Genomic DNA, 42,869 nt, shown 5'->3' on the forward strand with positions numbered 1-42,869 from the left:
CGACAAGATCGCGTTCCAGACGCGGGTGCTGGCGATGAACGCCGCGGTCGAAGCCGGCCGGGCGGGCGACGCGGGTCGTGGCTTCGCGGTGGTGGCCGATCTGGTGTCGGCGCTGGCGATGCGTGCCGAGGAGGAAGCCAAGCGGGCCCGCGACCAGTTGACGGTGACGCAGACCGATATCGTCACCGCGGTCGAGGCCGTCACCAAGGTCGACGGCGCGCTCGCCAACATCTCGGGCGACGTGGCGCAGGTGCACGAACTGCTGGCGACGATGGCGGCGGACAATCAGGCGCAGTCGGCGGCGATCACGCAGATATCGGCGGCGATCGGGATGATGGACCAGTCGACCCAGCAGAACGCCGCGATGGTCGAGCAAACCTCGGCCGCCGCGCGCAACCTGTCCACCGAGGTCGGCAGTCTCGCCGATCAGGCGGCGCGCTTCGTCACCGCCCGGCGTGGCCCGGCCCGGCCGGTAGCCCGGCAGATGGCGCCGGCGCGCTTCGCCGGCCCGGTCCGCAACCTGCCCGCCGCCGCCGTCACCGCGCTGGTCCGCGCGGATGGCGACTGGCAGGAGTTCTAGACATCTTCCTGTCGGCGATCGAGGCGGCACCGGACGGAGCGGCGCCGGGCAGCCAGTCCCCGGACGGGGAGGGGGCGGTACTGGCGCGGCAGGCGGAGGTGCTGCGCGCGCTGGGCCAGCCGTTCGTCGCCGCGCTGCTCGATGCNCTGGCGATGCGCTTCAACGGCGCGCTGCATGCGCTGGCCCGCGCCGATGAAGGGACCGCGCTCGCCGCGCTGCTCCGCCACGAGCATGACGATGTCGATGCGGCGGTGGGTGCGGTGATCGCCGGACACGACGATTTCATCGTTGGCTGGATGCGCGATCCGCCCCAGACCAACGAGGTCGTGCGCGCCGGGGCGATCATGGCGGCGCTGACGGTCGTGGCCGCGACGTTCGACCTGCCCTTCACGCTGATCGAGCTGGGCTCGAGCGCGGGATTGAACCTGAACCTGGCCCGCTACCGCTACGATCTGGGCGGTCGCCGGATGGGACCGGAAGCCTCGCCCGTCCTCGTCGCCCCTGTCTGGCAGGGGCCGCCGCCACCCGCCGGCGCGGTACGGATCGCGGGCGCGCGCGGCGTCGACCTGCGGCCGCTCGACGTCACCGATGCCGCCGCGTGCGCGCGGCTGTCCGCCTTCGCCTGGACCGACGATCCACACCGCGCCGGACGGCTGACCCAGGCGATCGCGCTGGCGCAGGCGCATCCGCCGGCGATCGACCGGGGCGACCTCACCCGCTGGCTACCGCGACAACTGGCGATGCCGCAACCCGCCGGGCTGTGCCGGGTCGTCTTCCATTCGATGGTGCTGCAATATCTGGGTGCCGGGCAGCGCGCCGCGATCGTCGCCGCCATCCACCGCGCCGGCACCCGTGCCGATCCGAGCCGGCCGCTCGCCTGGATCGGGTTCGAGTGGACCGAATGCCGCCGCGAGGTCCGCCTGATGCTCACCTGCTGGCCGGACGGCACCACCCACCACCTCGCCACCTGCCACCCCTACGGCCAGTGGATCAAATGGCTGCATCCCTGACGGATGGGGGCGGGCGTCGGCCAGCCACGTCGATCAGGTCGAGTACGTCCCCGACGATCCGGCGCATTGCGGTTCTGGCTCCGTCGCCATCGCGGCGTTCGATCGCGCGGGCGACAGCGGCATGTTCGGGGATGTTGGCGCTGCGACCCTTGGCCGTGTTCGTGAAGCGGATCGACGTGCGCAGCGCGGTGGCGACGACTTCCTCGAATTGCGCATAGAACGGGTTATGCGCCGCGTGCAGGATGGCCACGTGGAAGGCGATGTCAGCGTCGAGGGGATCGTCGTCGCCCGCCTCGGCGTCCTTCATCCGTTGCAGGCCGGCATCGATCGCCTGCATCTGCGCCGCGTCGTGCAGGCGGGCGGCGAGCGCGGCCGCCTCCGGCTCGATCCCCAGCCGCAACTGATTGAAATGGATGAGCAGGTCGATCGAGAACTTGCGGTCCAGCATCCACCGCAGGACATCGACATCGAACAGGTTCCAGTGCGCGACCGGGCGTACGGTCGTGCCCTGCCGCGGCCGGGCGCTGACGATGCCCTTGGCGGTCAGCATCTTCACCGCCTCCCGCGTGACGGACCGGCTGACACCGTGCGCCTTGGCGATTTCCGCCTCGGTCGGGAAAGGCCGGTCTTCATAGCGGCCGGTCACGATCGCCTTGCCCAGCGTATCGAGCATGGTGCGGGTCAGGTTGTGCCCGGCATCACCGCCGTCGGCGGCGCTGCGGGGCCGGGCATGGGTCATGATGGATCGTGTGACCATCCCCCTGCGATGTCATCCCGGATCGGTCCTGTCATCCGACTTCGTGACGGTCGATCAGCGTTTCCCGCGATAATCGTGTCGCAGGAAATCGAAGGCAGGCAACGCCTCGTGCCGCTTGTAGTCGAACCAGGCGGCATTCTCCCAGTTCGATCCCTTGCCCCACCGGGTGCCGCAGCGGGTGGAGATCCAGTTCGGCTCCCAATAGACTACGCCGATGCCCCCCGACGCCGCCACCGTGCGGGTCAGGTCGATCAGGTAATCGCGCTGCCCCTTTGGCGTCGCCGGATAGCCGGCGACCAGCGTATCGGCCCCCAGCAGATTGGGCGAGGTATCGGCATTGTCGATGGTGAACGGATAGGCGGTTTCGACGACGATCACGTCCGCCCTGTACCGATCCTGCGCCCGTGCGATCGTCTGCCCCATCTCCGCCATCGAGCGGGTCGACCATTTCTTGTAATAGCTGATGCCGATCACGTCGTAATCGATCACCCCCGCCGCGGTCGCGGCGTCGAACCAAGGCTCGACATTCTCGGGCTGGGCGATGTGGAGCATGATGCGCGGATTGATCCGGGCGGTCCGGCCCGCGTCGCGCACCGCCTTGATCCCGGCATTCAGCAGCGTCGCGTTGCGCGTCCAGTCGATCGCCTTTTTCGGGCCGGCCATCAGTTCCGGGTTGGTCTCGTTGCCGACCTGCACCATCTCCGGCATCAGGCCCTGCGCATCAAGCTTGCCGAGCACGTCGCGGGTGTATTCGTAGAGCGCCCTGGCCTGCCCCGGCGTGTCGAGCTTCGCCCAGGCGGCCGGCGCGATCTGCTTGTCGCCATCGGCCCAGTCGTCGGAATAATGGAAGTCGAGCAGCACCTGCATTCCTGCCGCCCGCGCGCGACGGATGGTCTTCGTCACATCGGCCAGGTCGCTGTATTTGGTCCACGTCGCGTCGTTCCACAGGCGGACGCGGACGATGTTGCCGCCCTTGCCCGCGAGCAGCGCGAACGGATCGACCGGCTTGCCCGCCGATCGATAGACCGCGCCGCAATCCTCCATTTCGTTGACGTAGGACAGGTCGGCCCCGAGATAGAGACCGCCCGCCGGCTTCGACGGCAAGGCCGTGGCGGGCACGGCACCGGCCAGCAGCAGGGCGAGGGTGGCGAACAGGCCCGGCATCAGAAACCGAACCCGACGCCGGCCATGAAGCGGCGGCCGAACTTTTCGTACCGGCCCTGCAGGCGCTTGTCCCCGTAATAGGTTTCGAACGGCTCATCGGTCAGATTGTTCGCCTGCAGCAGCAGTTCCACGCCGCGAAGACGCGAGGTGTCGCCGAATTTGTACGAGGTCTGGAAATCCAGCACGCCTTCTGGCCGGGTGTAGAGCAGCCGGTCGGTATCGCCCAGTTCGGTGACATAGGCGCTGCGATAGCGATAGGCGACGCGCGCCTCGAACCCGCTCTTGCTGTAGTAGAGCGTCGCATTGCCGACATGCTTCGACAGGCCGGGCAGGCCGAGCGACCCGATCGCATTGTCCGCCTCCGCCACCGTGATCTTGCTGTCGGTATAGGAGTAGTTGAGATAGACGCCGAACCCGTCGAGCGGTGCGGGCAGGAAGGTCAGCGCCTTCTGGAACAGCACCTCGACCCCCTTCACCTTGCCGCCCTGGCCGTTGCGCGGCTGCGTGAAGGTGCCGGTGATCTGGTTGCCGCCGGCATCGGTGACGACATAGGGCGTGACCGAGTTGAAGATGTAGGTGTCGAGGTCCTTGTAGAAACCCGATACCGTCAGCGCGCTGTCCCGGTCGAAATACCATTCCCAGGTCAGGTCGAACTGCTTGGCGCGGAACGGCTCCAGATTGGGATTGCCGCCGGTCGCCGACGGGGTGCCGCCGCTGGTGAACACACCAAAGCCGGCATTGAGGCTGTCGAGCGGCGCGCGGGCGAGCGCCTTGCTGGCGCCGACGCGAACCTGCATCTCCGGGTTCAGCTTCAGCGTGAGGTTGAGGTTGGGCAGCCAGTCGGTGAAGCTGTTCTTCACGCTGAACGGCGTCGCGGTGGCGACGGCGCCCTGACCGTCGATCGCCGTGCTGCTCGACCGTTCGCTGGTCCGCACCACGCGGACGCCGATGTTTCCGGTCAGCGGCATGTCGCCGACCATGCTGTCGATATCCGCCTGCACGTAACCGGCCCAGGTCTTTTCCTTGACCACCCAGCTGGACGACTGGTCGAAGAACGATTCCTGCGGGTCGATCGTGCCGAAGAACCGCTGCAATGCGCCCGGAATGTCGATCGCCAGCGTGGGGGGCAGATCGGCATAGGCGCCGGGGAAACGGACCGTGCCGACGATCAGGTCGGCGGGCACCGCGACGCGGGCGGCGGCATCGATGAAACCGAACTGCGTCCGCTGCGTCAGGTCCTTGCGGCGATCGGTGAAGCGGGCGCCGGCCGAGACGTTGGCGATGAACCCGCCGACCTCACGCGTCACGTCGCTCTTCAACGAGAACAGTTCGTCGTTGATGAGCGGCGCGCCGCCGCCATTGGTCGGAATCTGGAATTCGGAGATGCGGTTGACCGACGGGTCGGTCAGGTCGCGGTTGAACGCATAGGTCGGCACGCCGCCCGGATTGGTCAGGAACGACGCATTGATGCCCGCCCGCTCCTGAAACGGAATGCCGTTGGCGGTCGCCGAATATTCGGTGCGCAGCGTCACGAACCGCTGGTCGCGGTGCGTGGTCGAGTAACCGGCATCGGTGGTGATGGTCCAGCCGTCGTTGCTCCACTTGGCGTTCAGGCCACCGGCATAGAGATCGTCGGTGAACCGGAACATCTCGTTCACGTTGCGCACGTCGAGACCGAACGGCTCGTTGTTGTTGGTCGCGGTGATGCCGGTGACGAACCCCTCGACCAGCGTCGGGTTGGCGAAGCTGTTGCCGAACGGCAGCCCCTCGGCCCGTACCCCCCGTTGCGTCTCGTCGAATTTGACGTGGCTGTAGAAGAAGTCGCCATTGACCTCGATATTGCCGCCCGCCGGTTTCCATTGCACCGCCGCGACCCCGCCGTGGCGAATGTCGTCACCGCCGCGTACCAGCGCCTCGAACCCGAAGGGGATGTTGTCGTTGCCCTGTCCGTCGCCGTTCAGGTCGGCAAAGCTGTTGGTCGGGCGGAAGATGTTGGTGCGCACCGTCGCATTGGCCTGACGCCGCCCGGAATAGCCGAGTGCGATGCCCAGCGTGTCGTCGGCGAACTGCCCGACATAGGAGATGCTGCCGATATAGCCGAACGGCTTGGCATCGGCGATGTCGTCGGCCACGTCGTTGTACGATCCGCGCAGGTTGATCGCGATGCGGCCCTTCTGCAGATCGAGCGGGCGCACCGAGCGCAGGTCGACCTGCCCGGCGATCGCGCCCTCGACCTGCGTCGCGGTCGGCGATTTGAAGACCGATGCGCCACTCAGCATCTCGGCCGGAAACTGTTCATACCGGATGTTGCGGTTGGCTTCGGCGGAGACGACCTCGCGACCGTTGAGCAGCGTGTTGACCAGATCGGGGCCGAGGCCGCGGATCGAGATCTGCGTGCCGTTGCCACGGTCGCGGTTGGTGGCGAGGCCGGGCAGGCGGGCCAGCGATTCGGCGATGCTCGCCTCTGGCAGCTTGCCGAGGTCTTCGGCCGACAGCACTTCCTGCACCCGGTCGGCATTGCGCTTCTGGTTGATCGCGGTGCGCAGCGACTGGCGGAAGCCGGTGACGACGATGTCGTCGCCGGCGCCCTGATCGACTCCTGCCGGATCAACCCCTGCCGGATCAACCCCTGCCTGATTGACCCCTGCCGGATCGACCGGCGCCTGATCGCTGGGCGTCTGGTCGGGTGTGCTGGCGGACCCGGCGGTCGGCGATGCGCTGGTCGTGCCCCCCAGGCTGCTCTGCGGTGTCCCGGTCTGCGGCGCGGTCTGCGTCTGCGCCTGTGCCGACGCGGCATCGATGATCGCCGCCATGCTGGCGGCGACCAGTAGGAACGCCTTGCGATGCATTTGAAATCTCCCCTGACGACCGATCTGCGCCGGCCGCCCCATTAAATATGATAAATCGATTGCGGGCCTAAGAGGGGATTCAGGCCGGTTTGGCAAGCAACGAAATACGGCCTTCCCCCAAACCGTCAGCCGTTGCCCGGATCGCGATCGGTCCACCTTTCGTCCCCGCGCGCACGATCGCCTGCGCCAGCCCGTGAAAGACGCGGCGTTCGCTGGCGTGATCGGGTTCCAGACTGGTCGGATTGCCGTTGCCGACCCCGATTACCGCGGCATCACCGATGACCGCGAACCGGACCAGATGATCCGCATCGGGCACCGGCCGTCCCCGTGCATCGAGGATCGTCGCGCGCACGACCGCGACATCGTCGCCCGTCGCCGCCAGCAGGCGGCGATCCGCGACCAGTTCGACCCGCGCGGCGGGGCCGGCGGTGTCGCGGATGTCGCGCGCCACCCGGCGGCCGCGATCATAGCCGCGCGCCTCCAGCCGGCCGGGCGCATAGGGCACCATCCAGGCGAGATGGCCGTTGCGCGGCATCGGCTTGCGGCCGATCGAACGACCGTTCAGCAGCAGTTCCACCTCGGCGCAATTGCCATGGACCCACACCTCGATCGGCTGTCCGTCGCGCCCCGGCCATGTCCAGTGCGGCAGCAGGTGGACCATCGGCTCCGTCGGCCGCCACCATGCGCGGTAATAATGGAAATTGTCCTTGGGGAAGCCGCAGGTGTCGAGCACGCCGAAGTAGCTCGAAATGCTGGGGAACTGGGCATAGGGCGTCGGCTCGCCCCGATAGTCGAAGCCGGTCCAGATAAAGCCGCCGGCGATATGGGGCCGGGTCGCCGCGATCGTCCACCATGCCTCCGCGGTCGATGCCCACCACGGATGTTCGGTGTCGTAGGCGCGCACGATATGCGCGGCGGGATCGTTGGCATAGGCGCCGCGCGTCGACACGGTGCTGCCGGTTTCCGATCCATAGACGGGCACGTCGGGGTGCGCGGTGTGGAACGCCTCGATCTGGTCGGTGCGATAGTTGAAGCCGACCACGTCGACGACCTTGCCCACGCCCTTGTCCCAGCTGTTGTCCAGCGCGAAGGTGGTCGGGCGGGTCGGGTCCAGCTGGCGTACCGCCGCCTGCATCGCGGTGGTGATCCGCGCGCCGCGATCCGTGCCCTGATGCGGCTCCTCGTTGCCCAGCGACCAGGCGATGATGCACGGATGGTTGCGGTCACGCCGCACGATGCGGTCGAGTTCGTCCATCGCCACGGGATCGCTGCTGTTGCGCCGCGCCTCGACGATCATCAACAGGCCCTTTTCATCGGCCAGATCGAGCAGCGCGGTCGCGGGCGGATTGTGCGCGTTACGCCACGCGTTGGAGCCCATCGCCTGCACCTGATCGATCCGCCACGCATGCAGCGCATCGGGAATGCCGGTGCCGACGCCCGCATGATCCTGATGGTTGCAGGTGCCCAGCAGCTTGGTCGGCCGGCCGTTGAGCAGGAAGCCGCGCGCCGCATCGAACCGGATCGCGCGGATGCCGAACGGCGTCTCGTACCGGTCGACGACCGCGCCGTTCACCACGATCTCGCTGACCAGTCGGTGCAGATGCGGCGTTTCGGTCGACCACAGCGCGGGCGCGCGCAATGCCGCGCTCGCGTCGGCGGTGACGGTCGCGCCGGGATCGATCCGCAGGCCGGTGTCGGGCAGGGGAGTGCGCGTGCGCCCGTCGGGGGCGACGATCGACTGGCGAACGACGGCATCGACCGTGGCGGGGCCGTCGTTGCGCACCTCCAGCTTTATATGAACGGCGGCGCCGTCACCGGTGACCTCGCTGCGCACGACGCTGCCCCATTGCGGGACGTGCACCGGCGCGGCGCGGACCAGATCGACATGGCGGTACAGGCCCGCGCCCTCGTAGAACCAGCCTTCGCCGAGCGAGGCGTCGACCCGCACCGCCACGACATTGGGCTTGCCGTCATAGTTCAGGAAATCCCCGATCGATGCGGCGAACGGCGCATAACCGCTCTCGTTGGTGGCGACGACATAGCCGTTCACGAACACGATGCAGTCGCGGAACACGCCGTCGAATTCCAGCCAGATGCTGCGATCGCGATCCTGCGGCGAGACGGCGATCGCGGTCCGGTACCAGCCGACGCTGTTCGCCGGGAATGCCCGCCCGATCGCCTTGAAGCCGTGCGCGGCGGCCGCGTCCTCGCTGTCCTTGGGCGCGGGGGCAGCGGGCGGGGCGAAGGGCAGTTCGACCGCCCAGTCGTGCGGCACGCGCACCATGCGCCAGCCGCTGTCGTCGAAGCCGGCCATCGCCGCCTCGGCGGTCGCCGCGCCGGCCTTGGCGAAGGTGCGCTGGTTGCGGCCGAAGTCGAAATCCCGAGCCTGATCGGCGGCGTGGCCAAGGTGGAACCGCCACGTCGCCAGCCGCTCGCGCAGGCGGGGGGACGTGGCAGGCGATACGTCCGCCGCCACCGCGACCTGGCCGCCGCCCAGTACCGCGAGCGTACCCGCCCCCGCCACGAATTCCCGCCGCCCTACCTGCATCACCACATCCTATTTGTCTTATAATAGGGCGTTAGCAGATCATCGACGGGGAGCAATCGATGATCCCTCCGCTCAACCCTACAACCGACACGGCGAGGATCAGGCGCGGGCGGCCATCGCCCGTGCCCGTTCCTCGACCATCGCCTCCAGCATCACCAGCGGCACCGCGCCGCTCCGCAACACCTCGTGGAACTGGCGCAGATCGAATTTGTCACCGGCGATACGCTGCGCATTGGCGCGTGCGCGGAGCCAGCTGGCATGGCCGATCTTATAGCTGCACGCCTGGCCCGGCATCGTGCAGTACCGCTCGATCTCCCGCAGCGAACGGCCGCGCGCGAAGCCGACGGTCTCGACCATGTAATCGGTCGCCTTCTCCCGGCTCCATCGCTGCGTATGGATGCCGGTGTCGACCACCAGCCGCGCGGCGCGGAACAGGAAGGATTGCAGATAACCGGCACGCTCGATCGGCCCCGCATAGCCGCCGAGTTCGTCCGCCAGTTGCTCGGCATAGAGCGCCCAGCCTTCCAGATAGGCACCGAAGAAGCTGATCTTGCGCAGCACATGCGTATCGGCGGCCTGCGCGGTGGAGATCTGGAGGTGATGGCCCGGCACGCCTTCATGATAGGTCAGGCTGGGCAGCGTGTACTTCGGCCAGTCGCCGACGCTTTTCAGGTTGATCCAGTAGATCGCCGGCCGCGATCCGTCGAGCGTCGCACGCGAATAGTAACCGTTGGAGGCGCCGTCCTGTATCTCGACCGGCACCGCCCGGATTTCGAGCGGCGCGTCGGCGGGATCGATGAAAGCCTGTGGGAGCTTTGCCTGCATCGCGCGGACGCCGCTGTTGAGGCTCGCGATCAGATCGGCCCTACCGGCGGCGGTGTCCGGATAAAGCTGTGCGGCGCTGGCGTTGAGGGCGGTCAGCCGCGCGCCGACGCTGCCGGTCGTCATCCCCTGGCCCCTCAGGATCGCATCCAGTTGGGCGGTCAGGTCCGCGACCTGTTCCAGCCCCATCCGATGCACGTCGGCGGGGGAGAGGGTGGTCGTCGTCGCACCGGCCAGCGCGGCGGCATAGATCGCATCGCCCTGCGGCACCGCCCAGACTCCGGCGACGTCGCGAGCGGAGGGACGCAGGCGGCGGATCAGCGCGATCTGGCGATCGAGTGCGGGATAGACCTTGTCGTGCACGATGGCCGTGGCACGGGGACCGTAATCGCCGGTCAGCTTCGCGGCGGCGGCGCGACGGACCAGCGATCCGACCAGACTGCTGTCGGCCGGGGCAGGGCTGCGCAAGGCGACCATCTGGCCCAGCGCCAGATCGAGCGAGAAACCGGGGGCGAGCAGGCCGCGTGCCGCCTCCGCCTCTTGTTCGCGGCTATCCGTATCGAGCGCGCCGGCCATCGCCCCCAACCGAGCCAAATAGGCTTCGGCGTCGTCCGCCGTCGCGATGGTGTGCGACGAATTCAGGAAATCGGGCAGCGAGAAATAGGCGCCGCCCTGCTGGGTGATCCGGTACGGGCGGATCGGCGTATCGATGTCGAAGCGTTCGGGGCCGACCATCTGCTGGTCGATCGAATAGAGCACGACATCGCGGTCGACCTTCGCGGCGGGCGACAGGGTGGCGGCGGGGATCGCGCGCAACTGCGCCGCGTTGCGCTTCGCCCGTGCCAGCGACCGTGCCCGGGCGGCGGCGGAATCATCCCCCAGCTTGTATTTGAGCGAGGCGTTCGCCCCCTTGTCGAACCCGAGTGCGGTCGCGAATTCCGGGGCTTCCTTGATCGTCTCGGCCAGGATGGCATCGAATGTCGCGGTCAGGCGCGCGTCGCCCGGCCCGGTCGTGGCGGCAGGCGTTTGGGCGGCCAGCCGGGTCAGCGGCGACAGGGTGACCACGCCGGCGGCGGTGCCCCCGGCAAGAAAATGGCGACGGTTCATGAATGGCACCCTCCGGCGTGACGATGCGCGAACCCTAGGTTCTTCATCGCCAGCGTCAACGCCGGCCCGATCCGCCGCGTATCAATTACTTGCGCGGCGACCTTCCGGTACGATCCTATCCGCCCCAGCCGCCGCGCGAACTGGACCGGCCGCCAAAACCGCCCCGCGACACCACCGAACTGCGCGTCTGGATACGGGAGGTCGTGACCGGGGCGTTGATCGCCTGCGAACCGACCTGATAGCGATAGCCCCGCCCGCCATAGCCGCCATTGTACAACCATGCCCCCGACCCCGTATAATAACGGTCGTCGCGGCGATCGCGGTACAGCCCGCCGTAGCGATAGCCGCCGCCGTTCGCGATCTGTCCGATCAGGAAGCCCGTCAGCAGGGGGGCGAAGAAGCTTTGGCCGCCGTCATTGCGCGGCTGGCACGATCCGCTGCCGAACTGTTCTTCGCACACGCCCTTGTCGGCGAAGCGGGGGGCGGTGCGGTTGTCGTCGTTGGCGGCGGTGCGCTGTGCGTCCTCGCACTGCGCCTGCGTATAGTCGCCGGCGGCGACGCATTCGCGGATGGACTGGAACGCCGCCACCTCGGTCGGTGGACCGAATTGTTTCCGGGACATTTCCTCGGGGCTGGGGTCGCACCCGGTGAGCATCGCGACCGATCCGATCGCGGTCAGACCGGCGGCGGCGGAGCGCATACGCCGGCGGGCCGGCGGGCGGGAGGGAGTATCCATCACGCGTCCCTCAATAGGTCATGCTGGCGGCGTTGAGCAACCCGACGCCGATCGAGGTCGCCGCCAGATAGATGCCGCTGGCGACGTTCCCCGCCTCGATCCGGGCAGCCATGTCGCGCACGACGAAACGCCGCACGATCAGCGAGGCGAGAATCTGCACCGCCCCCGCAAGCACCCCCCACAAGGCGAACTCGATCGGGTCGGCCGTCACGCTGAGCGCCGAGGCGAGCGGCAGCGCGAAGCCGATGATCGCGCCCCCCAGCGCGACGGCCGCAGCGAGATTGCCCGCCGCGATCAGGCTCGCCTCGTCATAGGGCGTCGACATCTGGTACAGCCGCTTGAACACCGCCAGCAGCAGGCAGGCCAGGCCGAAGGCGACGACGAAATGTCCCGCGCCCTCCAGAAAGCCGTGCGTCAGATAGTCCATGTTTCCCCCTCAGGCGCTGAATTCGGCCGGGCCGAGCGGCAGGCCGACCATAATCTCGTGCGTGTAATCGCCGCCCTCCGGCTCCATCGCCAGTGCGAGCAGCAGTTCCATGCCGGCCGGTTGCAGGTCGCGGGAATAGAGCATGCAGGTCTGGCGGATGTGGCGGACCGGGTCGGCGTCGCGTTCGTAATAGACCGCTTCCCACAACTGCACCGGCGGCTGGTCGCGGTCGTCCTCGTCATACCAGAACCGGCGGAACGGGGGCAGGCCGTCCTCGTTCCAATGCGCCTTTGCCATCCGTTGAAGGAACGCCTCCTTGTCGGCGCGGCCGGCGGGGTAGGTGCTCGACCAGGGGCGGAACAGGGTGAAATCGTCCGCATCCGAACCGTCCGCCTGCTGGCTGACCGCCTGCAGCATCAGTTCGTCGTCGGTGTAGAAGCGGTGGACATGGCTGCCGTCGTCCAGCTTGATGACGCCCTGCGCGGTGATCTCCAGCGTGTCGCGTTCCAGACGGAAGCCGGTATTCTCCAGCATCCGCCACGCCAGCGCGTCCAGCCGGACTGTGCGGCCGATGGTGATGTTGCGCACCTCGGCCAGCCGGGTCGTGGCGGGACGCTGGTCGAGGCCGAAGAGTGATTTCCAGATCATGACGATAGCCGCTCCTTGGCGACATAGAACAGGCGATCGCCATCGACGATCCGTCGATCGAGGTCGAACCGCGGCGTATTCGCGCCGGCCGGACAACTGGCGACCAGCACCGCGCCGCGTTCGCGCAACCGTCCGGCGACCTCGTCATAGCCGCCCCCGCTATCCGCCCGACAGGCATATAGCGTCGCCCCGGTATCGGTGTGGCTGGCCAGCTGGGCGAGCAGATGGCTCGATCCGGGGTCGCTCAATGCCTTGACCACCAGTTCCACGGTCGGGGTCAGCACCACTTCCACCGCCGGGCAATGCGCATGCAGCAGCCGGGCGGTGTCCGCGTCGCGCAGGAAGCAGACGATATGGGCATCGTCGTTCAGGGCGGTCACCGCCAGCGTCGCGGCCAGTGTCTCGGCATCGGTGGTGGCGTAGACGACGATGCGCGCGGCGGTGGCGACACCGGCGCGGTGCAGGTCGGCGGGCGCGGTCAGGCTACCGGCGCGGACATAGCGAAAGGCGGGATCGTCGCCGGGCAGTTCCTCGGTCGCGACCAGCACGATGTCGCGCCGCCCGTCGGCGGCCAGTTCGGCGACCATCCGCACGGTGCGCGCCGGTTCGTGGCCGATCAGGACGACATGCCCCCGCATCGCCCTATAGTCGCCCAGCCCGAGCCGGCGGCGACGCCAGCGTTGGGACAGCCCGGCGAAGGTGCGCGCGATCGCGGTGGTGAACAGCGCGATCGCCCCCGGCATCACCCAGAAGGCGGCGAGCAACCGGCCGGCATCCCCCTTGGGCGACAGATCGCCATAGCCCACCGTCGAGGCGGTCGTCGCATACCAGTAGATGAACGCGATCGGGGAACGCAGATCGGCCTCGCCGGCCAGCCGCAGCGCGACATGACTGGTCGCCATATGCGCCAGCAGCAGCGCAAACAGGATGCCGGGATGCAGTTCGCTGGCGGCGAGATACAATCGGCGCAGCACGACGGCCAGCCCACCCGTCCGGCGCTGCTCCGTCACGCTCCGACGTTCCGCCATCGTCATCCCGCTTCCCCATGTTGCAAGTGCTGCGGTGTCGTGCTTGGAGTGTCAAGCGACAGCCACGGAAAGGGACGGGATTTGGCGGAGCCTTGGACGATCGACGCACTGGCGGAGGCGCTGCGCGGCTATGACGGCGAATTCGCGGTCCAGCCGCTGGAGGGCGACGAACCGGTGCTGCACGTCACGATGCGCGAGCATGGCGATCTGGCGGTGTTCCTCAGCGCGGCGGGCGATCAGATCGTCGCCTCGACGCTGTTGTGGCCGGTGGATGAGCAGGCGGATGCCGATGCCTTCAACCGCTTTATCCTGAAGGCGCAGAAGGTGGTGCCGCTGTCCAACTTCGCGATCACCGAGGTGGATGGCCGCGACTATTACGAACTGGTCGGCGAACTTGCCGCCGCCTCGCCGATCGAGATGATCGTGCTGGAGTTGCGGGTGCTGGCCGACAACGCCATCTCCGCCGCGGACGATCTGCGTACCGCGTTCGCCGCCTGAAGGATATCGTACCATGTGGAAACAGCTCGTCACCCTGATCCGTGGCACCGCGCACGAAGCGGGGCAGGCGGCCGTCGACAAGCGGGCGCTCGTCATCCTCGACCAGCAGATTCGCGATGCCCATGCCGCGCAGGGCAAGGCGCGCGACGATCTCGCGACGCTGACCGCGCGCCGCCGGCTGATCGAGAAGGAACTGGAAGGGCTGGTCGCGCAGCGCGGCAAGTACGAAAGCTCTGCGCGCGCGGCGATGCAGCGCGGCGACATGGACCTGGCCCGCGAGGTCGCCGAACGGCTCGCCTCGATCGAGGCGGAGGAGGCGACCAAGACGCCGCAAATCGCCGACATGCGTACCGCCGAGGATCGCATCCGCGGCATCATCAAGCAGTCCGACGGCAAGATCCAGGCGCTGTCGCGCGAGGTGGAGGTCGTCCGCGCCAACGAAAGCGTGCAGAAGGCACAGGCCAGCGTCGCGGCCAGCTATGGCGGCACCCTGTCGTCGATGGGATCGGCGGCGGACAGCCTGAAGCGGATCAAGGAACAGCAGGCGATCCGCGACGAGAAGTTCCGCGCCTCCGCCGAACTGGAAGACATGCGCACCGGCGCCGATCTCGATGCCAAGCTGCGCAATGCCGGGTTGCTGGAGGGATCGAGCAGCGCCGACGACATCCTCGCGCGGCTGGCCGGCCCGCAGGGAGGATCGACGGACGGCGCCGATACCAAGCGGCTGCCCAACGACACCGGCATCCGCGCGCTGCCGCGCGAATAGGCGATGGAGCGCATCACCGCCGCCGAGCGGCCCGACTGGCAGGCGACCGCCGAGCGGATGGGCTTCACCTTCCACCATCTCGGCGGTGAGCGGTACTGGGACGAGCGCGCCTATTACCGCTTCACGCTCGACGAGGTGGAGGAACGGATCGAGGGGCCGAGCGGCGAGCTCCATGCCATGTGCCTCGATCTGGTGGCGGAGGCGGCGGGGAGCGAGGCGCTGATGCATCGCCTCGCCATTCCGGACGACCATCGTGACGTGATCGCGCGCAGCTGGGCGGCGCGGGCGCCCTCGCTCTACGGCCGGTTCGATTTCAGCTATGACGGCACCGGGCCGGCGAAGATGCTGGAATACAATGCGGACACGCCGACCAGCATCTTCGAGACCGCGCTGTTCCAGTGGCAATGGCTGGAGGACATGATCGCGGCCGGCGCGCTGCCCGCCGAGGCCGATCAGTATAATCGCCTGCACGAGGCGCTGGTCGCGCGGATGGGGGCGATCCTGACGCCGGGCAGCCTGCTCCATTTCGCCAGCGATGCCGACCATCCGGAAGACCGGCAGACGGTCCGTTATCTGGAGGACGTGGCGCGGCAGGCGGGGCTCGATCCGGAATTCGTAGCGGTGAACCGCATCGGCGTCGATGGCGATGGCCGTTTCGTCGACGAGGCCGGCACGATCATCGCCGCGATCTTCAAGCTGTATCCGTGGGAAGACATGCTGCGTGAGCCCTATGCCGCGCACCTGACCACGGCCCGCGCGCTGTTCCTGGAGCCGGCGTGGAAGGCGATCCTGTCGAACAAGGCGATGCTGCCGCTGCTGTGGGAGCGGCATCGCGGCCACCCCAATCTGCTGCCCGCCGCCTTTGCCGACGATCCGGCCGCGGTGGCGGCTATCGGGCCGCGCTATGCTATGAAGCCGTTCTTTTCGCGGGAGGGCTGGGACATCGAACTGGTCGATGGCGGCGAGGTCCAGCACGGCCCGGCGGGCGGTTATGGCGAGGAAGGCTATATCGTCCAGGCACTGGCGCCGCTGCCCGACCATGACGGGTTCCGTCCCGTGGTGGGATCGTGGATCGTCGGGGACGAAGCGGTCGCCATGTCGATCCGCGAGGACGACGTCGCCATCACCCGCGATCTTGCCCGGTTCGTGCCGCATATCATCGTCTGACGGGGACCCGGCTGTTGGCGGATAGCGAGCGATGGCGGCCGGGGATGCCCGCATGGCGGATCGGATCGTCCAGCCGCCTGTGGCAGGCATGACGGTGGGCGGCACCACCCGGCCAGGGGCGTTCGAACGGTTTGCCCGGTTCTGGATATTGGCATCAGATGCCCCGGGCGTCATGCGAAGCCGCTGGCTTTTGACTGGCGGGGCTTTGGCGCTCGTCCACCGTTTCCGGTCGCGATCCGCGGGGAAGGGCGCCCCATCGCCTAAAGCCGGATGACATCGGGTTGAACCGGATGTTCGTCGTTGCGAGCGGAGCGAAGCAATTCAGGACGTTCTGGTCCGGCCCTGGATTGCTTCGCTGCGCTAGGGCGTTTTCCGATCAATCTGCATCGTATCCGGCGTTGGCGAAGTAGTTGGCGCATTCCTGTGGCGGATAGAGATCGAGGATGCGGCCGATGGCGTTCCAGAGGCCGTGGATGGTGCGCTCGGCAGCCTTGCGCAGGTGGGCCTTCAGCTTCGAGAAGGCCTGCTCGATCGGGTTGAAGTCGGGGCTGTAGGGCGGGAGGAAGAGCAGCTTTGCGCCAGCGGCTTCGATGGCCTCGCGGGCGGCAGGCGTTTTATGGCTCGACAGGTTGTCCATGATGACGATGTCGCCGGGCTTCAGGTCGGGCACGAGCACCCGGCGCACGTAGGCAACGAAGGCGTCGCGGTTGATCGGGCCGTCGAGCACCATCGGCGCGACCATGCCGGTGCGGCGCAGGCCGGCGACAAGCGTGGTGGTCTTCCAGTGTCCGTGCGGCACGCCTGAGCGCAGCCGTTCGCCGCGCCGACAACGGCCATGGCGTCGTGCCATGTTGGTCGATGCCCACGTCTCGTCGATGAACACCAGCCGCTCGGGATCAAGGTCGAGTTGGCCATCGAACCACTCCTCCCGGCGTTTCAGGACGTCGGGGCGGTCCTGCTCGGTGGCATGCGCTGTCTTTTTTTGCGCGTGATCCGGTGCCGGTCGAAGAACCGCCACAGCGTGCCGATCCCGACCGGCATGCCGCGTTCGGCGAGCAGCGCCTGCAACTCGACCAGCGTGATGTCGTCCTTCGCCTCGATCGCGGCGAGGATGAAGGCCGCGTGCGCGTCGATCCTGCCCGCACGACGGTCGCCGCCCTGCGGCTTGGCTGCGGGGGTGCCGTGCTGAAGGACCAGTTGCCGCCAGCGGATCGCGCGTGCCGCGCTGACACCGAACCGCGCTGCCGCGGCCCGGCACGACATCCCACCGTCAACCGCGGCTACCACCCGCTCTCGAAGGTCCTGTGACAGCACTCGTGGCATACATGCCGGCCTCCTGACCCGGCCCGGAGCCTGAATCAGAAAACCGCGCCCGTGTGAATCCTCAACGATTCAAAAAGCGCGGAAACCGCCCTAGCCAAGACGGATGGGGATGGGATGGATCAGGATGACGTCATCCCGCCTCATAAGGCGGGCCACGCGCCGCGACGTCGGGCGGCGGGCGGTCTTCGATCCGAGATGTATCCGAAAATCGATGGGGTCGTGGTGCGGACACCACGACCCCTGCGGTCTTACTGGTCGAGGAAGCTGCGCATCTTGCGGCTGCGGCTGGGGTGCTTCAGCTTGCGGAGCGCCTTCGCCTCGATCTGCCGGATTCGTTCGCGCGTCACGCTGAACTGCTGCCCGACCTCTTCCAGCGTGTGATCGGTGTTCATGCCGATGCCGAAGCGCATGCGCAGCACGCGTTCCTCACGCGGGGTCAGGCTGGCGAGGACGCGCGTGACGGTTTCCTTCAGGTTCGCCTGGATCGCGGCATCGACCGGGATGACCGCGTTCTTGTCCTCGATGAAGTCGCCCAGATGCGAATCCTCCTCGTCGCCGATCGGCGTTTCGAGGGAGATCGGCTCCTTGGCGATCTTCATCACCTTGCGCACTTTTTCCAGCGGCATGGAAAGGCGCTCGGCCATCTCCTCCGGGGTCGGTTCGCGGCCCTGCTCGTGCAGGAACTGGCGGCTGGTGCGGACCAGCTTGTTGATCGTCTCGATCATGTGGACCGGGATGCGGATCGTGCGCGCCTGATCGGCGATCGAGCGGGTGATCGCCTGCCTGATCCACCAGGTCGCATAGGTCGAGAACTTGTAGCCGCGACGATACTCGAACTTGTCGACCGCCTTCATCAGGCCGATATTGCCCTCCTGAATGAGATCGAGGAACTGCAGGCCGCGGTTCGTGTATTTCTTGGCGATCGAGATCACGAGGCGCAGGTTCGCCTCGACCATCTCCTTCTTGGCGATCCGCGCCTCGCGCTCGCCCTTCTGCACCATGTTGACGATGCGACGGAACTCGGCGAGCGCCATGCCGGTGGCCTGCGAAATCTCGCCGATCTCGGTGCGGATGCGATCGACTGCCTCACCCTCGTTGGTGACGAAGGCGGTCCATTTCTTGTCGACCTTGCCGACCGTGACCAGCCACGTGTCGTCCAGCTCATGGCCGATATAGCGGTCGAGGAAGTCCTTGCGCGGCACCTTGTGCCGCTCCGCCAGCCGCAGCATCTGACCGCCCAAGGCGGTCAGGCGACGGTTGAAGGCGTAGAGCTGATCGACCAGATATTCGATCTTGGCGTTGTGGAACTGGACGCTCTCGACCTCGGCAGTCAGATCCTCGCGCAGCTTCTGGTACTTGCGCTCGTCCGCCGCCGACAGTTCGCCGCCTGCGCCCATCGAGTCGAGCCGGGTCTGCTGGAGCTTGGCGAATTTCTTGTAGAGCGCGGTGATGTTGGCGAAGCGTTCGAGCGCGATCGGCTTGAGCTGCTCCTCCATCTGCGCGAGCGAGAGGGTGTTGTCCTCGTCCTCGTCGTCGGAGGGGCGGGGGGTGCGACGCTCGCCGTCCTCGTCCTCGTCGGCGGAGGGTTCCTCGGGCTCTTCCTCTTCCTTGAACGAGGCACCCGCGGTCTTCTCGCTGATCTCGTCGCCTTCTTCCTCGGCGCCCTCGACCTGCTCGGGGCTCGGGCCCTTGGACAGCATCGCGTCGAGATCGAGGATCTCGCGCAACTGCATCGTGCCTTCGTTCAACGCGGTCGACCAGTCGATGATCGCGTTGAAGGTGATCGGACTTTCGCACAGCCCCAAGATCATCGTGTCGCGACCCGCCTCGATCCGCTTGGCGATGGCGATCTCGCCCTCGCGCGACAGCAGTTCGACCGCGCCCATCTCGCGCAGGTACATGCGGACGGGATCGTCGGTGCGATCGATCGTCTCTTTCTTCTTTTCCGGCAGCGCGGTGTCGGCGGTGCCATCGTCGGCGGCCTCCGGCTCCTCGGCATCGTCGGCGCGTTCCTCGGGCTCGCCGTCCTCGCCGGCCTCCTCGTTCTCGACGATGTTGATGCCCATCTCGTTGAGCGCGGCCATCGCGTCTTCGAGCTGGTCGGACGACAGCTGATCCTGCGGCAACGCCTCGTTCAACTGGTCATAGGTGATGTACCCGCGCTTCTTGGCACGGGCGAGCATCTTCTTGACCGACGCATCGTTGAGATCGATCAGCGGCGCATCACCCGTTTCCGGAGCCTCGGTCGTATCTGCCGCCATGTTAGCCTTCGCCATCAATTACCCTCGAAACCCAACGATCGGGCGTCTTCGTTCGACTGACATAGGTTTGCAAGTCGCATTTCCAACGCCTGTTTTTCCCTGACCAGTGCCACCTGCCGTTCGAACGCCTCGTCCGTGAAGCGCGTCTGCATCGCCTGCGTCGCTTGCGCCAGTTGCGCATCGACCTCGGGCCGGGCGATCAGGATGGCGATCGCCTCGTCCAGATCCTCGCGGGATCGCTGATCGTTACCGGACGGCTGCGTGAACGAATAGGGCATGGCATCGGCCCGCAGGAGATCGCTGGCGACCTCCCCGAAACCGGACTTCTGCAATATGGTGACGAGGTGCGCACTATCAAGCGCGTCGCCGGTGCGCCGGTCCTCCAGCGCGACATCGACCACCGCCTCGAACAGCCGGCCCAGCGCCCCATCGGCGAGGCGCAGGCTGCCCAGCACCTCCATATGGCGGGCGATCTCGACCGGATGGCGGATCAGCCCGGCCAGCACCGCCTTCGCCAGCACCCGGTCGATCCCGGCGGCGCGGAACGCCTTGGCATCCTCGGTCACGGGGCCGGTGGGCAAAGCGGGGCCGGGGCGCCATGGCTGGCGGCCACGCTGGAACGGCACGAACGGTTTGCGCTGCGGCGTGAAATGCGCGTCGAAGCGACGACGGAAATCGGACTGGTATTCGGCGCGCACCGAATCGTCGGCGATGCCCCCGGCCAGTTCGGCGAGACGGCGTTTCAGGCCGGCGCGCTGTTCGGGCGTGTCGAGCGGTTCGGCGGCGACCTCGCTGCGCCACAGCCGATCGACCAGCGGTTGCGGCTCGCGCAGCAACGCCTCCATCGCGCCCGCGCCGCCCGCCTTGACCAGATCGTCGGGGTCCTGCCCCTCGGGCAGGGTGACGAACGACAGGCTGCGACCGGGCTGGAGCAGCGGCAACGCGCGGTGCGCGGCGCGCAACGCAGCCTTCTGCCCGGCCGCATCGCCGTCGAAGCACAGGATCGGCACGTCGACCATTCGCCACAGCCGTTCCAGCTGATGCTCGGTCAGCGCGGTGCCGAGCGGGGCGACCGCCTCCGCGATCCCCGCCTGCGCCAGCGCGATCACGTCCATATACCCCTCGACCACCAGCACGCGGTTCGCCTTGCGCGCGGCCGGCGCGGCGCGATCGAGGTTGTAAAGGGTGCGGCCCTTGTCGAAGAGGGGGGTGTCGGGGGAGTTGAGATACTTCGGCTCACCCTCGCCGATGATGCGGCCACCGAAGGCGATCGTCCGGCCGCGCGCATCGCGGATCGGGATCATCAGGCGGCCCCGGAACCGGTCGTAGGGCTCCTTACCCTCGACCTGGATCAACATGCCGGATTCGACCAGCATCGGATCGCCGTAATCCTTCAGCGCCGCCTTCAGCCGGCCGCGCGAATCGGGGGCGAACCCCATGCCGAAGGTGCGTGCCGTTTCCGCCGCGATACCGCGCCGGTCGAGCAGCTGGCGCGCGTCGTTACCGGCAAGCCCGTGCAACTGCTCGGTGAACCAGGCGGCGGCATCGGCCATCGCCTCGTGCAGGCCCTTCGCCTTTTCCGCGCGCTCGGCGGACTGGCGATCCTGCGCGGGCATCTCCATGCCCGCCGTCTGCGCCAGTTCCTTGACCGCATCGATGAAGGGCAGGCCGCGCTGGTCGGTCATCCAGCGGATCGCATCGCCATGCGCCGAACAGCCGAAGCAGTGATAGAAGCCCTTGTCGTCATTGACGTAAAAGCTGGGCGTCTTTTCGTTATGGAACGGGCAGCAGCCGCGCATCTCGCGGCCGGCCTTCTGCAATTTGGTGGTCTTGCCGATCAGCGCCGACAGCGACGTGCGCGTACGCAGTTCGTCGAGAAAGGCGGGTGAGAGGCTCATGCGCGCTTTATAACGCCTATGTCCGCATCCGTCGTGATCGGCAAGCGGGAAGCCCCGCGAAAAGTCACTAAAGTCGCATCCTACAGGGGGCCGTGCGCCAATATGCGACTTTCCGGGCGATCGACACGGAGAAAGAGCGGGGCCGGTATAGCGCCGGCCCCGCCTGTAGGACAGATCAGGTAAGGCAGATCAGGCGAGCGCCGCCTTCACCAGTCCGCTCGCCTTGCTCATGTCGAGCGTGGCGGCGTGGCGAGATTTCAGTTCGGCCATCACCCGGCCCATGTCCTTCATGCCGGTGGCGCCCAGATCGGTCTTGATCGCCTCGATCGCGGCCTTCGTCTCGGCCTCGTCCATCTGCTGCGGTAGGAAGCGTTCGATCACCGCGACCTCGGCCGCCTCGGCGGCGGCGAGTTCGGGGCGGTTGCCGGTTTCGTACATCGCGATCGATTCGCGGCGCTGCTTCACCATCTTCTGCAGTACCTCGACGACCAGAACGTCGTCGTCGTCGGGGGCCTTGCCCTCGCGGCTCTGCGGCGCGCGCGCCTCGATGTCGCGGTTCTTGATCGCGGCCTGGATCAGGGAGATGGCGGCGCGCGCCTCCTTGTCGCCGGCCTTCATGGCGGCGAGCTGGGCGGATTTGATGTCGTCTCGAATCATGGTGGCGCGGCCATAGCAGATTGACGGGAGAGGTGGGCGTCTTTAGCGGGCGGGGCTTAGCGACATCGCTGATCCAAAGGAGTGCCCGCCGCATCATGGCCGACGCCACGACATTTGCCGCGCCCGTCGTATCCGCGCCCCCGCAGCCGGAGGGCGCCACCGGCGTTCTCGTCCTCGCCAGCGGCGACGTGATCTGGGGCCATGGCTTCGGCGCCGAGGGGGAGGCGGTCGGCGAGGTGTGCTTCCACACCGCGATGACCGGCTATCAGGAGATCATGACCGACCCGTCCTTCGCGGGCCAGATGATCTGCTTCACCTTCCCGCATATCGGCAATGTCGGCGCGAACCCGGACGATGTGGAGGCGGACAACCCCCATGCGCTGGGCATGATCGTGCGCGAGGTGCCGACCGCGCCGTCCAGCTTCCGCGCGATGGAGAATCTGGATGGCTGGATGCGCCGCCATGCGCGGATCGGGCTGGCGGGGATCGATACCCGCGCGCTGACCCGGCGCATCCGGGGCGGTGGCGCGCCGAACGGCGTGATCGCGCATTCTGCCGACGGTCGGTTCGATCTCGATACGCTGCTGGCGATGGCGCGCGGGTGGCCGGGGCTGGAGGGGATGGACCTCGCCAAAACCGTGACGCGCGAGACGCACGGCAATTGGGAAGGCGGCATCTGGCGGCTGGGCTTCGGCTATGGCGCGGATGACGGCGCAGCGGATCGCCCGCATGTCGTCGCGATCGATTATGGCAGCAAACACAATATCTTCCGTAATCTTGCTCAGGCAGGAGCGAAGGTATCGGTGGTGCCAGCGACCGCAACCTTCGACGAAGTGATGGCGCTGGGGCCGGACGGCATCTTCCTGTCCAACGGCCCCGGCGATCCCGCCGCGACCGGCGACTATGCGGTGCCGGTGATCCGGCAGTTGCTCGACACCGGCAAGCCCTTGTTCGGCATCTGCCTGGGCCACCAGTTGCTGGCGCTGGCGCTGGGCGGGCGGACGACCAAGATGTTCCAGGGGCATCGCGGCGCCAACCACCCGGTGAAGCGGCTGAGCGACGGGGCGGTCGAGATCACCAGCATGAACCACGGCTTCGCGGTGGAACGTGACAGCCTGCCGCAGGGCGTGACCGAAACGCATGTGTCGCTGTTCGACGGCTCCAATGCGGGGCTGGAGATCGAGGGCGGGCGGGCGTTTTCGGTGCAGTATCACCCGGAAGCGTCGCCGGGGCCGCAGGATAGTTTCTATCTGTTCGAGCGGTTTGTAGAAATGCTCGACGCATGACAGCCGTAGCGGCCTTAATATCAACTTTGCTGCTTCAGGTGGCTCCGGTTCAACACATTTCGGTTAACTGGAACATTCTGCTGACGCATGACATGACGTCAGTTCCTGAGAAAGGGGAACCCGACGTACCATCTCGCGAAATGATGGCGAATGTCGGGGAGTCGATGATTGCCCAAGTGGTGCTTACCGAGGAGGAAAGCCGGTTCGTTTTTTCGGTGTCGAACTGTGTGAATGGCATTAGCAGACTTGAAACGAGCGCTAATGTTTCAATCGAACTTCCCGTTGCCGAACAAATTGATCGTTTTCGTTCCATCAAGGTCGCCGTGAGCAATCTGCAGGCTGCATGTGCAGTCGCAAGCGTCGATCCGTTCGACGGCAATTTTTCGAACCTCCTGACAGCACTCGTTGCGCGTGACGAGGCCTATCGTGCCGCTCGTGCGAAGTGGCTCACCACCCGCCTCGACGTGAACGGCAAGAAAAGAGCTAATTGATGCCAAAACGCACCGACATCTCCTCCATCCTCGTCATCGGCGCGGGGCCGATCGTCATCGGGCAGGCGTGCGAGTTCGATTATTCGGGCACGCAGGCGATCAAGGCGTTGAAGGAGGAGGGCTATCGCATCGTCCTCGTCAACTCCAATCCCGCCACGATCATGACCGATCCCGAACTGGCCGACGCCACCTATGTCGAGCCGATCACGCCGGCGGTGGTCGCCAAGATCATCGAGAAGGAGCGGCCGGATGCGGTGCTGCCGACGATGGGCGGGCAGACCGCGCTTAACACCGCGCTGGCGCTGTTCCGCGACGGGACGCTCGACAGGTTCGGCGTGCAGATGATCGGGGCGGATGCCGATGCGATCGACATGGCGGAGGACCGGCTGAAGTTCCGTGACGCGATGGATCGGATCGGGCTGGAAAGCGCCCGCTCCGCCATCGCGCATACTGAGAAGGAGGCGCTGGAAGGTCTTGATAAGGTTGGCCTTCCTGCCATCATCCGGCCCAGCTTCACGATGGGCGGGTCGGGCGGCGGCATCGCCTATAACCGCGCCGAATTCCTCGCGATCGTGCGCAACGGGCTGGACCTGTCGCCGACGACCGAGGTGCTGATCGAGGAGTCGCTGCTCGGTTGGAAGGAATATGAGATGGAGGTGGTGCGCGACCGCAAGGACAACGCGATCATCATCTGCTCGATCGAGAATGTCGATCCGATGGGCGTCCATACCGGCGATTCCATCACCGTCGCGCCGGCGCTGACGTTGACCGACAAGGAATACCAGATCATGCGCAACGCATCGATCGCGGTGTTGCGTGAAATCGGTGTAGAAACAGGCGGTTCCAACGTACAGTTCGCGGTGAATCCGAAGGACGGCCGGCTGGTCGTGATCGAGATGAACCCGCGCGTGTCGCGTTCGTCGGCGCTGGCGTCGAAGGCCACGGGCTTCCCGATCGCCAAGGTCGCGGCGAAGCTGGCGGTGGGCTATACGCTCGACGAGATCGAGAACGACATCACCGGCGCGACGCCGGCGTCGTTCGAGCCGACGATCGATTACGTCGTCACCAAGATTCCGCGCTTCGCCTTCGAGAAGTTCAAGGGCGCGGAGCCGACGCTGGGCACCGCGATGAAGTCGGTCGGCGAGGTGATGGCGATCGGCCGCAACATCCATGAATCGATGCAGAAGGCTTTGCGCGGGCTGGAAACCGGGCTGTCCGGGTTCAACCATGTCGACCACCTGATCGGCGCGCCACGCGCGGAAATCGAGGCGGCGCTGGCCTCGCCGACGCCGGACCGGCTGCTGGTGGCGGCGCAGGCGTTGCGCGAGGGCTTCACCGTCGCCGAGGTCCATGCGATCGCGAAATACGATCCGTGGTTCCTGGAACGCATCGCTGAGATCGTCGCGGCGGAAGCGGAAGTGATGGATCACGGCCTGCCGATCGAGGCGGCGGGGATGCGCCGGTTGAAGGCGATGGGCTTCAGCGACAAGCGGCTGGCGTGGCTGGCGCTGCAATCCGCCAATCTGCGCGGCATGACGCGCGGGATCGCGCGCGGCAGCGGCCTGATCCACGAGGTGGTGAAGGCGATGACCGGCGGCGTGACCGAGGACGAGGTGCGCGCGCATCGCCTGAAGCTGGGCGTGCGGCCGGTGTTCAAGCGGATCGATACCTGTGCGGCGGAATTCGATGCGAAGACGCCGTATATGTATTCGACCTACGAGGCGCCGAGCTTTGGCGAGCCGGAGGACGAAAGCCAGCCGAGCGACCGGCGCAAGGTGGTGATCCTGGGCGGCGGGCCGAACCGGATCGGGCAGGGGATCGAGTTCGATTACTGCTGCTGCCACGCCTGTTTCGCGCTGGCGGACGCCGGGTACGAGACGATCATGGTCAACTGCAACCCGGAGACGGTGAGCACCGATTACGACACGTCGGACCGGCTGTATTTCGAGCCGCTGACTGCCGAGGACGTGCTGGCGATCCTCGATGTCGAGCGGTCGCGTGGCGAGCTGGTCGGGGTGATCGTGCAGTTCGGGGGGCAGACGCCGCTCAATCTGGCGCGCGCGCTGGAGGCGGCGGGCATTCCGATCCTGGGCACCAGCCCGGCGGCGATCGATCTGGCGGAGGATCGCGAACAGTTCGCGGCGCTGGTCGACCGGTTGCGCCTGCTGCAACCGTCGAACGGGATCGCGCGCAGCCGGGAAGAGGCGCTGATCGTCGCCGAGCGGGTCGGCTACCCGGTGCTGATGCGCCCCAGCTTCGTGCTGGGCGGACGGGCGATGGAGATCGTCGACGGGCCGTCGCAGCTGGAGGAGTATATCCAGACCGCGGTGCAGGTGTCTGGCGACGCACCGGTTTTGATCGACCAGTATCTGCGCGATGCGATCGAGGTGGATGTGGATGCGATCTGCGACGGCACCGATGTGGTGGTCGCGGGCGTGTTGCAGCATATCGAGGAGGCGGGGGTCCATTCGGGCGACAGCGCCTGTTCGATCCCGCCCTACTCGCTGTCGGCGGAGATCATCGCCGAGATCGAACGGCAGACCGAGGCGCTGGCGCGGGGGCTGTCCGTCGTCGGGCTGATGAACATCCAGTTCGCGGTGAAGGACGGCAAGGTCTATCTGATCGAGGTCAATCCCCGCGCCTCGCGGACGGTGCCGTTCGTCGCCAAGGCGATCGGCGTGCCCATCGCCAAGATCGCGGCACGGGTGATGGCGGGCGAGAAGCTGGCCGACCTGCCGCCGATCGACCGGCACATCGATTATTATGCGGTGAAGGAGGCGGTGTTCCCGTTCAACCGCTTCCCCGGGGTCGATCCGGTGCTGTCACCGGAGATGCGCTCCACCGGCGAAGTGATGGGAATCGCAGCGGATTTCACGACCGCCTTCGCCAAGTCGCAATTGGGGGCCGGCACCGTCCTGCCGACCGAGGGCGCGGTGTTCGTCAGCCTGAAGGACGGCGACAAGCCGCAGATCGTGCCGGCGATCCGCCTGCTGGTCGATCAGGGCTTCACCATCGTCGCGACCAGCGGCACGGCGGAATATCTGGAACGCGCCGGATTGCCGGTGGAGCGGATCAACAAGGTGGCGCAGGGCCGGCCGCATATCGTCGACCGGATCGCGGACGGCGGCATCGCCCTGATCTTCAACACGACCGAGGGCTGGCAGTCGCTGAAGGACTCGAAACCGATCCGGCAGGCGGCGCTGGCGGCGCGGATTCCGTATTTCACCACCGCGCCGGCCAGCGTGCAGGCGGCCCATGCGATCGCCGCATCGGGCGGGACGCTTGAAGTACGGCCGCTGCAAGCCTATTATTCGCAGTCGCACAACTGACGTCGATCGGATCGGCTGATGCGCGAACCGCCCGCCTATGGGCGGGGCGACGAACTGGAATTGGGGAATATACATGGCGACCGTCGAAAAGATGCCGATGCTCCAGGAGGGCTATGAGACGCTCACCACGGAATTGCGGCGTCTGAAAGCCGAGCGGCCGCACATCGTCGATGCGATCGAGGAAGCGCGGGCGCATGGCGACCTGTCCGAAAATGCCGAATATCATGCCGCCAAGGAACAGCAGGGCCAGAACGAGGCCACGATCTCGGATATCGAGGACAAGCTGAGCCGCGCGCAGATCATCGATCCGCGCGACCTGTCGGGCGACAAGGTGGTGTTCGGCGCGACGGTGACGCTGCTCGACGATGACGACAAGCCGGTGACGTACCAGATCGTCGGCCAGACCGAGGCGAACGCCAAGACCGGGCGGATCAGCTACAATTCGCCGCTGGGCCGGGCGCTGATCGGGCGCAAGGTGGACGAGGAGGTCGAGGTGTCGGTGCCGGCGGGCGACCGTTACTACGTCGTCTCCAAGATCGCCTTCATCTGACACCGTCGTCCGACATGCCGGGATCGTCACGCGCGACGGTGGTGATCGCCGCCGCGACGGTGCTGGTGTCCGCGCTGCTGATCCTGACAGGAATGCTGTCGCAGGCGGCGATCGGGGCGGGCTTCATCCCGTTGCGTGTCGGCGGGGCGGTGTTGCCGTCCGGTCTGGCGGTCGCAGTGCCGCTATGGCTGACGCCGCTGACCGCGACGTTGATCCATGGCGGCTGGGCACATCTGGCCTTCAATCTGCTGATGTTCGTGTTTTGCGGTCGGGAAACCGAACGCGCGGTGGGCGCGGGCGGGATCGCGGTCCTGTATATCGTCGGCGCCTATGCGGCGGCGGCGATGCAATGGGTGTTTTCGCCCGCCTCCGCCCTGCCGATGATCGGGGCGAGCGGGGCGATTTCCGCCGTAGTCGGTGCCTATGCGGTGCTGTTCGGAAAGCGCCGGACGAAGCGGATGGGGCCGGTGCCGGCGCATATCATCCATATCGTCTGGCTGGCGGCGGCGTGGATCGGCATCCAGTTGCTGATCGGCTTCGCGGGCATGGGTGGCGTGACGGTGGCGATCGGTGCGCACATCGGCGGCTTCGTCGCCGGACTGGTGCTGGCGCGACCGTTGCTTGGCTGGCGATACCGGCGGGCCTGAGCCACGCCGCTATCGCCAGCAGGCCGGTATATCAGGCAGGCTTGACGAGATCGGGTTCGAGCAGCCGGTGCAGATGGACGACGACGAAGCGCATTTCAGCATCGTCGACGGTGCGCTGGGCAGCGGCGCGCCAAGCCTTTTCGGCGCTGGCATAATCCGGGAAGACCCCGACGACCTCCAGAGCGGACGGGTCGATGAAATCGAGCGTTTGCGGATCGCGGACTCGGCCGCCGAAGACGAGGTGAAGTTTGCTGCTCATGGCGGCCACTTCTAGGCAATGCGCGGGGGGGCGGCAATGCTCGTGTTGCGCTGCGGCGCGACCCGGCCGGATCGCGCCGCAACCGATTGGAATCAGACGGTATCGGACTTGCGGGCGGCGCTGGCCGCAGCCGAACCGGCACTCGACACCGCCTTGGCGACGCCATCGAGCAGCGAGCGGCCCCGATCGCGTGCCGCGCCGGGGGTGAGGCCGGCCTGATCGAGTTCCTGCTTGCCGGCTTCCTTGGCGGCGGCGAAGGCCTGCTGCACCGTCGCGCTCAGCTTGCGGCCGATCGGGGCGAGCAGTTCCTTTTCCCTGGCCGTACGCGGCAGCAGCGAGCCGACGAGCGCGCCCACCACGAGGCCACCGGCCAGCACGCCGAGCGGATTCGATTCGATGCCGTCGGCGGCGCGATGGGCGACTTCCTTGGTCGCCTGCACCGAGGTGTCATAGGCGTCGGCCGCCTTGTCACGGGCATCGTGATAGACGCGCGACGCCGATTCGCGGGCCTGATCGTAGGTGGAGCGGTGATCGGGATGGTTGGGGTCTTGCCGGTGGGTATCGGTCATGATGGTCATCCTTGACGAAGGTTCAATCGGAGGATCGGGGGGCGGCGGGCACGGGCTTGCGGACACGGCGGCGGCGGAAGATGCCGGCAATGCGATGCCGGGCCAGCACCAGACCGGTGGCCGCGACCGCAGCCGCAACGACGCCGGGATTGCGACGGGCGCCGTCCACCCCGACGCTGACCGCGGTGAGCCCAACCTGTCGGGCATCCTCGGCTAGCACCGCCGGATCGAGACGGGCCTGAATATCGGACACGGTGCCCGACAGACGCAACCGGGCAGCGGCCGCTTCCACCTCGGCGATGGCGAGATCGGTTTTGGGGCCGCTCATTGCGACACCTCCGGCGCGGCGAGCTTGCCGCGGCCGATCACCGCCAAGACGGCGGCGATGACGAGGACGACTGCCACGACGATCAGCGTCGCCGCCAGCGGGCCGACCAGGGTCGCGAGCGCCCCGATCAATCCCACCAACAGGGCGGCGAGCGCCGCCAGTGCCAGTATTCCGGCGGCAGCGAAGAACACGATCGCGGATTTATAGGCCGCGATGCGTTCCGATGCCTTGGCCTTGTACAGCGTAACCTCGGCCGACACGACCGACCGACTGTCGTCGATCAGCCGGCCGATCAGCGCCGTCAGTCCCGGTTCGCCCGTGCCGTGATCCGGCGCGGGCATCGCGCCGTCAGAGGGCATCGCCGTCATCCCTGATCCCGGGTTTCGACACCCGCCTGGACGAGCCGGGCGACCACGAAGCCGAGCGCGGCGGCAATGCCGATCGCCACGCCGGGGCTGGCCTTCACGAAGCCGCGGGCATCGTCGATCAGGGCATCGACGTCCTTGTTGCGGACCGTATCAGCAAAGCCCTGCACCTGATCGGCGGCGGAGCGGGCATATTGGCCATATTGCTCACCGAGCTTGCCATCGACCTGCGCGGCGGCATCGGTAAGCAACTGCGATAGCTGGTCCAGAGCGGAACCGGCCCGTTCCTTGCCGTCATCGGCGTAGGCGCGCAGTTTTTCGGTCGCCTGACCGGCGGCCTTGCTGGCGCCTTCGCGGATCGCCTGCTTCGCATCGAGCTTCGGCTTGGAGCCGTCGGTGTCGGTGCCGGTGTCAGCGCCAGAGGTACCGGTGCGATGCGCCGGATCGACATCGAAATCGGTCGTCGCGGTGGTTGCCGGGGCGGCGGGGGCGATGTCGGCGTCGGTCAAGGGCTTCAGATCGTCGTCGGGCATGGTCCGTTCCTTCAAGTCGTTACGAGGTTCAACCCAGTGGTTGCGGTCACGGTTCCCTGCAACCGCTACGGCAATCATTGCCCGCTTCACGTCGTCGCGATAGGAGCGATGTGAACAGACCGCACCGGGAGCCGCTGCCTTGACCGCCATCATCGATATCCATGCCCGCCAGATCCTCGACAGCCGTGGCAATCCGACCGTCGAGGTCGACGTGCTGCTGGAGGATGGCAGCTTCGGCCGGGCCGCCGTGCCGTCGGGCGCGTCGACCGGCAAGCACGAGGCGGTGGAGCGGCGCGACGGCGACAAGAGCCGCTGGGGCGGCAAGGGCGTCGACCAGGCGGTCGAGGCCGTGAACGACGAGATCGCCGACAAGGTGATCGGCATGGATGCCGAGGATCAGGCCGATCTCGACACCGCGATGATCGAGCTGGACGGCACCGAGAACAAGGGCCGGCTGGGCGCCAACGCGATCCTGGGCGTCAGCCTGGCGGCGGCGAAGGCGGCGGCGGAAGCACGCGGGATGCCGCTGTATAAATATGTCGGTGGCGTCGCGGCGCATCTGATTCCGGTGCCGATGATGAACATCATCAACGGCGGCGAACATGCCGACAACCCGATCGATTTCCAGGAATTCATGATTATGCCGGTCGGTGCGTCGAGCATCGTCGAGGCGGTCCGGTGTGGTTCGGAAATCTTCCACACGCTGAAGAAGGCGCTGCACGACAAGGGGCTGGCGACCGGCGTGGGCGACGAGGGCGGTTTCGCGCCGAACATCGCGTCCACCACCGATGCGCTCGATTTCATCATGCGCGCGGTGGAGACGGCGGGGTACAAGCCGGGCGAGGACGTGATGCTGGCGCTGGATTGCGCGGCGACCGAGTTCTTCAAGAACGGCAAGTACGACATCAGCGGCGAGAACCGCATCCTGTCCAGCCACGAGATGGCCGAGTATCTGGCCGACCTGACGCGGCGCTATCCGATCCTGTCGATCGAGGACGGCATGGCCGAGGACGATTTCGAGGGCTGGAAGGTGCTGACCGACCTGATCGGCGACAAGGTGCAGCTGGTCGGCGACGACCTGTTCGTGACCAACCCGAAGCGGTTGCGGCAGGGGATCAAGGACGGCCTCGCCAATTCGCTGCTGGTGAAGGTGAACCAGATCGGCACGCTGACCGAGACGCTGGAGGCGGTGTCGATGGCGCAGCGTGCGAAGTACACCGCGGTGATGAGCCACCGCTCGGGCGAGACGGAGGATGCGACGATCGCCGATCTGGCGGTCGCCACCAACTGCGGCCAGATCAAAACGGGCAGCCTCGCCCGGTCGGACCGGTTGGCGAAGTACAACCAGCTGATCCGGATCGAGGAAGAACTGGGCGACGCGGCGCGCTATGCCGGCCGCGACGTGCTGATCGGGCGATAGGCGATGCGCGCTGGCTCCAAATCGTCGGGCAAGTCGCGCAAGCCGTCGACGCTGCGCCGGACGTTGCGGCGGGCGGCGATGCCGGCGGCGGTGCTGGCGGTAATGGCGTTCTTCGGCGCCTATGCGGTGCTGGGGCCGAACGGCGCGCTCGCCTATGGCGACTACAAGCGGCAACTTGCGAAGAAAGAGCGCGAGTATGCGGTGCTGGACCATAAGCGCGAGGTGCTGCGCAACCGGGTGGCGCTGCTTGATCCCGACCATGCCAATCCGGATATGGTCGACGAGATGGTCCGCAAGGAACTGAACGTATCCCACCCGGACGAGGTGATCGTACCGCTGAAGTAAGGGGGAGGGCCGGTCGTCATGGACCGGCCCCCCGATAGGCGCGGTTAGCGGCCGAGGAAGGTCAGCAAATCCTGCGTCAGGCGATCGCCATGGGTGACGTTCAGGCCATGCGGCGCGCCGTCATATTCGACCAGCTGGCTGTTGGTGATGCCGGCGGCGGCGGCGCGGGCCGAGGCGTCGATCGGCACGGTCTTGTCACCGGTGCCATGGACGATCAGCGTCGGCACCCGGAACGCGGCGAGATCGGGCCGGAAATCGGTGTGGCTGAACGCCTGCGCGCAGGCCAATGTCGGCTTCAGACCCGCCTGCATGGCAAGGCCGGTCGACCAGTGGACGACATCGTCGCTGACCGGATGGCTGATATAGCCGACGCCGTAGAACTGCGGCACGAAGGTGTGGCGGAAGAACTTCGGCCGATCCTCCCTGATGCCATCGGCGATCTGGTCGAACGTCGACTGCGGCGTGCCGTCCGGATTGTCGTCGGTCTTCAGCATATAGGGCACGACCGACGAGATCAGGCCGGCGGCGACGACGCCCTTGCCCCCGTGGCGGCTCATGTAGCGCGCGACCTCGCCACCGCCCATCGAGAAGCCGACGATCGTCGCGTCCTGATCGGCGCCGGCTTCCTTCATCACGTCGGCCAGATCGTCGGACAGCGTGTCGTAGTCATAGCCCGACCATGGCTGGCCCGACCGGCCGAACCCGCGCCGGTCATAGGCGATGGCGCGGAAACCGGCGTCGGCCAGCGCCATCGCCTGTTCGTCCCAGCTGTCGGCGTTGAGCGGCCAGCCGTGGAGCAGGATGACCGGCTTTCCCGAACCCCAGTCCTTGACGTAAAGGTCGGTGCCGTCACGGGTTTTGACATAGGGCATCGGGGATTCTCCGGGTGGATTGATGTGTCGCGATAACGCCTTGTCGCTGGCCCCGTTCCCCCGCCGGGCCGCTACCGGACCTGCGTGCCGGGCTGGGCGTCGGCGGCCTCGTCGCGCCGCGGGTTGCGCAGCGACGGGCGCAACCGGGCGAGGCTGCACAGCCCCGCGACCAGCGCCAGCGCCGCCGCGATCAGCGCGGGATCGCCGCCCGTGCCCAGTCCCATCGCCAGCAGCGCCGCGACCAGTGTCGCGCCCGTCGTCTGCCCGACCATGCGGGTGGTGGAGATGAGGCCACCGGCGGCGGCGGCGCGTTCGCGCGGGGTGGAGCCGATGATGAGCCGGGCGTTGGGCGACAGGAACAGCCCGAACCCCGCCCCGGTCAGCGCCATCCGCCACGCGATCGCCCAATAATCCGGATCGGCGGGCAGGAAGGCGAGTGCGGTCAGCCCCGCGATCGCCAGCGCCATGCCGATCCCGCCCAGCAACCCGGCGGGATAGCGATCGGACAGCCAGCCCGCGAGCGGCGCGACGATCATCGTCGTCAGCGGCCATGGCGCGATCGCCGCGCCGATCTCCGACGGGGCGAAGCCGAAGCCGTGCTGGAGCCGGAAGGGCAGCGACAGCAGCAGCGTCATGCTCGCGACGAAGGCGGTGAACGCGCCTAGCGTCGACAGCGCCAGCACCGGCTTCGACAGCAGGTCGACGGGCAGGATCGGCGCGACTTCCCCCCGTTCGCGGCGGATGAACAGGATGCCGACCAGCACGCCCGCCGCGACGATCGCGGCGGAGACGACCGGGCTGTCGCCATGCACCGCCGTCTCCAGTCCGCCGATCACCAGCCCGAACATGCCCGCGCACATCACCGCGCCCAGCACGTCGAACGGCTCCTCGCGCGGCGCGGGGGCGGGCAGGGCGCGGCCGAGCAGCAGGCTGACGATGGCGAAGGGCACCGCGCTGGCGAACACCCAGGGCCAGGGCGCGATGCCGAGGATCAGGCCGCCGAGCGTGGGGGCGAAGGCGGCGGAGGAGGACACGACGACCGAGTTGATCCCCAGTCCCCGCCCCAGCTGCCGCGCCGGATAGATCGATCGCAACAGTGCCGACGAGACGCTGAGCGCCGCCGCCGCCCCCAGCGCCTGTACCGCGCGGACGATCAGCAGGAACGGCAGGCTCTTGGCGAAGAAGCACAGCAATGTCGCGACCGCGAACACCAGCTGGCCCCATTGATACAGGCGTTTCAGGCCGATCCGGTCGCCCAGCCCCGAAAAGGGCAGCAACGTCATCACCAGCACCAGTTGATAGACGGTGACGACCGCGACCGCCGAACTGGGGGCGACGTTCAGGTCGCGCGCGATCGTCGGCAGCGCGACGGTGGCGATGGCGCCGTCGATCACGACCAGCGCGGTGCCGGCGGAAATCGCGGCGATGGCGAGGAAGCGTTGCGGCGTTCGCAGACCGTCGACGGGGGCGGGGTGGATCATATCGCGGCTAAACTCGCGAACCGGGCAAGCGTCGCATTGATCGCGGCGGCGCCACCCGGCAAAAGGCCCCGGTGCAGGACCGGATACGGTGCCTTGCGACAGTGGCTGGGGAGATCATCGATGCGGAAACGGACCCGAAGGGGCATGACAGTGGCAACGGCCAGTGCGTTGGCGATAGCGGCCGTGGTTGCGGCATCGCCGCTGGTGGCGCAGACGACGGCGATGACCGACGATCCCTATATCTGGCTGGAAGACAAGGACGGCGCCAAGCCGCTCGCCTGGGTGGAGGCTGAGAATGCCCGCACCCTGCCGCGCTTGCAGAACGATCCGCGCTATGCGGCCTTTTATGCGCAGGCACTGGCGATCGCCAGTGCGGAGGACCGGATTCCGATGCCGGACCAGCGGTTCGGCCGCATCTATAATTTCTGGCGCGACGCGCAGCATCCGCAGGGCATCTGGCGCTGGACGAGCGAGGCGGATTACGCCGCCGCGCAGCCACGCTGGACGACCGCGCTCGATCTCGACGCGCTGTCGAAGGCCGAGGGGAAGCAATGGGTGTGGAAGGGGGCGACCTGCCTCCAGCCCGAGGATCGCTATTGCCTCGTTAACCTGTCGGCGGGCGGCGAGGACGCGGTGACCCTGCGCGAATTCGACCTTCAGACCGGGCAGTTCGTGCCCGGCGGGTTCGATCTGCCGACCAGCAAGCAGGGGGCGGCGTGGCTCGACCGGGATACGCTGCTCGTCAGCCGCGACTGGGGGGCGGGGACGCTGACCACGTCGAGCTATCCGTTCGTGGTGAAGATGGTGAAGCGCGGCCAGCCGCTGGCCGCGGCGACGGAGGTGTATCGCGGCGAGCCGGGCGACCAGCTGGGCACCTATGCCGGCGTGATGACCGACGGGGCGGGGCACCGGCTGGTCCTGATCGGACGGCGGCAGCAGTTCTTCGGCGGCGATACGCTGGTGTGGACCCCGCAGGGGACGCGCAAGCTGGACATTCCGGCACGGGCCCACCCGGTCGGGATGGTAGCGGGCCGGGTGATCTTCGAGACGAGCGATCCCTGGGGTGCGATCCCCGCCGGTGCGGCGGCCTGGGTGCCGCTGGCCGAGATCGAGGCGGGCAAGGCCACCCCGCGCCCGCTGTTCACCCCGACACCGCGACAGGCGGTGCAGCAGGTGGCGACGACGCGCGACCGGGTGATCGTGGCCTATACCGACAATGTGCGTGGCCGCGTCTCGGTGCTGGCGCCGACGGGGGATGGCTGGTCGACGCGGGCAGTGCCGGTGGCGGAGAATCTGGCAGTGGGGGTGGCGAGCACCACCGATCGCAGCGATCTGGCCTATCTAAGCGTCACCGGCTTCACGACGCCGACGACGCTGCAGTCGATCGACGCCGGCACCAGCGCCGCCCCGCGAACCGTGAAGTCGTTACCGGCCAAGTTCGACGCGACGGGACAGGTGGTCGAACAGTTCGAGGCGACCTCGACCGACGGGACCAAGGTGCCGTATTTCGTCGTCCACCGCCGCGACCGGCCGCTGGACGGCACGACGCCGACGATCATGACCGCCTATGGCGGGTTCGAGATCTCGCGCTTGCCGACCTATCTGGGATCGACCGGCAAGCTGTGGCTGGAGAATGGCGGCGCGTTCGTGCTGGCCAATATCCGCGGCGGCGGCGAGTTCGGCCCGGCGTGGCACGATGCCGGCCGCAAGACCAAGCGGCAGGTGATCTACGACGATTTCGCGTCGGTGGCGCGCGACCTGTTCGCCCGCAGGATCACCAGCGCGAAGAAGCTGGGCATCTATGGCGGATCGAACGGCGGCCTGCTGATGGGGGTGGAGTTCAACCAGCATCCCGAATTGTGGAACGCGGTGGCGATCGGCGTGCCGCTGCTGGACATGGTGCGTTATGAGAAGATCGCGGCGGGCGCATCATGGGTCGACGAGTACGGATCGGTGACGGTGCCGGAGGAGCGCGCGTTCCTGGAGAAGATATCGCCCTACGCCAACATCCGGCGCGGCGTGGCCTATCCCGAGCCGTACATCATGACGACCACCAAGGACGATCGCGTCGGCCCGCAGCATGCCCGCAAGTTCGCGGCCCGACTGAAGGAATATGGCCTGCCCTATCTGTTCTACGAGGATACCACGGGCGGGCATTCCGGCGATGCCGACATCGCACAGGGGGCGCGGTTGCAGGCGTTGCAGACGACCTATTTCGCGCAGAAGCTGATGGGTCCCGCCAAGTGACCGGAACGGGCGGGGGTGACGCCGCCTCCGCCCGCTCCGCCTTCGCCCCGTCCGGAGTGTTGGCCGCGTTCCACCATGAAACGATCCATTCGCCATATCGTTATTGCTGCACTGCGGTAAACCGGGCAGAGGGAACGGGATGAACGACATGAGTGCCAAGGTCGAGCGCCCCAATGCCGGCCCGCCGCCGTCGCCGGCGGTGATCTTCGAAGCGATCGTCAAGCAACTGGCGGTCGCGGCGACCTATAACCGCGGCGAGGTGACACTGGCGCCGCACGCGATCTACACGCGCCACGACGAACTGTACGTCGATGCGGTCACGCTGGAGCGCGACGGCCGCCCGCCCAAGGAAGAGAAGATCGGCGCGTTCAAGCTCGCCGGGCTGGGCGCCTTGCGGATCACGCCGCGCCGGTTCCAGGGCAGCAATCTGTATAACCCGGCCGAACCGCGTTATGCCGGCACGCTGCTGATGGCGATCGAGCGGAACTGACGACCGGCAGGGCCGCTCGCCGGCCTTGTTTTCGACGATATCGGGGGTGGTTGCGCGGTGGCGCCCGCCGCCGATCCGCCCTAGGATCGCGTCATGCCCGAGCGTGACCGCCTGTCGACCCCCAATACTCCCGCCGACAACCTGCTGGGCGTGCCCGTGGGCGTGGGGGCGGACGATGCGGTGCGGATCGCGATGCGGCGCGACCGGCTGCTCGCCGCGCTGACGCTGACCGCGGGCATCGGACTGGCGGTGGCGCTGCCGTTCGCGCTGAAGGAGGGGGCCGAGTTCTTCCTGCCCCTGACGACCGCGCTGGTGATCGCGGTGGCCCTGGTGCCGGTGCTGGAATGGCTGGAACGGCGGCGGGTGCCGTCGACGCTGGCGGCGCTGATCTGCCTGTTGAGCTTCATCGTCATCGTCAACATCGCACTGGCGGCGATCGTGGTGCCGGCGACCGATTTCTTTCGCCTGCTGCCCGCGCGGCTGGGGAGGATACAGGATAATCTGGCGCCGCTGTTCGACCTGTATTCCAACCTCGAAGCCTATGTGAACAAGACACTGCGGCAGATCGCCTCCACCCCGATCCGCCGGCCTAGCACCACGGCGGTCGCGGCGCCCGGATCGGTGCTGGAACTGGCCGCGACCTCGGCCCCCGCGCTGATCGTGCAGGTGCTGTTCGGCGTGCTCATCATCTTCTTCTTCCTGTCCGGCTGGACGCGGATGCGGCGGCGCACCATCACCGGCCGCACCAGTTTCGACGGGGCGATGGCGACCGCGCGGGTGATCCAGGACGTGATCGACGACGTGTCCGCCTATCTGGGCACGATCACCGTCATCAACGTGACGCTGGGCGTGGTGACGGGCGCGGCGCTGTGGGCGATCGGGATGCCGTATCCCGCGATGTGGGGCGGGATCGTCGCGCTGCTGAACTACATCCCCTATTTCGGGCCGGTGATCGGGGCGTTCCTGCTGGCGCTGGGTGGCCTGATGACCTTTTCCGACATCTGGATGGCGATGCTGCCGCCGGCGATGATGTACGGATTCCACCTGATCGAGGCGAACGCGATCACGCCGTTCGTGGTCGGCCACCGGCTGACGATCAGCCCGCTGCTGATCCTGATCTCGCTGAGTTTCTGGGGGTGGGTGTGGGGTACGCTGGGGGCGTTGCTGGCGGTGCCGCTGCTCATCATCATCCAGACCGTGCTGGGGGCGGCGGGCAAGCCGGACATCGCCGGGTTCCTGTTCGAACACGGCACGCTGGTGCAGCAACGGGGCAACCGGAAGCGGCAGCGCAACGATGCCGGCGACGACGGACGCGACGATACATGAAAAACGCCCGTTGACAGGGCGGGGGGGCTCGCCTAGTTGGCCGGCCTCGCTTCCAAGCGGGTGTAGCTCAGTTGGTTAGAGCGCCGGCCTGTCACGCCGGAGGTCGCGGGTTCGAGCCCCGTCACTCGCGCCATTCCCTGACCGGAATGGAGCAACCCATCGAAGCCGAAGTCCATCGTGGATCGCCCCGACGCGGTCTGCAGGGTCTGCGGGTGTAGCTCAGTTGGTTAGAGCGCCGGCCTGTCACGCCGGAGGTCGCGGGTTCGAGCCCCGTCACTCGCGCCACCCATGATGGGTGGCGCCACCGCCCCGCCCCGCGAGCGGACGATCGATCCCCATCCAAGCGCCCCCAATCCCGCGAGCGATCCGTCCGTCCGTCACCTCTTGCCCCGACGGCGGGACGGTGTACCGGTGCGACCAACGCCTTTCGCCGGAGTGATCGATGAACAAGCTTGCCGTCCTTCTTGCCGTCACCGCGTCCGGGCCGGCACTGGCGCAGGGACAGTTGCCGACCGACGTCGTCCCGATCAGCTACGACATCAACGTGCGGCCGGATGCGCAGACGCTGCTGTTCTCCGGTTCGGAAACGGTGACGGTGCAGGTGCGCCGCGCCACCCGGACGATCACGCTGAACGCCGCCGATCTCGACATCATCGGCGCCACGTTCGACGGTCGCCCGGCGCGGGTGAGCGTCGACAAGGAGGCGCAGCGCGTCACCCTCCGGCTGCCGCGTGCCGCGAAGGTGGGCCGCCACAGCCTGTCGATGCAGTGGACGGGCAAAATCAACCGCTCCGCCTCCGGCCTGTTCGCGATCGATTACACCAAGGCGGACGGATCGCCGGTGCGGATGCTCGCCACCCAGTTCGAGGCGCCGGACGCGCGCCGCTTCGCGCCGATGTGGGACGAGCCGGCGTTCAAGGCGCGGTTCCGCCTGAGCGCGGAGGCGCCGGCGGGGCAGCTCGCCTTTTCCAACATGCCGGCCACCAGCGTGACGTCGATCGCCGGGGGCAAGCAGCTGTACAGATTCGGGGAGACGCCGGTCATGTCCAGCTATCTCCTGTTCCTGGGCATGGGCGATCTGGAGCGGAAGGCGCAGCGCGCCGGGACGGTCGAGATGGGGATCATCAGCCGCAAGGGCGTGGTCGGGCAGGGCGATTACGCGCTGGGTGCGGCGGCGAAGCTGCTGCCCTATTACAACGATTATTTCGGCCAGCCCTATCCGATGCCCAAGATGGATCATATCGCCGGGCCGGGTTCCAGCCAGTTCTTCGGCGCGATGGAGAATTGGGGGGCGATCTTCTATTTCGAAAGCGAACTGCTGTTCGATCCCGCCCGCGCCACCGAAAGCAACCGGCAGCGCATCTATACCGTTGTCGCGCATGAAATGGCGCACCAGTGGTTCGGCAATCTGGTCACGATGCGCTGGTGGGACGACCTGTGGCTGAACGAGGGTTTCGCCTCGTGGATGGAAGGCAAGGCATCCGACAAGTTCAACCCCAGCTGGAATTCGCATGCGGCGGCGGTCATCGGCGAGCGGGAGGGGGCGATGGGCACCGACGCCACCGCCGCGACGCATCCGATCATCCGCAAGATCGCCTCGGTCGAGCAGATCGGCGAGGCGTTCGACGGCATCACCTATGCCAAGGGCCAGCAGGTGATCGGGATGCTGGAGGCGTATCTGGGCGAGGTGCCCTTCCGCGCGGGTGTGCGCCGCTACATGGCGAAGTACAAATACAGCAACACCGTCACCGATCAGTTGTGGACCGAACTGGAGGCGGCATCGGGCAAGCCGGTGACCGCGATCGCGCACAGCTTCACGTTGCAGGGTGGCGTGCCGCTGGTGTCGGTGGCCGATGTCCGCTGCGCCGGGGGGAAGACCACCGCCAACGTGTCGCAGGGGCGTTTCGGGCTGGATGAGGCGTCGAAGGCGGCGCAGACCTGGCAGGTGCCGGTGACGTTCGGGATGGTGGGCGGCACGGCCGGCGGCGCGCGGACCGACGCGATCGTCAGCGGGCCGGCGGCGCGGCCGGTATCGTTGACCGGCTGTGGTACGCTGGTCGCCAACCTGGGCAAGCAGAGCTATGCCCGCGTCCTCTACGACCGGCCGGCGCACGATGCGCTGGTGCGCGACTTCACCCGCATGACGCTGGAAGACCGGCTGGGCCTGCTGGGCGACGATTTCGCGCTGGCGATGGGGGGCTATCAGGATCTGGCGCGCAGCTTCGAGACAGCGGACCGGGTACAGACCGGCGCGCATCCGCTGGAATGGCAGGCGGTGGCGGGCGAGATGGGGACGCTGACCGGCTTCTTCTCCGGCACGCCGCTGGAAGCGCCGCTTCGTGCCCGCGCCATCGCGCGGCTATCCCCGGTGCTGGCACGGGTGGGGTATGAGCCGAAGGCCGGCGAAACCGCACCGACCTCCAACCTGCGCGAGACGCTGGTCGGCCGGCTGGGCGCGAACGGCGATACGGACGTGGCGGCACGGGCGCGGCGTTACGTGGCGCAACTGGCCGGCAACCCCACCGCGATCCCGCCCGCGATCCGCGCGCCGATCCTGTCCACCTATGCGACCAACGCGACCGCGGCGGAATGGGAGACGCTGCTGGCGCTGACGAAGGCGGAAACCAATCCGGTCGCGAAAAACCGGTTCGTCGCCCTGCTGGGCGGCGCCCGCGATCCCGCGCTCAACCAGCGGGCGCTGGACCTGCTGCGCACCGACACGATCACCGCGCCGCAAAAGGCATCGTTGCTGCGCGCGGTCGCCAACCGCAATCCCGATCTCGCCTTCGACTGGGCGGTGGCGAACCGCGATCTGGTCGAGGCGTTCCTGGAAGAGAGCACGCGGTCGGGCTATATCGTCGGGCTTGGCGCCGGATCGAACGACCCGGCGATGCCGGGGAAGATCCAGCGTTATGCCGACCAGTACATCAAGGAGAGCGACCGGGGCGGCGTGCGCCGGGCGCTGACGACGATCGCGGTCCGTAAGGCGGCGGCCGACCGCATCCGCCCGGCGGTAGAGGCATGGCTGGCGGGCGGTCGCTGAACGGCGTCAGCCAGCACCCGACGGGCGAAAGGGGCGGGGGTCGAACCCCGCCCGTCGCAGCGCCGCCGCCGATACGATCGTGACCGACCGGCCCGCGGCGATCGCCTTCATGGCCCGGCGATAGGCCGTGGCGTTCGTCACCGACGATGGAAAGGGATCGGCGGCGGCGATCACCAGCATCGTCGTCGTCAGGCCCATGGCGGCCATGATCGTGCCGCCCCGCGCGGCGAGTTGATGCGCGAGCGGGCCGTCGCGCGGCTCGCCGAGGATCGCGATCCGTTCGCCCCGCAACGGCCCGTCGGCGGCGGCGGGCGGGGGTGGCCCGGGTTGCCGAGGCGGGGCCATCCAGTCGGCCAGCGACAGTCCGGTGTGATCGATCGCCTTGACGATGACCCAGCCGGCGGCGCGCGCGTCGCTCAAGGCGTCGTGATGGCGGTGGGCGATGCCGAGGTAACGGGCGAGACCGCCGAGACGATGATTGTCCAGATCGGGCCATGCCCGCCGGGCGACGCGGACACTGTCGAGCCAACGCGTCTCGATCGACGGGCGATCATGGACAAGGCAGGCGGCGTGAAGCGCCCCCTTGTCGAAATACGAATGCGCGACGGTGATCCGGCTGGCGAGATGGCGGTCGACGATGGCATGGACCTGCGCGAAGTTGGGCTGGCCGACGACATGGTGCGCGGCGATGCCGTGGATGCGGGTGTTGACGGCGTGGAATTCGTCGCACGGATCGAGCAGCGTCTCGTAGGAAAAGACCTCGCGGCCGTCGCGGAAGCCGACGATGCCGATCTGGCAGATGCTGCTGACCCGCGCACAGGCGGTTTCGACGTCGATCACGACGAAATCGGGTTCAGGGGTGCCGCCATCCATCGGGTCGGCATCGGTCGGCCCGCCCGCCATTCGTCCTGTTCCGTCCATCGTGACGGATATGGGGGCGCGATCGACGATCGCCAGCGTGGCCGGTCGGGCGGACGCCGCGATCACCTTAGAGCGGATTCCATTCAGTCCGGATCATAGCCGCAGGAGCTGAAGTAGTTGG

General features: G+C 67.4%; 38 protein-coding genes and 2 tRNA genes. 19 read left to right on the top strand and 21 right to left on the bottom strand.

Annotated features, from left to right (window positions below):
* The 3 genes from IFT82_RS18550 to IFT82_RS18555 form a co-directional block, all read left to right on the top strand.
* Positions 1-580: methyl-accepting chemotaxis protein (locus IFT82_RS18550; protein WP_244646966.1), on the top strand; the 580-nt coding region annotated here is incomplete at its 5' end.
* Between the two features lie 98 nt (positions 581-678).
* The coding region (locus IFT82_RS21550) for a hypothetical protein (RefSeq protein WP_446740989.1) at positions 679-725 on the top strand (47 nt) is incomplete at its 3' end.
* A 1-nt stretch (position 726) separates the two neighbouring features.
* Positions 727-1,590 (top strand): DUF2332 domain-containing protein, encoded by an 864-nt coding sequence (locus IFT82_RS18555; RefSeq protein WP_244646968.1) that lies wholly within the window; start codon positions 727-729, stop codon positions 1,588-1,590.
* Here IFT82_RS18555 and IFT82_RS18560 read toward each other — a convergent pair.
* From IFT82_RS18560 to IFT82_RS18600, 9 genes are all read right to left on the bottom strand, one after another.
* Positions 1,571-2,329, bottom strand: a complete 759-nt coding sequence (locus IFT82_RS18560) for a FadR/GntR family transcriptional regulator (RefSeq protein WP_192129621.1) — start codon at positions 2,327-2,329, stop codon at positions 1,571-1,573. The genes IFT82_RS18555 and IFT82_RS18560 overlap by 20 nt on opposite strands.
* A 72-nt stretch (positions 2,330-2,401) precedes the next feature.
* The gene (locus IFT82_RS18565) at positions 2,402-3,511 is read right to left on the bottom strand and encodes a glycoside hydrolase family 53 protein (RefSeq protein ID WP_192129622.1); all 1,110 of its coding nucleotides are present in this window, start codon (positions 3,509-3,511) and stop codon (positions 2,402-2,404) included.
* Entirely contained in the window at positions 3,511-6,360 is a 2,850-nt protein-coding gene (locus IFT82_RS18570; RefSeq protein WP_244646970.1) for a TonB-dependent receptor, read from the bottom strand. The genes IFT82_RS18565 and IFT82_RS18570 overlap by 1 nt, the downstream gene beginning before the upstream one ends.
* A gap of 79 nt (positions 6,361-6,439) precedes the next feature.
* Entirely contained in the window at positions 6,440-8,908 is a 2,469-nt protein-coding gene (gene galA, locus IFT82_RS18575) for a beta-galactosidase GalA (RefSeq protein ID WP_192129623.1), read from the bottom strand.
* Positions 8,909-9,007: 99 nt separating this feature from the next.
* Positions 9,008-10,837: a DUF885 domain-containing protein gene (locus IFT82_RS18580; RefSeq protein ID WP_192129624.1), complete on the bottom strand. Its 1,830-nt coding sequence runs from the start codon at positions 10,835-10,837 to the stop codon at positions 9,008-9,010.
* 115 nt (positions 10,838-10,952) lie between these two features.
* Entirely contained in the window at positions 10,953-11,573 is a 621-nt protein-coding gene (locus IFT82_RS18585) for a DUF1190 domain-containing protein (protein ID WP_192129625.1), read from the bottom strand.
* Between the two features lie 10 nt (positions 11,574-11,583).
* Positions 11,584-12,000 (bottom strand): DUF350 domain-containing protein, encoded by a 417-nt coding sequence (locus IFT82_RS18590; RefSeq protein WP_192129626.1) that lies wholly within the window; start codon positions 11,998-12,000, stop codon positions 11,584-11,586.
* 9 nt (positions 12,001-12,009) lie between these two features.
* The gene (locus tag IFT82_RS18595) at positions 12,010-12,648 is read right to left on the bottom strand and encodes a DUF2491 family protein (RefSeq protein WP_192129627.1); all 639 of its coding nucleotides are present in this window, start codon (positions 12,646-12,648) and stop codon (positions 12,010-12,012) included.
* Positions 12,645-13,676: a potassium channel family protein gene (locus IFT82_RS18600; protein ID WP_244646971.1), complete on the bottom strand. Its 1,032-nt coding sequence runs from the start codon at positions 13,674-13,676 to the stop codon at positions 12,645-12,647. Before IFT82_RS18600 ends, IFT82_RS18595 begins: the two co-directional genes overlap by 4 nt.
* Positions 13,677-13,757: 81 nt before the next feature.
* Here IFT82_RS18600 and IFT82_RS18605 point away from each other — a divergent pair, with 81 nt between their 5' ends.
* From IFT82_RS18605 to IFT82_RS18615, 3 genes are read left to right on the top strand one after another with little or no spacing between them, the layout of a single operon-like run.
* A complete protein-coding gene (locus IFT82_RS18605; RefSeq protein ID WP_244646973.1) occupies positions 13,758-14,174 on the top strand; it encodes a YjfI family protein in 417 nt (138 codons plus the stop codon).
* A gap of 13 nt (positions 14,175-14,187) precedes the next feature.
* The gene (locus IFT82_RS18610) at positions 14,188-14,940 is read left to right on the top strand and encodes a PspA/IM30 family protein (RefSeq protein ID WP_192129630.1); all 753 of its coding nucleotides are present in this window, start codon (positions 14,188-14,190) and stop codon (positions 14,938-14,940) included.
* A 3-nt stretch (positions 14,941-14,943) separates the two neighbouring features.
* Positions 14,944-16,107: a glutathionylspermidine synthase family protein gene (locus IFT82_RS18615; protein ID WP_192129631.1), complete on the top strand. Its 1,164-nt coding sequence runs from the start codon at positions 14,944-14,946 to the stop codon at positions 16,105-16,107.
* 376 nt (positions 16,108-16,483) lie between these two features.
* Here IFT82_RS18615 and IFT82_RS18620 read toward each other — a convergent pair.
* From IFT82_RS18620 to IFT82_RS18635, 4 genes are all read right to left on the bottom strand, one after another.
* Positions 16,484-17,430, bottom strand: a protein-coding gene (locus tag IFT82_RS18620; RefSeq protein ID WP_192129632.1) for an IS630 family transposase whose coding sequence is annotated in 2 segments (ribosomal slippage) — positions 16,484-17,094 and positions 17,094-17,430 — 948 coding nt in all. Because the reading frame shifts where the segments join, the coding sequence is not laid out codon by codon here.
* Positions 17,431-17,678: 248 nt separating this feature from the next.
* Complete coding sequence (rpoD, locus tag IFT82_RS18625; RefSeq protein ID WP_192129633.1) at positions 17,679-19,706, bottom strand: RNA polymerase sigma factor RpoD; 2,028 nt, start codon at positions 19,704-19,706, stop codon at positions 17,679-17,681.
* The gene (dnaG, locus tag IFT82_RS18630; protein WP_192129634.1) at positions 19,706-21,589 is read right to left on the bottom strand and encodes a DNA primase; all 1,884 of its coding nucleotides are present in this window, start codon (positions 21,587-21,589) and stop codon (positions 19,706-19,708) included. The genes rpoD and dnaG overlap by 1 nt, the downstream gene beginning before the upstream one ends.
* Before the next feature lie 189 nt (positions 21,590-21,778).
* Positions 21,779-22,246 carry a GatB/YqeY domain-containing protein gene (locus tag IFT82_RS18635; protein WP_192129635.1) on the bottom strand — a complete coding sequence of 156 codons (468 nt, stop codon included), beginning with the start codon at positions 22,244-22,246 and terminating at the stop codon, positions 21,779-21,781.
* 95 nt (positions 22,247-22,341) lie between these two features.
* Between IFT82_RS18635 and carA the strand changes: the two genes are divergently transcribed.
* From carA to IFT82_RS18660, 5 genes are all read left to right on the top strand, one after another.
* Positions 22,342-23,532 carry a glutamine-hydrolyzing carbamoyl-phosphate synthase small subunit gene (carA, locus tag IFT82_RS18640; protein WP_192129636.1) on the top strand — a complete coding sequence of 397 codons (1,191 nt, stop codon included), beginning with the start codon at positions 22,342-22,344 and terminating at the stop codon, positions 23,530-23,532.
* A complete protein-coding gene (locus tag IFT82_RS18645) occupies positions 23,529-24,023 on the top strand; it encodes a hypothetical protein (RefSeq protein ID WP_192129637.1) in 495 nt (164 codons plus the stop codon). Before carA ends, IFT82_RS18645 begins: the two co-directional genes overlap by 4 nt.
* Positions 24,023-27,352, top strand: coding sequence for a carbamoyl-phosphate synthase large subunit (gene carB, locus IFT82_RS18650; RefSeq protein ID WP_192129638.1), 3,330 nt, complete (start codon positions 24,023-24,025; stop codon positions 27,350-27,352). The genes IFT82_RS18645 and carB overlap by 1 nt, the downstream gene beginning before the upstream one ends.
* A gap of 73 nt (positions 27,353-27,425) precedes the next feature.
* On the top strand, positions 27,426-27,902 hold the full coding sequence (gene greA, locus IFT82_RS18655; protein ID WP_192129639.1) for a transcription elongation factor GreA: 477 nt from the start codon (positions 27,426-27,428) through the stop codon (positions 27,900-27,902).
* Positions 27,903-27,916: 14 nt separating this feature from the next.
* Complete coding sequence (locus tag IFT82_RS18660) at positions 27,917-28,549, top strand: rhomboid family intramembrane serine protease (protein WP_192129640.1); 633 nt, start codon at positions 27,917-27,919, stop codon at positions 28,547-28,549.
* Positions 28,550-28,580: 31 nt separating this feature from the next.
* Here the strand turns inward: IFT82_RS18660 and IFT82_RS18665 are convergent, their stop codons facing one another.
* From IFT82_RS18665 to IFT82_RS18685, 5 genes are all read right to left on the bottom strand, one after another.
* Entirely contained in the window at positions 28,581-28,808 is a 228-nt protein-coding gene (locus IFT82_RS18665) for a DUF4170 domain-containing protein (RefSeq protein ID WP_192129652.1), read from the bottom strand.
* 92 nt (positions 28,809-28,900) lie between these two features.
* A complete protein-coding gene (locus tag IFT82_RS18670; protein WP_244646974.1) occupies positions 28,901-29,377 on the bottom strand; it encodes a DUF883 family protein in 477 nt (158 codons plus the stop codon).
* Between the two features lie 22 nt (positions 29,378-29,399).
* The gene (locus IFT82_RS18675; protein ID WP_192129642.1) at positions 29,400-29,705 is read right to left on the bottom strand and encodes a phosphatase; all 306 of its coding nucleotides are present in this window, start codon (positions 29,703-29,705) and stop codon (positions 29,400-29,402) included.
* Positions 29,702-30,073, bottom strand: coding sequence for a phage holin family protein (locus tag IFT82_RS18680; RefSeq protein ID WP_244646976.1), 372 nt, complete (start codon positions 30,071-30,073; stop codon positions 29,702-29,704). The genes IFT82_RS18675 and IFT82_RS18680 overlap by 4 nt, the downstream gene beginning before the upstream one ends.
* Positions 30,070-30,603 carry a hypothetical protein gene (locus tag IFT82_RS18685; protein WP_192129643.1) on the bottom strand — a complete coding sequence of 178 codons (534 nt, stop codon included), beginning with the start codon at positions 30,601-30,603 and terminating at the stop codon, positions 30,070-30,072. Before IFT82_RS18685 ends, IFT82_RS18680 begins: the two co-directional genes overlap by 4 nt.
* A 139-nt stretch (positions 30,604-30,742) precedes the next feature.
* Between IFT82_RS18685 and eno the strand changes: the two genes are divergently transcribed.
* Together eno and IFT82_RS18695 are read left to right on the top strand one after the other, a co-directional pair.
* Entirely contained in the window at positions 30,743-32,023 is a 1,281-nt protein-coding gene (gene eno / locus IFT82_RS18690; protein WP_192129644.1) for a phosphopyruvate hydratase, read from the top strand.
* Positions 32,024-32,026: 3 nt separating this feature from the next.
* A complete protein-coding gene (locus tag IFT82_RS18695; RefSeq protein WP_244646977.1) occupies positions 32,027-32,368 on the top strand; it encodes an FtsB family cell division protein in 342 nt (113 codons plus the stop codon).
* A 44-nt stretch (positions 32,369-32,412) separates the two neighbouring features.
* On the opposite strand, the gene IFT82_RS18700 is transcribed toward IFT82_RS18695, so the two are convergent.
* Positions 32,413-33,240, bottom strand: coding sequence for an alpha/beta fold hydrolase (locus IFT82_RS18700; RefSeq protein ID WP_192129645.1), 828 nt, complete (start codon positions 33,238-33,240; stop codon positions 32,413-32,415).
* Positions 33,241-33,311: 71 nt separating this feature from the next.
* Positions 33,312-34,721, bottom strand: coding sequence for an MFS transporter (locus IFT82_RS18705; protein ID WP_192129646.1), 1,410 nt, complete (start codon positions 34,719-34,721; stop codon positions 33,312-33,314).
* A 144-nt stretch (positions 34,722-34,865) separates the two neighbouring features.
* Here IFT82_RS18705 and IFT82_RS18710 point away from each other — a divergent pair, with 144 nt between their 5' ends.
* The 6 genes from IFT82_RS18710 (at position 34,866) to IFT82_RS18735 (ending at position 41,827) form a co-directional block, all read left to right on the top strand.
* The gene (locus tag IFT82_RS18710; protein ID WP_199860586.1) at positions 34,866-36,968 is read left to right on the top strand and encodes a prolyl oligopeptidase family serine peptidase; all 2,103 of its coding nucleotides are present in this window, start codon (positions 34,866-34,868) and stop codon (positions 36,966-36,968) included.
* Positions 36,969-37,107: 139 nt separating this feature from the next.
* The gene (locus tag IFT82_RS18715) at positions 37,108-37,458 is read left to right on the top strand and encodes a hypothetical protein (protein WP_446740987.1); all 351 of its coding nucleotides are present in this window, start codon (positions 37,108-37,110) and stop codon (positions 37,456-37,458) included.
* A 93-nt stretch (positions 37,459-37,551) separates the two neighbouring features.
* A complete protein-coding gene (locus IFT82_RS18720) occupies positions 37,552-38,784 on the top strand; it encodes an AI-2E family transporter (RefSeq protein WP_192129648.1) in 1,233 nt (410 codons plus the stop codon).
* 56 nt (positions 38,785-38,840) lie between these two features.
* Positions 38,841-38,917: transfer RNA gene (locus IFT82_RS18725), tRNA-Asp, on the top strand.
* A 75-nt stretch (positions 38,918-38,992) separates the two neighbouring features.
* A tRNA-Asp gene (locus IFT82_RS18730) sits at positions 38,993-39,069 on the top strand.
* A 157-nt stretch (positions 39,070-39,226) separates the two neighbouring features.
* A complete protein-coding gene (locus IFT82_RS18735; RefSeq protein ID WP_192129649.1) occupies positions 39,227-41,827 on the top strand; it encodes a M1 family metallopeptidase in 2,601 nt (866 codons plus the stop codon).
* 6 nt (positions 41,828-41,833) lie between these two features.
* On the opposite strand, the gene IFT82_RS18740 is transcribed toward IFT82_RS18735, so the two are convergent.
* Complete coding sequence (locus tag IFT82_RS18740) at positions 41,834-42,814, bottom strand: exonuclease domain-containing protein (RefSeq protein ID WP_446740988.1); 981 nt, start codon at positions 42,812-42,814, stop codon at positions 41,834-41,836.
* Positions 42,815-42,869: the final 55 nt, after the last annotated feature.

This window comes from Sphingomonas sp. CFBP 8760 (genome assembly GCF_014841615.1).
GTDB lineage: Bacteria > Pseudomonadota > Alphaproteobacteria > Sphingomonadales > Sphingomonadaceae > Sphingomonas.

Excerpts from the sequence above, each read along its gene's own strand:
- IFT82_RS18560 (WP_192129621.1), bottom strand. The coding sequence starts at position 2,329 with ATGACCCATGCCCGGCCCCGCAGCGCCGCCGACGGCGGTGATGCCGGG.
- IFT82_RS18565 (WP_192129622.1), bottom strand. The coding sequence starts at position 3,511 with ATGCCGGGCCTGTTCGCCACCCTCGCCCTGCTGCTGGCCGGTGCCGTG.
- IFT82_RS18570 (WP_244646970.1), bottom strand. The coding sequence starts at position 6,360 with ATGCATCGCAAGGCGTTCCTACTGGTCGCCGCCAGCATGGCGGCGATC.
- galA (WP_192129623.1), bottom strand. The coding sequence starts at position 8,908 with ATGCAGGTAGGGCGGCGGGAATTCGTGGCGGGGGCGGGTACGCTCGCG.
- IFT82_RS18580 (WP_192129624.1), bottom strand. The coding sequence starts at position 10,837 with ATGAACCGTCGCCATTTTCTTGCCGGGGGCACCGCCGCCGGCGTGGTC.
- IFT82_RS18585 (WP_192129625.1), bottom strand. The coding sequence starts at position 11,573 with ATGGATACTCCCTCCCGCCCGCCGGCCCGCCGGCGTATGCGCTCCGCC.
- IFT82_RS18590 (WP_192129626.1), bottom strand. The coding sequence starts at position 12,000 with ATGGACTATCTGACGCACGGCTTTCTGGAGGGCGCGGGACATTTCGTC.
- IFT82_RS18595 (WP_192129627.1), bottom strand. The coding sequence starts at position 12,648 with ATGATCTGGAAATCACTCTTCGGCCTCGACCAGCGTCCCGCCACGACC.
- IFT82_RS18600 (WP_244646971.1), bottom strand. The coding sequence starts at position 13,676 with ATGGCGGAACGTCGGAGCGTGACGGAGCAGCGCCGGACGGGTGGGCTG.
- IFT82_RS18610 (WP_192129630.1), top strand. The coding sequence starts at position 14,188 with ATGTGGAAACAGCTCGTCACCCTGATCCGTGGCACCGCGCACGAAGCG.
- IFT82_RS18615 (WP_192129631.1), top strand. The coding sequence starts at position 14,944 with ATGGAGCGCATCACCGCCGCCGAGCGGCCCGACTGGCAGGCGACCGCC.
- rpoD (WP_192129633.1), bottom strand. The coding sequence starts at position 19,706 with ATGGCGAAGGCTAACATGGCGGCAGATACGACCGAGGCTCCGGAAACG.
- dnaG (WP_192129634.1), bottom strand. The coding sequence starts at position 21,589 with ATGAGCCTCTCACCCGCCTTTCTCGACGAACTGCGTACGCGCACGTCG.
- IFT82_RS18635 (WP_192129635.1), bottom strand. The coding sequence starts at position 22,246 with ATGATTCGAGACGACATCAAATCCGCCCAGCTCGCCGCCATGAAGGCC.
- carA (WP_192129636.1), top strand. The coding sequence starts at position 22,342 with ATGGCCGACGCCACGACATTTGCCGCGCCCGTCGTATCCGCGCCCCCG.
- IFT82_RS18645 (WP_192129637.1), top strand. The coding sequence starts at position 23,529 with ATGACAGCCGTAGCGGCCTTAATATCAACTTTGCTGCTTCAGGTGGCT.
- carB (WP_192129638.1), top strand. The coding sequence starts at position 24,023 with ATGCCAAAACGCACCGACATCTCCTCCATCCTCGTCATCGGCGCGGGG.
- greA (WP_192129639.1), top strand. The coding sequence starts at position 27,426 with ATGGCGACCGTCGAAAAGATGCCGATGCTCCAGGAGGGCTATGAGACG.
- IFT82_RS18660 (WP_192129640.1), top strand. The coding sequence starts at position 27,917 with ATGCCGGGATCGTCACGCGCGACGGTGGTGATCGCCGCCGCGACGGTG.
- IFT82_RS18665 (WP_192129652.1), bottom strand. The coding sequence starts at position 28,808 with ATGAGCAGCAAACTTCACCTCGTCTTCGGCGGCCGAGTCCGCGATCCG.
- IFT82_RS18670 (WP_244646974.1), bottom strand. The coding sequence starts at position 29,377 with ATGACCGATACCCACCGGCAAGACCCCAACCATCCCGATCACCGCTCC.
- IFT82_RS18675 (WP_192129642.1), bottom strand. The coding sequence starts at position 29,705 with ATGAGCGGCCCCAAAACCGATCTCGCCATCGCCGAGGTGGAAGCGGCC.
- IFT82_RS18680 (WP_244646976.1), bottom strand. The coding sequence starts at position 30,073 with ATGACGGCGATGCCCTCTGACGGCGCGATGCCCGCGCCGGATCACGGC.
- IFT82_RS18685 (WP_192129643.1), bottom strand. The coding sequence starts at position 30,603 with ATGCCCGACGACGATCTGAAGCCCTTGACCGACGCCGACATCGCCCCC.
- IFT82_RS18695 (WP_244646977.1), top strand. The coding sequence starts at position 32,027 with ATGCGCGCTGGCTCCAAATCGTCGGGCAAGTCGCGCAAGCCGTCGACG.
- IFT82_RS18700 (WP_192129645.1), bottom strand. The coding sequence starts at position 33,240 with ATGCCCTATGTCAAAACCCGTGACGGCACCGACCTTTACGTCAAGGAC.
- IFT82_RS18705 (WP_192129646.1), bottom strand. The coding sequence starts at position 34,721 with ATGATCCACCCCGCCCCCGTCGACGGTCTGCGAACGCCGCAACGCTTC.
- IFT82_RS18710 (WP_199860586.1), top strand. The coding sequence starts at position 34,866 with ATGACAGTGGCAACGGCCAGTGCGTTGGCGATAGCGGCCGTGGTTGCG.
- IFT82_RS18715 (WP_446740987.1), top strand. The coding sequence starts at position 37,108 with ATGAACGACATGAGTGCCAAGGTCGAGCGCCCCAATGCCGGCCCGCCG.
- IFT82_RS18720 (WP_192129648.1), top strand. The coding sequence starts at position 37,552 with ATGCCCGAGCGTGACCGCCTGTCGACCCCCAATACTCCCGCCGACAAC.
- IFT82_RS18735 (WP_192129649.1), top strand. The coding sequence starts at position 39,227 with ATGAACAAGCTTGCCGTCCTTCTTGCCGTCACCGCGTCCGGGCCGGCA.